The sequence below is a fragment of the Paenalcaligenes suwonensis genome (assembly GCF_011290505.1).
Lineage (GTDB): Bacteria > Pseudomonadota > Gammaproteobacteria > Burkholderiales > Burkholderiaceae_B > Paenalcaligenes > Paenalcaligenes suwonensis.
In genome coordinates this window covers 57672-115342 of record NZ_JAANPV010000010.1, presented here as the reverse complement: position 1 = coordinate 115342, position 57671 = coordinate 57672, and the positions used below count along the sequence as shown (strand labels likewise).

Here is a 57671-nt window from a genome sequence, read left to right as displayed (position 1 = left end):
TTTCAACTGCCCGATGACGCGGCCTTGTATTTCACCCCTGAAGCTAGCGCCTTACCCAAAGGGTGGAATAGCATCCCGCCTGATCGTGCGAGTATGGCATACGGCACAGCGTGGTTACGCGAAGCCAAATTTTTAGGGCTGATTGTGCCGTCGGCCGTGTTGCCCTTAGAGCAGAATATTGTGATTAACCCATTGCATCCCGCTATACAGCAGGTGCACGTGGTAGAGCAGTACGATTTTATGTACGACGACAGAATGTTTAACCCGCGTACTGCTACGTAAACGCTGTATAGCCTGTTATAGCAGTGTGCGTATGACATGGCCTAAGCGTTCAGCTTCCTCTTGCGAAGCTATGTTGGTGAAGCCTAGCAGCAGGCCCGAGTGCGCCGTATCGTGTGTAGACCAGTGTGATAAAGCATGAGCGTACATGCCATGTTCTCGCATGCGCTGCGCGATCAGCGTATCGCTAGTGTGATCGCCTAGGCGCAGCACTAAATGCATACCGCCAGGTTGCGGGTCTATAGAAATATCAGGCCCCAATGCCTTCGCTAAACCTGTGGCAGTCGCTGTGCGGCGTTCAGCGTACAGCTTACGCATGCGCTGAATGTGGCGGACAAAGAGCCCTTCTGCCATGAAGGCGCTGACCAGTTGCTGAGTCAGGGCAGGAATGCCATTACCCACTATTTTATTGATGTGCTCAAAGGTGGGGATTAACGCATCAGGCACCACCAGATACGCTAGGCGTATACCTGGAAACAGCACTTTGCTAAACGTGCCTGCATACAGCACGCGACCATGCTTATCCAAGCTTTTTAGGGCGGGCAGTGGACGGCTGACATAGCGGTACTCACCATCGTAATCATCTTCAATAATCCAGCTTTGTTGTTGTGCAGCCCACTCCAGTAAGGCTTGGCGTCTAGTGAGTGATAGCGTGACGCTCAACGGGCTTTGATGGGCTGGAGTAACAATGGCAGCGGTTGCTTGTGGGGCATGCTCAAGGCCATAGGCTATATCCATGCCCTCGGCATCCACGGGGATGGCTGCTGCGACTAAGCCAGCATGGTTGGTGAGTTCGCGGGTAGGGGGATAGCAGGGGTCTTCTATCCATACCTGATCGCCTTTTGTTAATAGAGCCTGAATTACAAGGTTCACACTCTCGCGGTAGCCAGAGGTGATAAAAACTTGTGCTGGGTTGCAATGAATACCGCGTGCTACGTGCAGGTGTGTGGCAATGGCTGAGCGTAACGCGGGTAGGCCATTTTCAGGCGGGTAGCCTAAATCAACAGCGTGTGTGGCGCGCAGTTGGCGAGCACCCAGTCGAGCCCAGATTTTTCTAGGGAAAGCATCTAAGGCAGGTATGCCCATTTGAAAGGGTAATAACGCCGAAGTCGAAGCGGTGTCTGAGGCGGTAGAGGGGGCGCGATGGGGCGGTAGTGGCGTGTTGACAGCACTAGCCAGTAAACCTGGCGTGATGACGGTGCCAGCTTGGCCGCGAGGCTGTACATAGCCTTCAGCATGCAGCAGCGCATAGGCCAGTTCTACCGTACCGCGTGCTACACCTAGCTCTTTAGCGAGTGCGCGGGCAGAGGGAATGCGATCACCCGGCTGTAGTGAGCCTTGCGCAATAGCCGAGAGAAAACGTTCATAAATTTGCCGATAAAGTGGCTCAGACTCGGGTGAGGCAGGTAGCGTACTGGCTAGAGGTAATGAAATCATGGCCTAGTCCAAATATCAATTTATGGCTCTTTGGAGTGTAGCATGTGGCTCCTACAATACAGACTCAAACCGGTGCACAGTAGCGTGCCCCCTAGCGTTGGGAATCATCATGAGTCATCCAGAAATCCGTACTGTAGAAAGCACCGAAGCACTGTATGCTTGTTTTTCAGTCATGCAAGAATTACGACCGCACCTTAGCGATGCGGCTGACTTTGCTAGTCGAGTGGCTCGCATGCATAGCCAGCATTACACACTGCTTGCCGTGTGGGAAAACCAGCAGCCAGTTGCTTTAGCTGGCTATAGGTATCAAGAAAACTTGGTGTGTGGCCGCTTTATGTATGTGGATGATTTAGTGGTGACAGCGCATAGCCGCAGTAGTGGGCATGGCGCATTATTACTGCAAACACTAGAACGTATTGCGGTGGAACAGCACTGCGCCAAATTGGTGTTGGATACCGGTATAGATAATGCGTTAGCACAGCGGTTTTATTTCAGACAAGGCTTGTTAACTGGAGCCATACGTTTTAGCAAACGGTTGGGAGCACACGCAGCATGAGTATTTTGCGTTTAACCTGCAGTCCGCAAGGCACACAGTCTGAAAGCTATCAGTTGTCGCAGCATATAGTGCAGCATTTGTTAGGTGTGACACCCGAAGCCGAATTGATAGAGCTGAATACGTCAGCACTACCGCATGTGGATGCCGAATATGCCGCCACACTGGGAGCCCCTGCAGATCCTGATAAACAAGATAGCGGCTCGTTAGCGTTGTCTGCCAGTTTGATGCGTAGTTTGGTAGATGCCAGCAGTGTGGTTATTGCGACGCCCATGCACAACTACACCGTGCCATCAGGCTTAAAAGCGTGGATAGATCATGTGGTGCGCGTTCGTCATAGTTTTCATGCTACTTCTGAGGGCAAAGTAGGGACACTTAGCGATAGGCCAGTGTATGTGGCGGTATCGTCAGGGGCCATGATTAGCGGAGACCGTGCGCGTCAGCCAGACTTTTTAACCCCTTATTTGCGCACGGTTTTTGCCACCATAGGTATTCACGATGTGCACTTTTTTTCCGTACAAGGCAGCGCATTTGGTGAACAGGCGCGAGCACTAGCACGTCAGCAGGCGACGGCCGAGATAGCCCAACATTTTGCTAATCGCTGCTAGGGCGACCCGTATTTTTATAGGAGTACTCAAATGACTACACGACTAGACTATAACCACGTTTCCCCCGCAGGCGCTAAAGCCTTAAATGGTGTGTACGGCTATGTAACGCAGTCTGGCCTGTCACCTGTTTTGGTAGATTTGGTGTACTTGCGTGTTTCGCAAATCAACAATTGTGCGTACTGCTTAGACTTGCACACTCGCGACTTATTGAAGCGTGGGGTAGCAATAGAAAAAATCACCTTAGTGCAGGCGTGGGCAGAGGCTGGTACGTTATTTGATGAGCGTGAGCGTGCTGCATTAGCGTGGGCAGAAAGCGTAACTAATGTTGCTGCTACTGGTGTGCCTAACGCCGACTTTGTGGCGGTGAGCCTAGTTTTTAACGAGAAAGAAGTGGCCGATCTGACCATTGCCATCAGCGTGATGAATGCTTACAACCGCTTGGGGGTGAGCTTTAGAAAAACACCCCAAGCAGTTGCTGATGCGATGGCTACAAAAGGCTAACAGTAGTTGTACCCGCCGCTTGATTAGGCGGCGCGGTACCCAAGGGCGGTGCTAATTTGCATGGCTGTGCTTTGTACCGTAGCGACTAACTGCTGCATACGGCCGGGTGGCATATATTCCACAGTGCTGGACACACTGGCAGCCGCCACAATTTGGTTGCGCCCGTCCCGAATGGGGGCGGCCACACAGCGGATGGTGGATTCATCTTCGCCCAAGTCAAAGGCGTACCCGCCCTGTGCATAATGGCGCATCATTTGTAGCCACTTATCGCGTTCGCAAATAGCTTGTAGGTGGGCAGGGCTGCGATCGTATAAATCTAACCATTGCTGTTCGCTTTGATCCAGCAACAGGGCTTTACCTATACCGGTAGAGAACAAGGGTTTATTACCGCCGACGCGGGAACTGATTTCCACAGGGCGGCGGCTAGAAATTTTTTCCAAGTACACAATAGAGTCTTGGGAAGGCATACCTAAGTGCACGGTGTCAGAGGTTTGGCGTGCCAGTTCTATTAACAGAGGTTTGGCAAGCTTAACCAAATCAATCTGTGCTTGTGCTTGGTAACCCAAGCCTAATAGAGCATGCCCCAAGCGATAGCCTTGATCGGGCTCACGACGTATGTAGTGGCGCTGTTGCAAGGCGCTAAGAATACGGTGGGCCGTGCTGTATGTCATGCCGGTGACTTTAGCAATTTCAGATAAGTCATCAATACCGCTGGCAACAGCGTCAATAATATCCAACCCACGAAGCAGCGTTTGGCTAGCTTGAGTCTTGTTTTTTTTCTCTTCAGGTGCGGGCCAATGAGCTTCCCCTGACCGATTACCTTGATCTATCACAGCAAATGTCTCCCGCTATGTTTGGATGAGCATCGTTTTAGCATAGCGCAAATGGCTACTTGATTGATCAGTTACCATTCGCAAGCAGGACTATATAACATACATAGCGGGGAAGCATAGAGTGCTTGGGTACATCTACAGCGATCTTTACTACGGGAGAGCCTGAATAGGTATGCCCAACGGTCTATGCTAGATTGGGTGTGTAGGGTGTTGCGTCATTAACGGTTCATACAAGGAGACGGTAATGGGACATGACCATACATACGATGTACCCGCCATGGGAGAGTTGTTAAAAGATGCACCCAGTAACTGGGGGCGTTGGGGGCCTGACGATGAGGTAGGGGCACTTAACTTTTTAACCTCGTCTGAGGTGCTGCGAGGGGTTAAGCACATACAGCAAGGTAAGGTGATTACCCTGCAACGGCTGATTGGTGATCCTAGGGGGGACCCAGTATGGCCGGGACGTACACCGGCAGTGCGGACGATGGTCATGGATGAGTCCAGTTGGGATGGAGACGCTAAAGGGGCGCCGCAATTCCCGGGTGGGATGCATTATTCCGATGACAAAATAGAGGCTTTTTTACAAGGCTCTACGCAGTATGATGCGCTGGGCCACGTGTGGTACGACGGCCAAATCTGGAATGGCTATGATGCTCGCACTACGGTAGGGGGTATGCATAAAGCCAGTGTAGAGCCCTTGGCGCAACGAGGTATTGTGGGGCGTGGCGTGTTGCTGGATATGGCTAGGTTTAGAGGTAAGTCGTCCTTAGATAAAAAAGAGACTTTCACTCACAAAGATCTAGAGGCATGTGCCAGGGCTCAAGGCCATACCATTGATAAGCACGATATTGTGATTATTCGCACGAACTTTCTCTCGCAGTTTTTTGAGGACCAAGAACAGTTTTATCAGGATTTTTGCGAGCCTGGCTTATGTTATTCTCGCGAGTTAGTAGAGTGGTTTTACGAGAAAGAAATTCCCAACTTAGTGACTGATACCATCGCGAATGAAACCACCTACGATCCTAAAACGGGGGTGGCGTTACCCTTACATTGCGCGTTAATGCGCAATCTTGGGGTGACCTTAACGGAAATCTGCGACTTGGAGTCCTTGGCGCACAGTTGTGCAACCGATGGGCAATACACCTTTTTATATGTGGCTGCCCCGCTGAAAATTCATCAAGCATCAGGCTCACCGGTGAATCCGGTAGTGATTAAGTAGCGCAGTGCTTTCTCACGTATAAAAAATGCCGCATTTAATGCGGCATTTTTTGTGGCTGCTTTCAGCAAAGCGTAGAGGATTAGTGTTTTTTTAACCAATCTTGATACGCAGTACGGGTCACGTTGGATACCGATTCCAACACCTTTTGGTGGGTCACTTGATGGCGTACTGCCAAACGGGCATCCGCTACGGCTTTGGATTTGCAGAACCAATGGCAACTGTGCTGGAACAAGTACAGTTCGGCGGACAGATGGAAAGCACGCCCCTTAGCATCCAAACCGTCTTCGTTATCCACCACATAGCGTAAACCTACCGCGTGAATGGCGAGTAACTCGCGAAAATCACGAGTAATCGCTGGCAAAAAACGCTCCGCATAAGGAACACACATAGGCAGTGACACCATGCTGGCGGCCTCTAGGCTTTCTTTTTGTATGGAGGTTGCCAAGGTTTGGATTTGTGCGGCCACGGCGCGCTCTGTCTGGGCGTAGGTTTCTAGCACCTGCAACTGACGCATCTCGTCAGTTTCTTTGATGGCGCGGGTATAGCCTTGCGTCAACGTTTCCATGTGGCGCTCAAGCTGTAGATTGGATAGATGGCGACCCAGTAGCGCAATATGTGTGCGCTGATATTTAGCGCGCAGCACATGCCACACCACAAAAACAGCCAACAGTGTTAATGCAATATCCATTGCTTGAGTTCCTTCATCGTCCAATGAAATCTTGGACAAAAATAGCAAGCCAGAGTGTAGATAACAGACTCCGGCGTTTGGTGAGTGGGGAGCAGCGTGCTAAAACATCAGCGGTTAGACTGATTTTATTGTTCTAGCAGAGTTTGAGTGTTTGTTTTTAAGTTTGTTTTTAATACGGTAGAAAACTCTTGTATGAAATCTTGAGCTAATGAGGACGGGGGAGTTAGCTTAGTGTGATTTACGTAAACTGACAATGGTATGGCGGGGTGTATGGGACGAATACACACTCCTTGCAGGTTAGAGACTGTTAGTCCGTAAGAGTCCACTAGTGCAATGCCAAGATTGCGCCTCACAAAGGAGAACGCTGATTGTGGTGAGCGCACTTCAATCGCTACATCAAGTCGAATATTGTGCGAGTTCCAGTAATGGTTAATGGTTTCGCCCAAAGGGGTATCCCTGCTATAGCCAATTAAGTTTTCTTCTTGCAGGTGTTGCGGCTCGATGCGCTGTTGCTGAACTAAGGGGTGAGACTCGGGAATAGCGCAGAAGATATTGCCGTGTCGCAACGCACGCGAAATGATATTGGGATGTTCTGGTTTGGCTAAGGAGATAGCAATATCGGCATGGCCCGCTAATAGGTGTGGAATTAAATTGTCCATGCCCATTGTTCTATATTTTATAGCCACTTTAGGATAGCGTTGCTTGAAGCGAGCGGCTGCTTCGGGTACTAACCATTCACTGAAACTGGGGGAAGACACAATGCTAATTAGCCCCTCATCACGGCGTCCCATAGCAAGCGCAAGATCATTGAGACGTACTACGCCTTCGTGTATGGATTGCAGCTCTACTGTTAGTCGTTGGGCTTCGGGGGTGGCCTGAAGTCTGCCTTTGTGTCTGTGAAACAGCGCATAACCTAATCGTTGTTCCATATGAGACAGCACTCTACTGATAGCGGGTTGACTCACATGTAGCAGTCGTCCTGCATCACTTAATGTGCCTGTCAGAATAATGGCATGAAAGACTTCAATTTGCCTCAGGCTTAGAGGTCCTATGCGGTGTAGGGATGCTGAGGGGGGAGACTCCATGATGCGGGCTTCCTTCTATGGTGACTGAGAAATCAGAAGTAGGGCGATCTTCTATGTATAGGTTTCAGGTCATGACTGCTGGGTGGCAGTATAAAAAAAGAGACTAGCTTATAAAACTTTGTGCGACACCTATGATTATAGGTTATGGGTGAAGGTTGGTTTTTGTTGTTTCTGTTATAAAAAAAATATGTTTATCAATAGCTTAGTGGATTTTGTGTTGTGGTAAGAGGACTTGGGTGGGCAGTATTCTCAAGTTTTCCTATCCGTGTTCTTCATGCATTCTATAACCATGACAACAAAGAAAGAGCAAGGCAGTAAAAGCTCTACATGGTAAGAAAGGAGTGCAGAGGATGACGCAGTTTGATCTCAGTATTCACCGAGCTAGGATTGTGACCGAGGACCAAGATTATATCGGTGATATCGGCATACAAGATGGCAAGATTATAGCAATCGGGGAACAGCCTTTAGCGGCAGGGAAGAAAGCAATAGATGCAGAAGGCTATTTGGTATTGCCTGGTGGTATAGATAGCCATTGTCATGTGGAACAGCTATCCAGTATGGGGGTGTTGTGTGCAGACAATTGGTACAGTGCCAGTGTGTCTGCTGCTTTTGGAGGCAACACTACAATTATTCCTTTTGCTGCACAGCATCGGGGCCAGTCTTTGAAAAAAGTGGCGGCCGATTATGCGGCCTCGGCCGCTAAACAGGCAGTTATTGATTACAGCTATCACCTGATTATTTCTGACGCGACGCCTGAGGCGTTACATCAGCATCTGCCGGAGTTGATTCGCAGTGGTATTACGTCATTCAAGGTGTTCATGACGTATGACAAATTAAAGTTGAATGACTCTGAGTTGTTAGACGTGTTCGCAGTGGCAGCACGGGAAGGGGCTCTTCCCATGATTCATGCTGAAAATAACGATGTGATTAATTGGATTACTCGTCATTTGCTAGCAGCAGGTTATACCGCGCCAAAATATCATGCCGTAAGCCATGATCCCAATGCCGAGGATGAAGCCACCAATAGAGCCATTAAATTGGCGTCAGTATTGGATGTTCCTGTTTTGATCGTGCACGTGTCCACGCAAGGTGGCGCACAAGTGATTCATGATGCTCAAGTGTTGGGAGCGTCAGTGCATGGGGAAACCTGCCCACATTATTTGTTATTAACAGCAGAAGACTTAGATTTGCCTGGTGTGGAGGGAGCTAAATTTTGTTGTAGTCCACCACCTCGTGACCCAGCCTCTCAAGAGGCGTTATGGCAAAGCTTAGCATCAGGTAGTTTGTCTTTATTGTCTTCAGATCATGCTCCATATCGTTTTGATGAGAGTGGAAAGCTACCTGCAGGTGATGCGACTACGTTCAAGATGGTAGCCAATGGCTTACCAGGCTTGGAGGTGAGAATGCCTTTGCTGTTTTCTGAGGGGGTACGTAAGGGAAGGATCAACTTACAGCAATTTGTTGCGCTGACTTCTACTAATCATGCCCGTATGTATGGTTTGTATCCCCAGAAAGGTTGTTTGCAAGTAGGCGCGGACGCCGATATCGCCATTTGGGATCCAGAGAAAGAAGTAACAATAAAAGCAGAGTCATTGCACGATGCCGTGGGCTATACCCCCTATGAAGGTAAAACCGTTACGGGTTGGCCCGTCACAGTGATTAGCCGAGGGGTATGCATAGTCGAGAATGAAACCCTGATAGCAGAGGCTGGTCGAGGCCAGTTCATCGCCAGAGGTGTACCTGCGCCTTTGATGCGCCAGCGTTCCATTGCTCCAAGAGCAGCCTTCTTGAGACAGCTTTTTTCTCAAGCAGATTAATTTTCATTCAATTGCAGTTTTCATTCGGAGTGTTCACTCATGGGTACGGTTGTGTCTAAAAAGAAGATGGGCTTAGCAGTGGCTCAAATGGGAGCGGTCAATCTGGCAGATTCTCGAGCAGTAGTTGTGGCCAGATTAGTAGAGATGTTGAAAGAGGCAGCATCAAGGCAGGCAGAGCTGGTAGTTTTTCCTGAGTTAGCGCTGACAACATTTTTTCCGCGCTATTGGATGTCAGAAGAAGAAGCTATCGAACGTTTCTTTGAAAAAACGATGCCAAATAAAGATGTAGAACCTTTGTTCGAGGCAGCTAGAAAACATCAAATTGGCTTCTATCTGGGCTATGCGGAAATCACTGAAGACGGTAGGAGATTTAATACTTCTATTCTGGTGAATAAGTCCGGGAAAATAATAGGAAAGTATAGAAAAGTACATTTGCCAGGCCACAGCGATCACAAAATTGAGGCTCCATTTCAGCACTTAGAGAAGAAGTACTTTGAAGTGGGTGACCAAGGCTTTGGCGTGTGGGACTTAGACGGCGTGCGTACTGGGATGTGCTTGTGTAATGATCGCCGTTGGCCGGAAACCTACCGAGTGATGTCACTGCAAAGTGCAGAGTTGGTCGTGCTTGGCTATAACACGCCTTCAGAAAATATCCATTGGAATGAGCCGGTACATCTGCGAACCACAACACATGAAATTGTTTTACAGGCTAGTGCTTATCAAAACGGTATCTGGGTTGCTGCGGCAGGCAAGTGTGGCTACGAAGATGGTTATCACATGATAGGGAGTTCGATGATTGTTGCCCCATCCGGCGAGATTGTCGCACGAGCTACTGGCGAAGATGATGAGGTCATTTTTACCAACATAGATCTAACGTTAGGGCAGGGATTCAGAGAGCATGTATTTAACTTTGAGAAGCATAGAAGACCCGAGCACTACAAGTTGATCGTAGAAAGAAAAGGTGCTGGAGAGCCTTTGGATATCGGTGTGAATGATTAACACCTAAAACTACCTAGTAATAATAAATATCTAACTCAATGAATTCCTAAAGGAGGAATTGTCATGGTTTTTAAATTTTCCAAAATTATAAAAACTTCGATAGTGGTTTTTTCTATGGCCTGCACAGTACCTGTGTCTGCAGACCCTATACGCAGTGCCATTGATCCCAATTTTCCACCGCATGCATTTCCTAATCTAAATGGCGGTTACCAAGGTTTTAACGTGGATCTTGGTGAGGAAATTGCAAAGCGTTTAGGAAGGGAAATAGTGATAGATGGTGCACAGTACTCAGTACTGATTCCTGCCTTAAATGCAGGCAAATATGACTTCTTGTTGGCGCCAACTACTGTTTCAGAGGAAAGAGCTAAATCTGTATTGTTTACAGAGGGTTATTTGGAAAATAATTTTACTTTAGTCGTTAAAAAAGACAGGGAAGACATTGCTGGTTTAGAGGATTTAAAAGGGAAAACCATCACGGTGAATAAAGGATCGGGCCCAGAGGAGTGGGCGCGAAAAAATCAACAAGAGTATGGGTATGAAATTGGGGTCTACGGCACGAATGCTGATGCGGTACAGGCCGTTATTTCAGGACGTGCTGATGCGAATCTGGCTGGGGTGACACCATCAGCGTGGGCTGTGAAAAGTAATCCCAGTATCAAAACCACATCGCTGATACGGACGGGGTCAGTGTGGTCTATTCCATTCAGAATTGATGACTTTGAGAATAGAGATAAGGTCAGTAATGCCCTGAAATGTATGAAGCAAGATGGGACATTGCAGGCATTGCATGAGAAGTGGTTTGGAATGAGTGCAGAGCCCGACTCTGCAACCGTTGTCATCGTAGAAGGGCATGGCATACCGGGTTTGTATGGTTACAGCGAAACCCCTGTTGAGCCTGTATGTAATTGATAGCGGATCCTCCTGAAAAGTTGCAACTGCTTTTCAGGAGGCTTTGAAGGAGGAGACATCGTGAAAAAACCAGTATTACAAATAAAAAATCTATGTAAGAACTACGGTGACACATTGGTGCTTAAAGGCATTGATTTAAATGTTCATCAAGGCGAGTTGGTTTCTATCATTGGACCTTCAGGCTCGGGGAAAAGCACTTTACTACGGTGTTGCAACAGGATGGAGCAGGCATGTAGTGGTGAAGTCCTAGTAGAGAGTAAAGATATTTACGCGGCAAAAGTAGACTTAAATAAGATGCGAGAGCGCATCGGTATGGTATTTCAATCGTTTAACTTGTACCCCCATATTGATGTGCTAGGTAATGTGACATTAGCACTTCGCAAAGTAAAAAAGCTTTCTGCTGAGCAAGCAAAACGCATAGCCATGGAGGCTTTGGCTAGGGTCGGGATGGATCATAAAGCGAGTGCACGAACTTCTGAGCTATCAGGGGGGCAACAGCAGCGAGTAGGGATCGCGCGTTCTATAGCACTATCGCCCGGGATCATTTTGTTTGATGAGCCAACCAGCGCTTTAGACCCTGAGATGGTAGGAGGGGTGCTGAATGTGATGCAAGAACTACGAGAGTCGGGTATGACGATGGTAGTGGTAACCCATGAAATGGGGTTTGCGCGTGAGGTTTCTGACAGAGTGGTCTTTATGGACCAGGGAAGCATTGTAGAGCAGGGGCTGCCTGAGCAGGTTTTTGGAGCGCCTCAACACCCGCGCACAGCAAGTTTTATTTCTCGATATGTGAACCAGTCTGCCAGTGTAGAGGGGGTCTAAGGTTATGGATTTAGACCGTTTGATTTTCACATTTTTTAATGTGGAAGTAGCAGAGCGTTATTGGCGTCAGGTTGCTGATGGGGCGATAGTCACAATTGAGCTGGGTATTTCTATTGTTGTTGCAGGATTAATATCTGGTTTTTTTCTTGCTTATATACGTAGCTTTCAAAACTCATCATTAAGAATTTTTATTATCTCATTTGTTAACGTTTTTAGATCGTTACCTCCATTGGTGTTGATAATACTTTTTTACTATGCTTTTCCTTTCCTAGGAATTTCATTCAGTGCTTTTACTGCTACATGGCTATCGTTAACGTTAGTGTTGGCGGTGTACTCAGAAGAGGTTTTTTGGGCTGGTATGGAGTCACAACCCAAAGGTGTAGTTGAGGCTGCTCGTTCTACAGGTTTGAACCACTCACAAACCATGTTGTTTGTCGTGATGCCACAGGCTACAAGAGTCATGGTTGCGCCATTAACCAACAGGGTTATCGCTATTACCAAAGGGACGGCGTATGGCTCAGTGGCTGCGCTCAACGAGATACTTAATGAGGCTACTTCTGCTACCAGTTTTGCTGGTAATCCTACTCCCCTGATGCTGGGTGCTCTTGGTTACATTCTTATTTTTCTACCTATAGTGATCTTTGGTCGTTGGGTGGAATTTAAATACGGCGTTAACTGATTTTAAGGAAATTAAGCATGGAAGAGATTGTTTACTATTTCTTTAATATCAGTGTTATTAAAGAAGTTTTTCCATACGTTATAGATGGCCTGCTGGTAACAATATTGCTTTCGGCTTGGGTTATACCATTGGGTATTGCTTCAGGGTTGTTGGTGGCTGTATTGGGGTTTGTTGTTAAGAACAGGTTGGTTAAGTGGTCTTTGATAGCGTATATCGATTTTTTTAGAGCCTTCCCGCCCTTGGTTTTGTTGATATTTCTCTATACAGGGCTTCCGTACTTGAATGTCGAGCTGTCTGCACTGCAGTGTGTGGCGTTAGGGTTCATGTTGAATAACTCCAGCTATTTTGGAGAAATTTTTAGAGCCGGTTTGCGTAGTGTGCACAAGGGGCAGAGAGAGGCCGCGCTTTCTACCGGTATGAAACGATGGCAGGTGCTGTGGTATGTGGAAATTCCCCAAGCGGTACGAAACGTGTTTCCCGATCTAGTTAGCAATGGGATCGAAGTGGTGAAGCTGACGACGATTGCCAGCGTAGTTGCTGTGCCGGAAATGTTGTACGCAGCGCGTACGGCGCAATCCATGTTGTACAACCCGACACCAATCGTTTTGGCCGCAGCGATTTATCTAGTGTTGCTACTACCTATGGTGATTGCTTTAGGTAAGTTGGAAAAACGGCAACGAGTACAGCAGGTAAAAGTGTGATGCTTATATGGTGGAAAAATCATGAATAAAAACAAATCTAATATCTTGGTGTTGAACCCTAATTCCTCATGTAAGGTCACGGCATCTATACAGCAGTCTATAGAGACAAGTGAGGTAGCTCAGTATGCTGCTTTTACGTATGAGTGTGTAAAGGGGGCTCCCGTAGGGATAGTGACTCAACACGATGCAGACCTTGCCGCGGTAAAAATGGTAGAGCATCTTGCAGAGGTAAATACTGATGCAGTGATTGTGGCGTGCTTTAGTGATCCAGGAGTGCTGGCAGCAAAGGAGCGGGTACCTTATCCCGTTATTGGTTCAGGAATGGCTGGGATACAAATGGCGTTAACGCGAGGTTCGCGTGTTGGGGTGATTGCGGTTGCCGAAGCGGCTATTCCTAGGCACTGGCGTTATTGGAAAACATTAGGTGTAGACCATGCAGTAGCGGATGAGGTGCCGCTTAATCTCACGGTAGAGCAGTCCGGAAATCCAGAGCTGGCGCTAGATCGTATGGTGATGGCAGCAGGAGAGCTAAAGGCGAAGGGGGCGGATGTATTGCTGTTAGGCTGTGCAGGAATGGCGGGTTTACGGCAGCCGCTTCAAGAGCAGACTGGCTTGTTTGTGGTAGAGCCTTGTCAAGCTGCGGCATATCTTGCCTTGTGGCAGTTAAGCTTAGGGGGCTTAGCAGGGGGTAGTGATGCATGAAGATATTGAACCAAGTATGGTCTTCAAAATGCACGAAGGGCAGCCTTACCCTGCTAGTCTGTGTTTAGGGGTGCTAGGAGGGATGGGCCCTTTAGCTGGGGCCGCATTTGTGAATCGTTTAGTGCAATTGACTCCCGCCAGTAGGGATCAAGAGCACTTGCCTGTAATTTTGCGTAATGACCCACGAATTCCTGATAGGTCTAATGCCAAAATGCAAAATGGGGGAGACCCTTTTCCTGCGATGAAAACAGGGGTTGAGGCTTTAGAGAAAATGGGCGTGAGCTGTATTGCAATCCCCTGCAATACGGCGCATCTATGGTACGAGGAGCTTGCACAGTCAGTTAGCGTTCCTGTACTGCATATTGTGGAGTCAGTAGTGCATGATCTGCATCGACAGGGATTACGTGAGGGACGTATCGGCATTATGGGGACACCTGCTACGTTGGCCTCTGGCCTATACCAAAAATACCTAGAACAAGCTGGTTTTGAGCCAGTAGTGCCTAATCAAAGCGTTATTGACGAGTGCTGTGTGGCAGCAATATCAGCGGTCAAAGCAAACCGTACTGTGGATGCTTTTTTACCGGCAGCAAAAGGGGTACAAGCATTACAGCAGCAAGGTGTGGTAGGTGTGGTATTGGGCTGCACTGAGCTACCGCTCGCGATTCCCCATGAGCGGCGCAGGGAGTTTGATGTGGTATTAACGGACTCTATAGATGCGTTAGTGCTAGAGGTTTTGGATTGGTTTGATGATGCAGAGCTTTTTTATTCTTTGTAATGTATAAATTAAGCACCAAAAAAGCCCAATGAAAAATTGGGCTTTTTTGTAAAGAGGATAGGAGTTTAAAGCGACCTAGCCCTTAGGAAAGGTCTCATGCATAGAGGGGCGTTTGGATACATCCGCAAACCACTGCGCCAGTTTAGGGTGTGTAGTGCGCCAGTCTTTATCGGGGAAACGGAAGTCCAAATAGCCTAGGGTACACGCGCCAGCAATAGCACCCGCGTGGAAACCACCCGTAGTTAAGGCATCAAACCATTTGTTTTCTAGGTCATCTAAGCCAGAGTCTACTTTTGCCATTTGGCCGTTAAACCAGTCTTCCCAGTACAGCTCTTTGGGGCGCATCACGGTTTCGTAGCGGCACAGTAGGCAGGCGTCCAGCATGGCGTCGCCCAAGGCTTCTAGCGTTAGGATTTCAAAGCGTCTATCAGCAGGGTAGAGGCTGCCTTCGGGGCTAGCTAGGCTGTCTACGTACTGCGAGATAACGCGGCTATCAAACAGTGGCGCACCACTAGGCAAAATAGCGCAAGGCACTTTGCCGGAGGAGTTCACAGCAACAATGTTGGGGTCACGTACTACAGGGCCTGCTGCAGAGCCCAGAATCTCGATAGAGTCTTGTACGTTACGTTCCCAAGCCGCCATCATGACTTTGCGTACATAGGGGGAAGCGGGGGAGTGAAATAGTCTCATGTTGATTATCCTTATTGTTGCTGTAGCACTGCTACAAAATGGGTGAGCCTTATAGGCCTATATGATGAAGTTTGCCGTGGCCGGAGCCTGTGGCGTCTGAATTCTCTTTAAGCTGACTTAGCATGTATTCGATGGAGAAGCTAACGTGTTCGCGCATGATGGCGCTGGCACGTGCTCCGTCGCGGTTGGCTAAGGCGCGTGCAATACGGTGGTGATCATCGTGGGTACGGATGAATATCTCGCGGCTTTTCCAGATGATGACGCGGTCTGAAATCAGCGGCACGTTGTAAATCTGGTCGATCATTTCTTTCACCCACGGGTTGGCTGAATATGCCATGATGTTGCCGTGAAACGAGACGTTCATTTGACGGTATGCTGCGTGGTGTTCAGGCAGTAGCGTTTCACTGGCCAAGAGCTTGCCCGGTTACGCCCGCCTATACGTGAATTCACCATTTTGGGTGGTTTGCAGTTAGGGCGTATGGGGCTGTTCCACTTTCCCCGTATGACCAGACAGTTCGCATCGTTTGTCTGGGCAGCCAAAGCCGTCGCAGCGTATTACAAAGATCGTCTGACGCACGGCAGAGACACCAAAATTAAGCTTGGCGCTGCACTGGTTGCACCGTTGGCTGAAACGGCTTTTGAACTGGGGATTCCCGTCTTCACTCAGTGTGAGTTGATCTCTATAGAACGTGACGAGATAGGGCACGTTGTGGCTGCCGTAGTACAGACGCCCGAGGGTGAACAGCGCATCAGCACTAGTGCAGGGGTGGTGCTATCGGCGGGAGGTTATCCACAAGATGCTGAGCGTCGTGCTGCCACGGTGCCGCATGTGCAAGCCGGGTTGCCGCATTACTCTATGGCACCAGAAAGTTCTACTGGTGGTGGTATACGTATTGCTGAGCAGGCAGGCGCGAAGTTTGTAAACAGTAATTCTGATGCCGCAAGTTGGGCACCCGTATCGTTGATTCCCCAGCCCGATGGCTCTACACGACCCTTTCCGCATCTGTTTATGGATCGCGCAAAACCGGGTGTGATTGCGGTTGGGCATGATGGGCAGCGGTTTACGAATGAAGCGGTGAGCTACCACGATTTTGTTCAAAATATGGTGGTCAAGCTACGGGAAGAAAAACGGCAGTCAGCATGGTTGGTGTGTGATCATGCCGCGTTGCGCCGTTATGGCTTGGGGGCTGTACCTTGCGCGCCGGGGCGCATAGGGCGCTATATACGCTCTGGGTATTTAAAAACAGGTGCCACGGCAGTCGAGCTTGCCAAGGCCACCGGTATTGATCCGGTAGGCTTAGCGCAGACTATCCAAAACTTCAATCAGCATGCAGTGACAGGGGAAGATCCCGCTTTTGGTAAAGGCTCTACCCCCTATCAAACCGCACTGGGAGACCCTGACCATAGCCCTAACCAATGCGTTAAACCCCTAGAAGGCAGGTTGTATGCCGTTGAGGTGTTTTCGGGCGATATAGGTACCACCATGGGGCTAGATATTACGGCGCAGGGCGAAGTACGAGATTGCGCTGGGCAAGTGATCCCAGGCTTGTACGCAGTGGGTAATGATGCCAATTCGCTTATGTCGGGTTCGTACCCAGGGGCGGGTATTACGCTAGGGCCTGCATTAACCTTTGGGTATTTAGTAGGAAGACGTGCAGCACGCGTGTAGCGCTACATATAGGTAGCAGGGTGCTAAGTTACTCAGCACCCTGCCAGCCTTCAGATTGCTCTTATCTTGTTTTCAGACAGGTCTTATCTAGCTTGCAGACTGCTCTCGTATTGAGTAGAAGCAGCGCATTTTATGCTACGGGCTAACGATGGCCTGTATAGCACTTTCTGTGGTGTATGGATGCCCATCTGCTGTTCGGGGATCCTTCATGTTTTCTTCTTTATTGACTTTACCGCCCCTCTCTAACGATAGAGGGCATTCAGAGCCGCGCACGTCGCCGGGTAAAGCATGGGGAAAACGTCATAGCACACCAGCCATCAGCCGATACGCGTTAGTGAATGCCCTAGAGCAAAAGCAGATGCAGGCCTGGTTTCAACCTAAGGTTTGTCTTCATACCCAGCGTTTAGTGGCTGTAGAGGTTTTGGCCCGTTGGTGTCATCCAGAGCAAGGGGTAGTAACGCCTAGTGTATTTTTGCCATGGTGCAGGGCATATGGGCTAGATAAGGCGTTATTGTTGCATATGCTGCACGAGGCCTTGGTGTTCCAAACGCGTTGGCGTCGTCAGGGCGTAACGTTGCCCGTCGCGATTAACTTACCTACCTATTTGCTCGATGATCCTGACTTGGCCTATACATTGCAGCAGACTGTACTGGCGCACCAAGGGGCCGCGGCAGATATTACGTTTGAACTGTTGGAAACATCGGATACCGCTACACCACAGGCTTTATATGCAGGGGCTAATCGTTTGGTGGCGTGTGGCTTTGGGTTGGCAATGGATGATTTCGGGGTGAATTACAGCTCTATACAGCGGTTGATGCTAGTGCCTTTTTCAGAACTGAAACTCGATCGCAGTCTGGTGCAGGGTATCTCTGCCGCCCCCCATCAAGCCGACTATGTACGGGCGGTCATTGAAGCCGGTAAACAGCGTGATCTGATTGTTACCGCCGAGGGAGTAGAGCAGTTTGCCGATGCGCGCTTGTTGCGCCAAGCAGGGTGTGATTATGCACAGGGCTATTTGTACTCTACGCCATTACCAGCTATAGAGTTAGCCCAGTGGATGCATAGGCATAAGATGGTGTGAAGGCTAGGTAAATAAATTATGCTGAGCGCAGAACGCAATCAGGTCTTGGTTGTTTTGCACATTCAGCTTACGCATGGCGGCTATTTTTTGCGCGCTGATGGTTTTAATACTACGGCTTAGTTGTTCGGCTATGTCGCTAATGGAGCTTCCCTGTACAAACAGTCGTAGTACTTCGAATTCTCTAGGGCTAAGTGTGCTGAGCCTATCTTGTACGGAGCTGTGTAAAGTGGCTCTGGATGCATACTGCTTAAAGGAGGCTGGATAGTATTTCACCCCCTGACGCAGTAGGTGTAGCGCCACCATAATCTCAGAGAGCTCATCTTGTTTGAGCACCACACCCTGTACTCCAGCATCATAGAGCGACGAAATAATCATAGGGTTAGAGACCATGGTTAGTATGATCAACTGAACGTTCTCAAACCTACGCTGCAAATAAGAAATAAAGCGAATCCCATCACCATATTGCTCGTCGCCAGGCATGGAGTAATCGGTAATGACAACATCCGGTGTTGATGCTTCCAACTGCTTCACAAGCTCTGATGGCGTGGCGACAACGGCCTCAACCTCAATGTTGATGTCTCGTCCTAGAAGCTCACGTATGCCCATCAGAATTAGCGGGTGGTCGTCAGCGATGACAACGCGCAGTTTATTGAAAGTTAGCATGCAGTATTCCTTGCGTATTGTTAGCTACGTTTTATCTATTAAGTCGCGTAGAGCAGTGCAGAGAGCAATAGCGTGGGCGTGGGCAGCATCGTGCCCATTGGCATCTTGGCTAAGCTGGATGTTGAGTTGATGCATAGCTTTAGCCATATCGTGTATCCCCATTACGACGAGGGCCCCAGCCATACGATGCAACACTATTTGTGCGGCGTCGTTGTTCTTTTCGTGCAGTGCTTGCTCTAACAAGGCTACATCTGTGCCCATGGTTTGTTGAAAAACAGCACGGTAGCGCTTAGGTATAGGGCTGTTGACCACACTATGTAGCAGGTTTTGTATAGCTGCAGTATGTAGTGGATGAATGAGCACAGCATTCATGCCCGCTTGTAAGCAAAGGGGCCGTTCTTCCAACTGATTGATAATACCAATAATAGGGGTTTGACTGCCTTGATGGCGTAAGGCTTGGGCAAGCTGGTAGCCTGTTTGATCCGGCAGATCCACGGCGGTAATCAGCAGATCATGACTGCTTTCGTTCCATTTTTGTAAGGTGTCGTTGGCATTATGGGCCAGTGTGGTGATACAGCCTATGCTCTCTAATTGTTCTTGTAACAGGCGTTGATGCAAGCGCTGATGCTCTACTACCAGAACATGTGGGCCTGGTGTTGTGGTGGTCTCCACATGGGTAGCAGCTTCATGTTGTAGGTCAGTCATGGCGAGACTCTCCAGTTGTACGTAGATTGTACAAGCTGGCTATTAGGGTGTCTGGCTTCAGCTAGAGGGTACTGCTGCTATGACAATGCGTTTATCGCTGTAAAGGGTGCAAACTAGCGGGTGTGGGCTGACCTACGTAGATTTACTCTTTTTGTTAAGCATTGTAATGCTTAGACAATAGTAGGTGTCGTGTAGGAGGAAGGCAACACGCGTAGGGAATCAACACGCCACTAGGCGGGAAGATGAGCGCGTAAGGTAGCCATTGTAAGTGGCTTGGTTAACATGGCATCCATCTGTGCAGCTACCCATTCTTGGTCTTGTATGGGGTGGGCAGTGATACCAATAATACGTCCATGATAACCCCGATGGCGTAACGTACGAGCCAGTTCATAGCCATTCATGGCCGGTAGAAATAAGTCGGTGAGTATGACTTCAAAACAATCTAGCTTGGGGATATCTAGAGCCGCTTCAGCGCTCGTTTCAAGATGCACCGCCCACCCTATGATGGTTAATTGCTCTTTGAGTATTTGTCGGTTGATAGGGTTGTCATCAATCACCAGTATGTGACGCTTTTTCTCATGCATAGCCGTAGCGGAGGGAAGCGGCTCAGCGCTATAGGCGAGGGTTTGAGCTTGTTGTATCGCTATACCTATATCTTGTATAGACGTAGAAAGAGTATGAAAGAGTGTGGGGCTGGGCGATAGGGTAGGCGTGCTACCGGCTGGCAAGGTGATGACTTGGCGTCCCGTCCATTGCTTGACGCGTGCGCTAGAGCAGGGCCAAGCGCGTAACAAAATGGCCCCAGTGGTAGCAGGTTGGTCGTCATAGGGGGTAGCGTAAGCGCCCCAGTGACGTAGCCATTGGCAAAGATTGGTGATGATCTCTGGTACATCACCGGCCACATACACCGGTAGGGTTGCCAGACTTAGCGCCGGGCGGTTAAGGGCTAGTGTGCTCGATGTGGCCTCTGGTAGGGTGATCTCAAAGGTAATGCTGGTGCCCAACCCAGGTTCGCTTACTACAGCGAGCGAACCTTCCATAAGCTTGGCGAGATGTTGGCAAATAGATAGCCCTAACCCTGTGCTAGGTTGGTCTGAGCGGGAATCGTTATTACTGAAATAGGGCAAGAACAATTTTGGAATAGCGTCAGCGCTTATACCTTGCCCAGAGTCCACCACTTGAAAACGTAATGTCACAGTGTGGTTGTCATGCGATTGTAGGTACAGACGTATCACCACGTGCCCAGAAAGTGTAAATTTGATGGCGTTGCTAATTAAATTATTCAGAATTTGACTGATTTTTATCGCATCGCCTAGTACTGAAGCCAGCGCTGTAGGGGGCATGATGGCGTAGAACAGTAAGCCTTTTTGTTGCGCAAGGGCTGAAAAGGCTGAAATAGAGCTGTCTACCAACTCTTGAGGAATAAACTCACGTAGCTCCAACGACATATGACCGGCCTCTATACGTGATAGGTCCAGTGATTCACCCACGACGCGAAATAGCGTTTCGGCTGAGCGGCGTAGCGTATCCATATAGGCACTGTGCTGCGTAGAGGGGTCCGAGAGTGCCATTAATTCAAGGGTGCCCAAAATGCCGTACAAAGGGGTGCGTATTTCATGACTCATCGTGGTTAAGAACTGAGTCTTGGCGATGTTGGCGCTTTCCGCCATGTGCTGGGCATGTCGTAGTGAGGCTTCTTCGGCTTTTTCTGCGGTGACATCAATAATGGAACACAAGGCGGCGCGTTGATCTCTATAGGTCAGCGCCACAGCCTGTATACGTAAGGTGCGGCCATCGGCAAGTTCAACATCAGTGCGAAGGTTACGCTCGTGTTGGTTTGGTAAGCGCAAATACCACTGAGCATCGTTTTCCATCCACTCTGTAGCATGGCTGTTTTTTTGAAAGATGACACGGCCATCACAGCTGACTAACGCCAGTCCAATAGGGGCCATCGCAATCAGTTTTTGATTGAGCGATACGCTATCCACCAGTGTTTGCTGTTGTTGTCGCGCGGGCAGTAGCAGACGGCGGCGTATGGTTTGCGTGCCTAGTAACACGACAATAATGACCATCGCTAAGGTGATCACCGCAGTGAGTAAGGCGGTTTGACCATCGCGCAGTAAATTACTGGTAGGCACCACATAGCACACACGCAGCCCTCCTGTGCCTATGGATTTACTTAATACAATGTATTGCGGTATCCAGTCGCCACTAAAGCCAAAGTAGTCTTTGGGTGGACAATCTAGGTTAGCGGAAATGGCTGTGTTGCTACTGTATAGCAGGCTTTGCCTGTGGGTGTCGAACAGGGAGTACGTTGTATTGGGTGGTGGTGGCGTAATGGTTAACGCATTGCCTATATTGTTGAACTCCATCCCTAGCCAGCCGCTTTCTGGGTTGTCGCGATTAAGTGGAGTGTAAGCCACCAAATTGAGGCTAAGACTATCGGTTTGCGGTAGCCAGACGATGGTGGTTTGACGATCCGGTAAATCGGCATTAAAGGGCTTTAAGCGCAACGAGAGGGGCGGTGTTTGTGGTTGCCAACGCAGTCGTCCCCCTGTGGTGGCGAGTTTATAGGTGAGGGTTGAATCTACAGAGCTGAATACCAAGGTGCCGTTTCGTCGAATGGCCTTCCAGTGCCTACGTGTGAGTAGTAGTTGATAGCGATTTTTGGCATCAGAAGAGGGGATAGCCAGAGGAAGCAATGTTTGTGTAGCGGGTACTAGTGTGGCGACTTCTATAGCCGGTACCGCCGTTGCCGCGATAGCGCGTAACAGTGTTTCACGCTGATCAAAAAACAGCTGTGCTCTATCTGCCGTACTGTTCAGGTGACGTCGGTATTCAGAAACTAAATGGGTGGCGGTGGTATATAAGTAGGCGCTTGTTCCTAGACACGCACAGAGAATAAGAATGACGGCGAGCGCACCCAGCAGTACGCTGGGAAAGCGCGGCACTGGAGGGATAGTTTGGGTGTTGCTAGAGCGTAGTGGTTGCGCTTGCATGGTGACTTATTGATCAAGCGTAGTGGGAGCGTGCGATACCTACTTGCACCAGAGTGTCAGTAGTACGTACTTCCCAAGCTTAGGTCATAGTGCAGGAAAAGAGTTTGGGACTATTCCTAAAAAGCACAGCCACCACGACCCGTGATCGGCCTTCAGCAAGACGATTTAAGCGATGTGATTCAGAATGTTCGCTAACGCATCATCTGAAATAGGTTTGAGCAGTACTTCATTAACGCCTGCATCAAGATAACGCTGCTTTTCTATGGCGTCGGTGCTGGCTGTTAACGCCACTATCCAGCAGGGTGTGCGTGTACCAGATTGTTCGTGTTCACGTACCCGTTTCACCAGATCAATCCCATTTAAGCGAGGCATTTGGCCGTCTGTAATCAGAACGTGGTAAGGATGTTGCTGCCATAACTCCCAGGCCCGTTCGCCATCTTCTGCGCCAGTAACGGTGTATCCTAAGTCTTCCAGTTTTTGTGTCAGCACTAAAAGATTAAGAGCGTGGTCTTCGGCGACCAAAATATGCAGTGCTTCTGCAGGCACGGGGGCTTTAGCGACGGGGGGCTGTATAGGCCGGGGAGTGGAAGGCAGTGGTGTGGCGAGCGCTAAGGTCAGTGTAACCGTGAATGTAGACCCTTTACCGACTTGGCTACGTAAGCGGATGGTCCCGCCCATATGTTGCACGAGGCGCTGCGTAATATGCAGTCCTAAACCACTTCCCACACTGTGTTCGTGCTGTGTAGCAGCCACTTGTGAGTACGGTCTAAATAGACGCTTTTGGTCGTCGGCGGAAATACCAGGACCGCTGTCAGTAATATCGATGACAACGTGCAAGTGCGTGGCGTCGTTGTGGGCCGTCGCTTTCAAGCAGACTGTTCCCGTGTGAGTGAATTTGATGGCGTTGCCAAGCAGATTGAAGAGTATCTGTTTGAGATGCAGGGGGTCTACGGTGACCCATGTGTCTACGTTGTCATCAATGTGCGTGTGTAGCTCAAGTTGTTTTCTATAGGCTAAGCCCTGCATAAGGCTAGCCATATTTTCTATTAGGGGTTTGAGTGCCACCGTTTTGGGTACAGAGTCTATCAGCCCTGATTCGATACGATGTAGATCCAGCACATCGCCCAACAGCATCAACATGCCTTGTGCTGTATCGTGTGCGGCAGATAAGTATGAGCGAGCCTTGTCAGGTATTTTGTTGTCTGTTTGGGCAAGGTCTAACAAACCGATAACGGCGCTTACTGGCGTGCGTATTTCGTGACTCATGGTGGCTAGAAAAATGCTTTTTGCCTCATTGGCCGCATCGGCACGTCGTTCAGCACGACGTGTACGTTTTATTTGTCTAACGAGGTAAAACCCCCAGATCAGGGAAACGGCACTGATCAAGGCGAGCAAGCCTGCCAGACGTAGCAGCCATTGCCGGTATTTGCGCCAGAAACTCCACTCAGTAGAGGCGTGACTAGGCTCCCAGTGCCGAACAATTTCGGCTATTTCCTCGGGTGAAATCGAAAGCTGTGCTTTGTCTAAAATACTGAAGAGCTCGGGTTCGCTACTTTGTAGCGCAATGCTAACGGGTCTGGCGTAGTCATCTAAGATGCCAATGAGCTCCAGTCGGTTGTTGAGCTGCAACGCATTGGCAAATCGGGCTGCATAGTCGCTCCCCACAAACACATCACTTTTTCCCTCGGCGACACTGTGCAAGGCTTGCAGCAGTGTAGGGTAGGTTTGTAAGGTGATATTTGGGTGTGATTGGCGTATCAATGCATCAATAAAGTAACCCTCGACAATGGAGACACGTTGTCCTTCCAACTCAGCGAGGTGATGCACTCTGCCCCTATCTTTGGCAGTAGGGGGCGATTCTGGTGTGGCGGGGGCCATCACAATGACCGATGTGCGTAAATAAGGCAGCATCACATCTACGTTATCGGGCGTACTGTGAGAAGGGGCATACACCGGCGTTAGCAAAGCGGTTTGTTTTTTTAATGCAGCATCCAGCTCAGCATAGTTTTGGGCGTTGATGTACTCAAACTCTAGCCCGCTGCGTTGGCTAATCAGGGCCAGGTAGTCTGGCCCTATGCCTTGTGGGTTGCCCTTGGCATCGAACGAGCCCAGTGCACCCAGCGAGTTATTCAGCACTACAGGGATGACAGGGTGAGCGGCTAACCAGCGGTTTTCTATTGGACTTAAGGCAATGCGGTCGTTGCCTAAGCGTAGTTGTCTACCGCCACTCCAACTGCGAAGAATCATCTCGCCGTATTCGTCTGACACTTTAGGAGTAGCGTAATTAATGTAGTTCAGCAGAGCATGGTCACTTTTCTTGAGCATGAACCCAAACCCACCACTGTCCACGGGGGCAAAGCTTTGTATGCTGAGATTAATGAGGTAGTTAACACTAATCAGGTAGTGGGCCGAAACCGCATCGGTTAGCACCGCATTGACCTCGCCCAAACTTAAGGCATCCAGCGCGCGTCTCGGTGAGGCATACATCAACAGTTGGCTGTTAGGGTAGGCGGACGTTACCCATTCCTCGGCCACATAGCCCGGTGTCAAGGCGATGCGTGTCGCAGGCGCTAGTGAATCAAACGGGGCATCTTTATTGACAACCAGTACAGCTTGATCAAGCTGGTAGGGTACAGAAAGCTGTAGGTCATTGTTCTTGGCTTCTATGGTGCTGCCTCCCCCGATCATATCAATATCACCACGACGTACGGCCTCTAGTGCGGTTGCTCTGGAGGGAAAATAAACCACGCGCACGTGTTGCTCAAAGAGCAACCCTAGGTAATCAGCGGTGATGCCCTGTAGTCGCTCGCCATCCAGAATAGAAAAAGGAGGGTAGTCGGGAAGTGTGACGCCGATAGTGAGCTGCCCGCGCGTAGCAAGCGCTTTATATAAGGGGCTTTGCATCCAGACATTGTGCGCAGGAGTGATGCGAGGGGAGAGCGTGAAAGGGGCTGGCTCAGCGGTTACGGGCAGAGGGAGTAGCACCGCAACAAGCATCAGAAACAAACAGATGATCCGGCTGTAAAGCAATGTCATGGAGGCTCCTTCTTGCCATCCCTAGGCTCGGTAAGCGTGGTGCGTTAGCACGCATTTCTCAAGATGTTTTTAAGCATTACAGAATACGGCTGTTCTTACGCTAAAACAACTATCTCTCACCTGCACGAGACAGAAACGACACAGCCGTTTTGAGGGGCGCTTTACGGTGTTTTGCAGGATGTGGGGTGTGGCATTTTCCACTCAATAGAACAAAAGGTATTCAGACTTTTTTGGTAGGTAGATCGTGCTGTGATCGGTGGCGTAGTGGTTTTTGTAAACACTGTTACATCCCTTTTATACACTTGAAGTATATGAAAAGTTCATCTGGTAAACAGTAAAGAAAGGGGCGAAAACAAAGCAAATAAAGGCTTATGGGGTTATCCCTGAAATAGTGTTTACTAGATGAACACTTTAAGGATTTCGATTGCCCAGCTATCTGTGAGTGTGTGTAATAGCGAAACCTTGCCGTACGGACCTGTAGACAAGGGATCAAAACCAGTGAATGGCACGGCCGCGTAACCCGCCACAGGAGCGCGCAGTGCGAGGTAGCTCAGCACAGTAAGCCAATCAAAATACGGAGATAACGATGAAACGAATCCTCATGGCAGCACTCTGCACTTTCTCTTTAACGTGCGGGATGACAGCGACAGCTAAGCCTACAACATTAAAGTTCGCCAACTTTGCGGGGCCCACCGCGTATTTGACCAAAGGCATGTTTGAGCCGTTGATCAAAGACATAGAAGAAGACTCACAAGGTACGCTGAAAATTCAGTTGTACTCGGGTGGCTCGTTGGTGAAGGCCGAGGATACTTTTGACGCAGTGCGTCGTGGTTTGGTAGACATGGGCTGGGGCGTGACGGGTTACACACCAGGTCGCTTCAAAGTGGGTGATATTCCTGAGATCCCATTTCAAGCACGTACCGTAGGCGAGGCCTCTACAGGCGTTTGGCGTTTGTACGAAGAGGGCTTGATGGACGGCTTTGACGACGTCAAAGTATTTGCGCTGGTGTCTTCCGGTATTTTGACTGGGCACAGCGTGAGTGAAATCGATTCGTTGGACGATTTTAAAGGCCAGCGTATTCGTGCTGCAGGCCCGTTGGCGAGTGCATCCGTAGAAGCACTGGACATTATTCCCGTTGGCTTACCGGTATCGCAAACAGCGGAAAACCTGTCTAAGAAGACACTAAGCGGCAGCTTGAACGATTGGAACGCGGTGTACACCTGGCAGGTGTTGGATTTCGTGCCTTACCACATTGATGTGCCTATGGGCTCAAGCACCGTATTTTTGGTGATTAATAAACGTGCTTACGATCGCTTGGCGCCAGAAGCAAAAGCGGCATTAGAAAAACATGGCGGTGCTAATTTTTTACCACGTTGGTCTGAGGGCTTGGGCGGGGAAAACGAACGACTGCGTGCTCAGTTGGCTGAAAACCCCGCACACACCATTGTGGTGCCTAAGGAAGAGGACGTGGCGCGTTGGTCGGCGGCAGTACAACCGGTGATTGATGCGTGGATCGCCAACACACCAGAGGGCGAACGTATCTGGGAAGTGTATACCCAGGCCATCGAATCCCAACGCGGAGCGCAATAACCATGAGCTCAGCCACTATCGCGGGCATTTCTGCCAAGGCTGATTGGGAAGACCAGTTCTGTAAGGTTATGGCGTGGGCAGTGCTGACACTACTGTTGGTGGTGTCAGCGGGTACGTTAGTGGATATTTTGCTGCGTGCCTTTACACCGTATACCGTACGCGGGCTGTTCGAGTTGAATGGCCTGTTTATGGCCATTATTGTGGCAGGCCTATCGGGGCTGGTGTTTGTGCGCCATTTGAATATCCGTATGGATGTGATGAAGGCTGTAGCAGGCAGCAATCAGCATGCGGTGCGTTTGGTGTGCGAAGTGGCCGAAGTGCTGGTGTTTGGTTGGCTGGCTACGGCACTACTGTTTCGCGCGCTAGATGCGCAAGAGTACGGTGAGAAAACGATGGTGGTGGGCTGGCATACCGCAGGATGGTGGGCGGCAGCTGGCTTACTGATGTCATTAGCCGTGCTGACGGTATTGATTCAAACCCTGAAGCATTGGTACGCACTATTTAAAGATCGCGGTTACGCCGAGCCGGGTTTCTGGCGTGGTGCATTGGTGACGCTGGGTACTATTGCTGTATGTGTGGCATTAACCGCGTTATTTATCAATGACGATAACAGCCCAGGCATGCAAGCGGGTATGGCATTTTTAGTGCTGTATTTACTGATCGCTGCACAGATACCCATTGGCGTATCACTCTTGATTGTGGGGGTAGCCAGCTTAGCGTTGACCATGGGGGGTGAGCAGGCGCTAGTGGTATCCCAAAACGAAGTGGGCCGTGCCTTAACGAGCATGGACATGGCTGCTATTCCGCTGTTCTTGCTCATGGGGAATTTCGCGACATGGGCTGGGTTGTCTGGTGATATTTTCAACTCAGGTACAGCTTTGTTGGGGTCACGTCGCGGCGGTTTGGCCATGGCCTCTGTGCTGGGCTGTGGTGGTTTTGGGGCGATTTGTGGCTCTTCTATTGCCACTACAGCCACCTTTGGCAAAGTAGCTTTTGTAGAAATGGAGCGTCGCAACTACGCGCACAGTTTGGCGGCAGGTTGTATTGCTGCAGGCGGTACGTTGGGGGCGCTGATTCCACCCTCTGTTGTGCTCATTGTGTACTGTGTGGTGGTTGAAGAGTCCATTCAGATTGCTTTCCAAGCGGCACTGATTCCAGGGGTGTTGGCGCTGACTATGTATGTGTTGGCCATTTTCGTGTCGGTGCGACTCAAGCCTAGCTTGGCCCCTGATGTGGAAGAGTTCAACTGGCCTGTGGCGCGAGCTGCTTTGGTGAAAGCGTGGCGACCCGTGTTGTTGTTTGCGCTGGTCTTGGGCGGCTTGTATGGCGGGATGTTCACCACGCAAGAAGCCGCTTCTGTAGGGGCATTGCTAGCCTTTGTGTTTGCTGTCAGCACCAAAGGTTTCACGCTGGAAAAATTCAAAGCCTCATTGATTGATACAGCGATTAATGCGGGTGCTATTTATGTGATTTTCATCGGCGCGAATATCTTCGCAAGCTTCATGAGCTTCACTGATATTGCACAACTGGTGTTGAGCATTATCGATCTAGAAACCATGCCTAAATGGTTGATTCTTTTCGGCTTAGTGGTGTTTTACCTGTTGCTGGGGACGGTATTCGATACGTTGGCTGCCGTGTTGGTAACCACGCCGTTGGTCGTGCCCCTGATTATAGGTATGGATTACGATCTGATTTGGTGGGGTGTGGTGACCTTGTCGCTAGTAGAGATAGGCATGATTACACCGCCGTTAGGTATGAATGTATTTGTTATGCGTAGTGTGGTGGGCGATAGATTGCCACTCTCTACGATTTTCCGAGGCGTTACCCCTTTCTTGGTCGCCGATTTAATCCGCGTCATTCTGCTTACATCGTTCCCAATTATTACGATGTGGTTGCCTAGTGTGCTGAGCGGTAATTAAGGAGTATAGACATGACTGAAAATCGTATTGCATTGGTGACTGGGGCGGCTGGCGGTATTGGCCAAGCCGTATGCAGAGCCTTAGCAGAACAAGGTTTGCAAGTGGTGTTGGCTGATTTAGAGCTAGCACCTGTGCAAGCGGTGATGGAAAGCTTGCCCGGTCACGGGCACCGCGCTGCTAGCGTAGACATTAGCAACGTGGCATCGGTAGAGCAGTTGTTCGCAAGTTTGCTTGACGACGGTGTGCAGGTGTCAGTGTTGGTCAATACCGCAGCAATTTCGCCAGTGGGTGAGGGTGGTGCTGTGATTGATGTCAAAGGTACTACACCCGAACTGTGGGAAAAGGTATTTGCGGTGAATGCGTTTGGTACCTATGCTGTGTGCCGCGCTTTTGTCATGCAAGTGGGTGACAACACCCAACATGGTCGCATCATTAACTTTGCCTCTACGGGTGCGCAGTTGGGCGGTTACCGTTCGTGTACCGCTTACGTGGCGAGTAAAGCGGCAGTGATCGCCTTTACTAAAGCCTTAGCCCGTGAAATGGCGCCCTTGAACATTACGGCTAACGTGGTTTCACCTGGGTTGATCGATACGCCCATGTTGCGTACACGTTTAGCCCCCGAGGACGATCATAAGTCAGTAGGGTTGGTACCGTTGTCGCGCGTAGGGTTGCCCGAAGAAGTGGCCGCCGCAGTGAGCTATTTAGTAGAACCTAAAGCCGCTTACGTGACTGGCAGTACGCTGGACGTTAACGGCGGCTACTACATGGTGTAAGGAGGCTGTGATGAAAATCTGGCATCAGTCCAGCGTAGATCTGGATAACTACCCTGTGTATAAGGCATCGTTGGCACAGCACTATGCACGTATTGCTAACCCCGGTACCGAAATCGTGTTGCATGGCGTACCTGAATCCATGTGGCACGGAAAATCACCTAGCGAAGTGATGAAGGTGCCGTATGCCTATCACAAAGCCATGAGCCGACAGCTTTTGCACAATGTGCACCAAGCCGAAAAAGAAGGCTATGACGCATTTGTGATTGGCACTTATACCGAGCCCCTTCTGCGCGAATGTCGATCATTGGTGGATATACCCGTGATCTCCATGCCAGAAAGCACAGTGCTAATGTCGTGTTCAATGGCGCAGCAAATAGGCTTGGTGACCTTAAACGAGGAAAACCTGTGGTTCCTCAAAAACGCTATGCACCGTCATCGCTTTGAGTCGCGCATCAGTGGCATTTATGTGATTGAGCCGCAGTTGCCTGAACGCAGTATTGAGCAGGTGTTTTTAGACCCTAGCGAATACATTGCGGCGTTCACAGAAACAGCACGCCGCGCTATAGCCGAGGGGGCTGATATTATTGTGCCCGCTGAAGGGCTGGTAGCAGAAGTATTAGCCGCTAATGACATTTATGAAATCGATGGTGTGAGTGTGCTGGATGGCGTGGGTGCGCCGCTACTGTACGCAGAGATGTTGGCAAGGCTGCATAAGCTAACAGGTTTGCATGCTGGCAGACGTTGGCACTACGTTAAGCCTAGCGATGACATGCTAAAGCTGTATCCACCTATTTGAGACACAATCTATGCCAGAAACGGATATCTACCCCAGAGTCAGAGCCTTAGAGCGTGGTTTAGAGCTTATAGGCGCGTTAAGTGATCTGGGTTGGGCAACGCCAGGAGAATTGGCAAAGTACACCGGCATACACCGAGCCACCGTCTACCGCCTGCTGTTTACCTTAGAGCAGGCGGGCTACGTGTATTTGCGCTCAGGTGATGGGCGGTATTTCTTAACCAAGCATTTCCGCCGTTTTGCCGATAGTGTGAAAGACGAGGATTGGGTAGTGCAGGTCATTGGCCCTTATATGGGGCGTTTGCTTGCGCAGGTGCAATGGCCTAGCGACTTTGCCACCTTTACCTCGGGGCATTTGGAAATTCGTGAATCCACGCACCGCTTTAGTCCCATGTCGGTAAACCGTGCCATGGTGGGTAAAACACGCCCGCTGTTGCGTTCCGCAATGGGTATTGCCATCTTGAGCGAAGTGGCGGATGAAAGCTTAGAGCAAATGTTGGACTTAGCGAGCCTAGTACAACCGGATGGCGTGTCTAAAGATGAGATGCGCCACGAGTTGCTTCAACGCTGTATTGAAGCGCGTCGTTTGGGTTATGCCGAGTCCTCGGGTGGTACAGAACCCAACATTAGTGCGATTGCCTACCCTGTGTGTTGGCGTAATCGCGTTTTGGGTGCGATCAACATTATCTTTTTTAGAAGCGCGATGACGCCGGCCAAAGCGGCTGAACGTTATTTGGATGCGCTGCATAAATGCGTGCGCGACATCGAAAGCGAATTGGATTCCCTACCTTTGGGAGAGTACGGATGGCCCAGGTACAAGCCTTAAGAGCTTCCCCGTCGTGGGTGGCTGAACATCTGGTGGTCAATGAGTGGGACGAGTCGGATGACGCGTCTAGCTATAGGCCCATTGAAAGCCTGCGTCGCGGTTTAGAAATACTGCGTAGTCTGAATCAGGCGGCAGGTGGTTACGCCTCGATTAAGGAAATCAGCGCGGCCACTGGCATACATAGAACCACCGTGCGACGCATGTTAGAAACGCTGCAAAACGAAGGCTATGTACGTCGCAATGCCGCTGATGAATGCTATAGCCTGAATCAGAAAGTACGTCAGCTAAGTGATGGTTTTACCGACGAAGACTGGGTGTCTCAGATTGCCAGTGAGGCGTTAAAACGCTTGCAGCAGAAAGCCGTGTGGCCTTCTGATTTATGCGTGTTAGATGGGGCCAGCATGGTGGTGCGTGAAACCACGCATAGGTTTAGCCCCTTGTCGTTTCATAAAGCCATGATACGTAGACGCATGCCTATTTTGTTTACGGCAGTAGGGCGTGCGTACTTGAGTGCGTGCCCAGATTCAGAGCGTGATGAAATTCTGCATTTACTGCGGTCGGGGTCTGACGAACAAGCCCGTTTGGCGCGCAATCCACAACTGGTGTCAGCGCTATTACAAAAAACCTGGGAACAGGGCTTTGGTTCCAATGATGGCGACTGGCATGAGCAAACACGTATGGGGGCCATTGCTTTGCCTATTTGCTATGGGCAGCGCGTGTTGGGGTGTTTGAATATTATTTTCACTAAAAACGCGATGAGCACCCGCGAAGCAGAACAGCGGTTATTGCCTGCTTTGCGTGCAACTGTAGATGAGATAGAAGCACACTTACACAGTGCAGGTGGGTGGTAACGTTGCAGGATTAGGGTATAAAAAAGGGCGGCCTAGGCCGCCCTTTTGTTTAGTCTCTTCTACTGAAAAATTCAATCACCATGTTGTTGAACTTATCGGCATGCTCCCATTGTGCCCAGTGACCACAACGACTGAAAATATGGAACTCAGCATCGGCCATGCCCCACAGCAGACGCAGACCAATATCCATGGGTACAAAGCGGTCGTCACGGCCCCAGATAATCAGTGCAGGTGCTTTGATCTCACCCAAGCGTGGCCCGAAGTCAGGGAACTGACGTGGGTTAGCTTCCAGACTTTTCACGAAGTTGTCCAAGTGCTCACGGCGGGACAGCATGTTGTCCAAACGGGCTTGGAATAGCTCTTCAGTAAGGTTTTTGGTGTCGAACACAAACACTTGCATCATGCGACGCAGGTTCTCAATCGTAGGCTCGCGGTACAGTGCTTGCAGCAGTTTGATGCCTTCAGCAGGCATAGGCACAAACTGGCTAGGGCCACCGGTGCCGCCGCCCATTAAAACGATTTTGCCGATGCGCTCTGGGTTGGCCAGCGAGAAAGCAACGGTGCTGTGGCCGCCCATGGAGTTACCAATGATGTGCGCACGCTCGATGTTCAGTACATCCAACAAGCCTTTCAGAGCACGGCCGTTCAAGTCAGAGCGTGAACCTGTACAAACGATAGGATCACTTTTGCTCCAACCGGGGCAGTCCATCAAAATAACTCTGAAGCCTGCATCGTACAAAGGCTGCACGTTACGGTTGAAGTTGGCCCAACCACTAGCACCAGGGCCTGAGCCGTGGATCATCACCACAACAGGGCCGTTGCCGCCTGTGTCGTTGTAGTGAATTTGTAGGTCTAGGTCTTGCTCTTTGATATGGGCGAAGCGGCTGGTGCTGGCTTCAGTGTGTAGCACGGTTGTGGTCATGATGATTCCTTGTCATTGATCGGTGCGGTAAGCGCCGGGAAATGCGAGAGGAGCAGGCAGCTAGCCACCTGCACAACAGAGTTAGTCGAAATGCACGGACACAGGGCCCATGCCAGCAATCTTGACGTTGAAATGTTGGCCGCTTTTAGCAACAGCCATAGGGCCTAGGGCACCAGTCAGCACGATATCGCCAGCTTGTAAGGGGCGACCGCACTTCACCATGGTGTTGGCGAGCCATACCGCTGCGTTGAGCGGATTACCCAAGCAGGCTTTACCATTACCGCGTGAAACCACTTCACCATTGCATTCCATTTCCATGGCGCAGTCCGTTAGGTCTAGGTCACGCAGCAACACGGGTTGGCTGCCCAGTACAAATAAACCGCTGGACGCGTTGTCAGCAACGGTGTCTATAAAACGTATGTCCCAGTTCGCAATGCGACTGTCTACGACTTCAATAGCGGGTAAGCAGTATTCAGTGGCGTTGATGAGATCAGCGTAGTTATGGAATTCGTGGTTCAGATCACGCCCAATCACTAATGCGATTTCGGCTTCTGCTTTGGGTTGAATCAGGCGACCTGCAGCAATAGAGGCGTTGTCACCAATGTGCATGTCGTCAAAGAGCATACCGAAGTCGGGCTGGTCTACGCCTAGTTGTGCTTGTACGGCTAAGGAAGTAAGACCAATTTTTCGGCCTACTAAACGACGGCCTTGTTCCAGAGCAAAGCGAGTGTTCGCTTCTTGTACGGCGTAAGCCGTTTCGGCATTGGCGTGTTGCAGGCGATCGCGTAGGGCGGCAATGGCTTCACCTTGCTCGGCGGCGCGACGTAGGGCCAGCGCGGCATCGGCAATACTAAGCGGTGAGGTGTGAGTATCTTGTGTCATAGCGCAAAAGTCCTAATAACTAGAGACGGTTAGGAGGTGGCGTGGCAGGTCTGTGTTAGGCCGGGTCGGCACTCATCACACCGTAGCCAGCAATCCATTCATTCACGGGGCGGTAGTAGTCTTTTTGGCCGTTGTACTGGCCCATGGCTGATAACGCGGCAAAGGCAGCAATCCAAGTACGTACTTCATGGGTAGAGCGGCCCGCTGTTTTAGAGATGACGTCAATTTCGAAGTCATCGACCTTGTGTAAGTCTTGGTTGATCAGCAAGTCCATGAACGCGTGATCCCATTCTTGATTAAGCGGAGTGAGGTCGCAGTCAGGGGTGCCGAAGATCTTGCCCGTGGCTAAGGTACGAGCTTGGCGTGCGGCACGCGCTTCAGGGGTAGGGTTGCGCCCCGAGATTAAAAACTCGGAGATTTCGGGTTTTGCACCTGAAAACACAGGCACGGGTGGTTCGTGCGACAAACCGCCCGATCCTAAAATCAGCACGCGTTTGTTTAGCCCCGCAATGAACTTACCTACGGCTTCACCCAGCAGGCGAATGCGGCGGTATGGTGCAAAGGGTGGTGCTACAGAGTTGATAATGATAGGAATCACCGGGTAGCGCGTCAGGCTGCCTGTCATTTCTTCCAGAATTTGGGTGCAGCCGTGATCCACTTGCAAACGGTGAGACAGAGCAACATCCAGATCGCTGTCTAGTAGATGGCGTACTAGGTCTAGCGCCAGTTTGTCAGGAATGGCCAGAGGGCCGGGCAGGGTTTTGTAGTCAGCTACAGATTCTGCTGCGGTGGCAACCACAAAAGGGGGCATCAAGTCGTAAAACAACCCGTTGTAGTGGTCGGGTGCAAAGACCACAATAAGTTCTGGATCAAAGGCTTCAACTTCAGCACGCGCTGCAGCGATGACGGCATCGACTTCGGCGACTACGCCAGGGGCAGGGTCATTGAGACCGCGCAAAGGGGTGTGCGACAGGCACTTAAGCTTAACAACGCTGGTACTCATAGAATCTCCAGATTTCGGGGCTGACTCGGCGGTCTCCATCATGGGCGCCGATTCAGAATGGCTTGTTAGGTAATGAGGTAGGAAAGTAAACGCGCTTTATGCCGCAAGGTGTATCGCCACTTGCAGGCAAGAGGGCGTCATTTCTGTCTCGGTATCTTGGTTGTGGAATGTGCGTAGGCACACTCGTCTTTGTATGAACTGATTTTATGGATGGCCGTGATAGCACACAAAAATAGTTGTTTGCAGGTGCACTCTGTGCACCGCTAGAGGCCATAAAAAAATCCAGCAGGGTGAGTGCTGGATTTTTAGGAGTTATGCCGTTTAGCGTTTAGCGGCAAGGCGCAGAGCAGGTTTTAAGGATGCGCCTAACATTTGGCCGTGATGTAAATCCACGAAATTCTCATACACGATATTCACCCCCGCTTTTTGCAAGTCATGAGCGATGTCTTTAGCCGACCAACTGGTGCGGGAGTCGTTCGCTGATCTACTGGCAGAACGATTGCCGCCTTCCATAACCAGAATTTCTTTATCTAGAGCATCATTGGGGTTAAAGGCTGTAGCGATGGTGTTGACCAACAGGCCGTCATACCACCACAGCGATGGATCACCTGCGACATAGCGTTGGTATAAGTTGGGATGAGTAAATAAGGTGTACATCGTAAACAGCCCACCATAAGAATGCCCCCACAAAGTTTGGCGAGAATGGTCGGTAGGTGCACGCAAGTCCACCTCTGGTTTAATGCGTGTTTCGATAAAGTTCACAAACACCTCTGCGCCGCCTCCACGCCGACCACGAACCTCTACGTCGCGCTGTTCAACCCCGTCTTTAAAAACAGGGGGAGTGTAGTCGTAAGCACGTGCATTGGTATCATGGCTACCCTCAACGTCGTAACCAATAGCCACCAAAACAGTGGGTGACAACGCATCCATCGCAGCCAAGTCAGTTGTATCGATATTGGTCAGTGCCGCATTACCATCCAGCATGTAGATCACCGGAAAACCTGTAGCAGGAGCGGGGCGTTTCGGGATGCCTACTTGCACCTTGTAATGACGCTCGCCATCGTCAGACGATAACGTGAAGGTTTCAAATCTATAGGTGTCTAGTTCTTGGTCCGCGATAGAAGTAGTGTTGGTTTGTGCTGTGGTAGCTGTGGCATAAGCTAAAAATAGGGTGGTCACACTAACGAGAAGACGGCGTAATACAATCATTAGCAGCTATTCTTAATTTGAGAATGGAAGTGATTATTATTACATTAATGAGCGCAAACGATGGCAATAGAGTGAATCAATGTGTGAATGCGAGTTTTTAGTCAGCCGTATTTACAGGGTTAGTAGTCAAGTGTTTACCCAGCACTTGTAGTGCGTCTACACCAACAATATCGTCCTCTTGTAGCGATACGAGGCAGCGCGGTAACGTAGGTAGGCGTTGATGTAAGTCCACCATATGCTTTTCTTGCTGTTGGCGTCTATGAGCCCAGAAGTTACTGTCATCCATTGCTGGTAGGAGACGGTTCACTATCAATCCAGCCACCGGAATGTTTTGTGACGTGAGAGCTTGTACGGCTCGTTCTGTTTCTAGAATAGGTAATCGTTCTGGGGTTAACACAAAAACGAATGCTGTGGTTTCGCTGTCATGTAATCGCCTGCGCGTACGATTAAATAGCTGCTGTCTACGAAGCAATGTGCTGAGTAACTCTGCATCTTTGCTGTCGAATTCGGCGCTGTGGTGTTGGCTGGGGTCACTGGTTAAGCTCTCTATACTACGTGATGGGGTTAAATGCTGGAGTACAGAGGCTAAGTGTTGTGAGCGTTTGTTGTGTCGTAGTAGCCCGTCAGTCCAAGCAGCCATTACTTCAGGCAGGCTGAGTAAACGCAGTGTGTGGCCAGTAGGGGCTGTGTCTAAGATGACAGTATCATAGTTTTGTAGGCCTTCTTCTATTACTTTAGCTAGCCTTTCTAATAGTGCGGCTTCTTGTGCCCCTGGGGATTGTCTGCTTAGTTGCAGTTGGCGCTGTAATTCGTGAATTTGATCGGGACCGGCATAGCGCCGCATTTGTGCCAACACCCTTTCTAAGTAGGCATCGGCTTCTTTGTCGGGATCTATTTCTAGTGCCCATAGCTGAGGAGCTAGCATGGTGGTGTGATCACCAATGTGACGACCAAAGGCATCACTTAAGCTGTGGGCTGGGTCAGTAGATACTAGCAGCACGTTACGCTCAGCCGTGGCGGCTAGCACCGCTAATGCGGATGACATGGTCGTTTTACCTACACCGCCTTTACCACCCAAGAGAATCAGCCGGCGAGTGGTGAGTAATTCGTCAATATTTAGCATAGGTAGGCTCAGCAGCAGCGGAAATGATCAAGAGGGGAACGTTCCATCCCCATGCGGGTATGCCAACTGTGAAAACGCTGTAATAGTAAAGGCTGCAGCTCTAGCGTGTACCATGATGCTGGGTTGGGTACTCCCATCATTTCAGAAAATACTAATAACATAAATAGGTCCTCCTCCTCGCGTTTGGCGCGAGCAATGGCGGCACGATAGGGGGCGTTGTAATAGCTTTCTCCCAAGGCGCTGGCTTGTTTGCACCAGTGGGTCAAGCGGGTAAAGGATTCTTTCATCGCTGTCCTTTATACAGCCCCACTGTAAAAGCAGGGCTGTAAGTTGAAGGTAGAACTTAGGAAGGGGTCGCGGCAGCTACTCGTTTCTCTTTGCGGAGCACCGATACACACTCTAGGGTAACGAGAATAGCCGCTATTAACACAATGAGATCCAGCGAAAATAAGAACCAGTTTTCTTTCAGGTAGAAGTCACGTAATTGGATTAATAGTGCAGCTAAGGTCATTACAAGAACAAACGATAATGGGGCAGTTACGTAGATGGACGGAGACTTTTGTCGCACTAGCATCACGGCGATGACCAGTAGAGTTAGCCCAGCCAGTAATTGGTTTGTGGTGCCAAACAGGGGCCAGATAATTAAGCCACCAGAACCGCTGGCGCCGCCAGCACCAAAAGCCAAAATCAAGCATGTAAAAACGGATAGGAAGGTGGCAGGAAGGGCTTTACCCATCCATTTGATGTTATAGATCTCACCCCACTCTTGGAAAATATAGCGTTGTAGGCGTAGGCCTGTGTCCATCGTCGTGCCGGCAAATAAGGCAGCCATCACCGTGAGCATGGTGGCTGAAATTTCAGGACTAATGCCTATGCCTGCATGAAGAATGTTTGCTCCACCTTGAACAAATGCATTGACGCCGCCTTGACCAAAAGAGTGGTAAATGCTTTTCCACTCAGCTAGCGAAGCAAAACCAGCAGATGCCGCGACGATTGCCGCTAGAGCTAGAGCGCCTTCACCTATAGCTCCGAAATAGCCCACAAAACGGCCATCACGTTCACGGTTTAGCTGTTTGGAGGTAGTGCCGGATGAGACTAGTCCGTGGAAGCCTGAAATAGCGCCACATGCGATAGTGACAAATAAGAGGGGGATTAAGGATGGCGTACCAGCAGGTACATCAGAGTTGATCATCGGAGCAACCATGGTGGGATTGCTAAATAATACGGCTACATAGAGCAGGGCGAGGCCAACAAAGAGCTGTAGGCCGTTTATGTAGTCTCTGGGTTGTAATAGCATCCACACAGGCAATAAGGAGGCAATGGCAGCATAGGCAAATAGCAGTAATATCCATATTGCACTAGGACCTAAGCCCATGACTTGTTCGGGTAAGGTGACGGGGACGCTTGGGCCTATATAGATTAGCCAATACAAAGCACATACGCCTATAAACGACACGATAGCTAAATTCAGCTTAAAGCGATAAATGGCTTGTCCAATGACAAAGGCAACCGCGATGGCTCCCCAAACAGGTACAACAGAACCGGGGTTATTAATCAGCAATCCGGCAATAACTACGCCGAACACTGCATTAACCATGAGCAGCACCAGGAAGATGACGATCATGAAAATGGAGCGTGCTCGTTTTCCTACTACGTCACCAGTAAGTGCTCCTACCGATTTGGCTTTGTTGCGAATGCTGGCCCAAATGGCTCCGAAGTCGTGTATGCCAGCAAAAAAGATTGTCCCAAAGGTGACCCAAAGAAATGCGGGAAGCCATCCCCAAATCACAGCGATGGCCGGGCCTACAATGGGGGCTGCACCAGCAACAGACGTAAAGTGGTGTCCCCATAACACAAATTTATTGGTGGGCACAAAGTCTATACCATCCTCAAACTCATGGGCCGGAGTGGGGCGGTTATCGTCTAATTTGTAGATTTTTTCAGCAATAAAACGTGAGTAAAACACATAGCCTAGACACATAGCGCCTAAGCCTATAACTACTAGTACGATTGCACTCATACAGCCTCCTCCTAGAGTGATGAATGACGTCACTATGCTGCGATGACGTGGTCTTTTGAGAACGACACAAAGAAAAGTGTGTACTACTAGAGGGGAATTACAGCCATTGCTTTGGGTTGTGACTTTTTTATTAGCTCATACTGACAATATGCTGAACAATAGTAGAAACCCTTGTATCTCTTTATTTTTTAAAGAATTGTTGTGAGTGAAGGGTATAAAAGAAAGGGGTAAGCAAAGTAACTCTGAACGCAAAAAAGCCCAAACCGAAGTTTGGGCTTTTTTAATTTGGAGCGGGAAACGAGGCTCGAACTCGCGACCTCAACCTTGGCAAGGTTGCGCTCTACCAACTGAGCTATTCCCGCATTTAAGCGTTGCCTGCTTTATTAACACTGCTGCCTGTTTTCAGGTTTTTAACTAGTGCTAACTTAGCTGATATAAAAAGCCCAAACAATGGCTTGGGCTCTTTAAAGAATTTGGAGCGGGAAACGAGGCTCGAACTCGCGACCTCAACCTTGGCAAGGTTGCGCTCTACCAACTGAGCTATTCCCGCATATTTTCCTTCTCAGGAAAGATTAGAATTATAAGTTGGTTTCTTTTGTTTTGCAAGTGTCTTGCTGGAACTTCGAAACTACTTCATCTAACCGATGCCGCACATACATTGCTGTTTGTTTGGCTGCTTGATCGTTTGGTGTTCAATCAAGCGAGAAAGTGAATATAGCTGTTTTTACACTGATGTGTCAAGCAATTTTGAGAAATGATTTGAAATAAATGTGTGATACCACCGTTGTGCGGCGAAGGTGGGGCAGTACCTGTTTTATACTCAGGGTTGTACTTCATCTGCTGACGTGACAGGCAAACGCACCTAACTATGTTGAATAACCACGATTTATCCCGCTGTAATACCTTTGGACTGCCCTGTGTGGCGCAGACACTGTTTAAGTTTGAGCAAGTGTCTCAGTTACCAGAGCTAAGCACGGCTATTAACGAGTTTGCGCAACACCGAGTGTTAGGTGGGGGAAGCAATGTGATCGTGCCTCCTAATTTACCTGGTCTGACCATTCAGGTAGCCAATAAAGGTATACGGTTATTGCGTGAGCACGATAACTTCTGGTTGATAGAAGCCTGTGCGGGCGAGGTGTGGCACGATTTTGTGGCGTATACCTTAGAGCAGGGTTGGTATGGCTTAGAGAACTTAGCCTTAATTCCCGGCACAGTGGGGGCTGCACCAGTACAAAATATTGGTGCGTATGGTCTAGAGCTAGACCAGCGTGTACACAGTGTATTGGCGTGGAATTTGTTGGAAGGTGAATTGCATGAATTTAGCGCGGAAGAGTGCGAGTTCTCGTACCGAGACAGCATGTTTAAACGAGCGAAGTCGGGTACGTGGTTAATTGTGGCCGTTCGTTTTAAGTTGCCTAGAGCCTGGCAGCCCTTGTTGCAGTACCCCGATTTGCGTGATCACGCATCACTGCAAGCAGCACCTACAGCAAAGGCTATTTTTGATGCGGTGTGTGAAGTGCGTCGTACTAAATTGCCTGATCCCACTAAAGTGGGCAACGCTGGTAGTTTCTTTAAGAACCCTGTGGTTCTCGCCGAGCAATTCGAGCTTTTGCGATCACAGCACCCCAATGTGGTGGCGTATGCGCAGGCAGATGGTAAGTATAAAGTTGCCGCAGGCTGGCTAATTGATCAAGCGGGCTGGAAAGGGCGGGCGGCTGGTGCGGTGTCTATGCACCCACGCCAAGCGTTGGTGATGACCAATTGCGGTGGGGCAGTGTTAGAGGATGTGCTGAACTTAGCGCAGCAAATACAGGTGGATGTACAGCAGAAGTTTGGCGTACAGCTGGAACAAGAACCTGTGCTGTACGCCTAAACTAGGCAGTTAGCCTGCCAGTACGTCTTGCATATTGAAGAGGCCGTGCTGCTTGCCTTTCAAAAAGCGTGCAGCGCGAAGGCTGCCTTGTGCATAGATAGTACGATTGCTGGCGCGGTGGGAGATCTCAATACGCTCACCTTCGCCGCAGAAAAACACGGTGTGGTCGCCAATGATGTCACCGCCACGTACTACCGAAAACCCAATGTTGCCTTCTTTGCGTGCGCCTGTGTGACCATGGCGAGCCCAATCTGCGATCTCGTCCAGTGGTTTGTCCCAGACCTTGGCAACGGCTTCACCCATGGCGAGCGCAGTACCTGATGGGGCATCCACTTTATGACGGTGGTGCGCTTCAAATACTTCCACATCAAAGCCACTTTGCAGCATTTTTGCGGCCATTTCCAACAGTTTTAACGTCGCGTTCACGCCTACGCTCATGTTGGGGGCAAACAGCACAGCAACTTTCTCTGCGGCGTGTTGAATGCGTGCTTTTTCTTCATCAGAAAAACCGGTAGTGCCAATCACACACTGTGTGTTGTGACGTACACAAGCATCTAGGTGTGCCAAGGTGCCTTCAGGGCGAGTGAAGTCAATCAGGCAATCGGCATTGGCCAACTGATTGAGGTCGTCGCTAATGGCTACGCCTGTGGTTTTACCCAGAAAAGCACCTGCATCGTGGCCTAAAGAGGTAGAGCCAGCATGATCCAGTGCAACGGCAAGAGTCATGTCGTTACTGTTTAGTACAGCTTCAATCAGCATGCGGCCCATACGGCCGCTTGCTCCAGCAATGGCGATACGCATTACAAATTCCAGAAATTATTGATCAGGGCTGCGGTAGTTGTCCGTCACATTGGGATTTTCGGCATCCAATGGGGTTTCATCTACAGCTTGTTGAATGGCATTGGGTGTATCCGGCCCCATGGTGGCGGGGTTTTGGAAAGGTTCATGGTTAGGCTGTGTGTCGCCATCCCAACGTACCACCGTGTTGCCATCGAACCAAACGGTAAACAAACGTTTCTGTACGTCGCCGTAGCCAGGTTTGTTGTAGTAGGGGTAATCCCAACGATCCGAGTGGAAGATATCTTGTAGTGTAGGAGTGCCCAGTACGTAGCGTACTTGCTCACGGGTCATGCCGACGCGCAGTTGTTCTACCTGCTCAGAGGTGATCCAGTTACCTTGCTGAATATCAGCTTTGTACGGGAATCCCCACTTGGTGCCGCCGCAAGCACTCAGTAATAGTGCGGAGAAGCACACAGCAACACCCGTGCGTAGAACAGAAGAGTAGTTTTTTGCTTTCATCAGCTTACCGTGCTCTTGTTAAATAAAATCGTTATTATAAGGGATATGAGGTAGTACAACCGTGCATTATGCTACGATGTAAGTCATCTCGGAATCCGTCGGTGCAAGTTGCCAGATGGGCCACGAATCCTTCCCCCTTTCAGATATTAATTTTAGCTATGAACGATCAAAACGAACTGAAAAGCATGGGGCTTAAGGCGACATTCCCACGCCTCAAGATTCTTGATATTTTTCGCCGCAACGACGATACCCAAGAACTGCGCCATTTAAGCGCGGAAGATGTGTACCGTTTGCTGATTGCCGACGACGTGGATATTGGTTTAGCCACGGTCTATCGTGTGCTGACTCAATTCGAGCAGGCCGGTATTTTGGCGCGTAGCCAGTTTGATGGTGGTAAAGCGGTATTTGAATTGAACGATGGGGATCACCACGATCACTTTATCTGCACAAATTGTGCCAAAGTGGTTGAGTTCTCTGATCCTGAAATTGAAAAACGTCAGCACAAAATTGCGGATAAATTAGGTTTCGAGCTGGAAAGCCACACCATGGTGTTGTATGGCTTGTGCAATGATTGCACCAGCACAGGCCGTGCTACTGGCCGAGGGTTCGCTAAGTAACCTGACGTCTGCATGGCAGATCAGTACATAAAAAAGCGGCTTGTGTAGCATTGCACAAGCCGCTTTTTCTATGATTGTGACAGCATTTCTTTGGCGTGTTGGCGAGTGGTGTTGGTAATGGCAATGCCGCCCAACATACGCGAAATTTCTTCTACGCGAGCCTCTTGATCTAGCACTTGTATGCGAGACAACGTATGTCCGCCTTGGCTTTGTTTGCTGACTTGTAAGTGGTGTTGGCCTTGGGCCGCGACTTGAGGCAAGTGAGTCACACACAGCACTTGGTGTCGTAACCCCAATTCGCGCAATAGTTTTCCCACTACTTCAGCAACTGCACCACCAATACCAGTATCTACTTCGTCAAAGATTAAGGTAGGTACTTGGGCAGCTTGGCTAGCAATCACTGCCAACGCTAAAGAAATACGGGCGAGCTCACCACCCGAAGCCACCTTCGCCAGCGGAGCAGGGCGTACACCCGCATGGCCTGCGACTAAAAACTCTACCTGCTCGTTACCATGAGCAGACGGTTTGCAAGGGCTAAGTTCAACCGCAAACTGACCGCCTTGCATAGAAAGCTCTTGCATGGCGTGGCTAACTTGTTGGCTTAGTTGTTTGCTGGTGCGAGCACGGGCATCACTAAGTTGCTGTGCTAATGTGTTGTAGTGCTCCTGAGCCTGAGCTACTTTGCCTTCTAGCTGTTCTAAGTCGGCATCTTCACTGAGTTGCTCTAACTGCTGCGTAAGCGTTTGCAAGAGGGTTGGCAGTTCTTCGGGTTCGCAACGGTATTTGCGTGCCATGCTGAAGATATCCGCCATACGTTCTTCCAGATTCGCCAAGCGGTCTGGGTCCAGCTCTACCGAGCTTAAATAGCTGTTTAGATCAGAGATGGCTTCGGTACTGGCTATGCGTGCGGATTCTAAGGTGTCTAGAATGGGTTGCAGTGCAGCCGGGTCGTGGTGCAATAAGCGTGTGATTTCTTGGGTAGCTGAAAACAAGGCACGTTGTGCGGCTTGTTCCTCGCCATCCAAGAGGTTTAATGCTCTAGTGGCGCCATCGAGTAACGACTGCGCATGCGCCAAGCGTTGGTGTTCTACCGCGGTTTGTTCCCATTCGTTGGGCTGCAGGTCTAGTGTTTGTAGTTCGTCATGTTGCCATTGCAAGCGTTCGCGTTCGGCTTGTAGGCCAGCAGATTGTTCTTGCGCCTGACGCAGCCGTTGCTGCAAGGACTGCCAGTTGCTCCATACCGAAGCGACTTGTTTGGCCAGTTCAGTATGCCCGCCTTGGGCATCTAGCAGAGCGTACTGGTTCGTGCTTTTTAGCAGGCTTTGGTGGGCGTGTTGCCCGTGTATGTCTACCAGTTGCTCGCTGACTTCACGCAGTTGGCTTAATGTGGCGGGTGTGCCGTTGATGTAGGCGCGACTGCGGCCTTGTGCGTCGATGACGCGGCGCAGTAGCAGTTCTTCGCCGTCGTCTAAGTCATTACTTTGCAGCCATGAACGTATGTCATCACTGAGGTCAAAGTGTGCACTGAGATCGGTTTTTTCACATCCCTCACGTATGACGCGGGTATCGCCGCGTGCCCCTAGCAGCAGCGACAGCGCATCTATAAGTATGGATTTCCCAGCGCCTGTTTCGCCAGAAAATACAGTGAAGCCCTTATCGAATTCGATATGGGCTTCATCCACAATGACAAAATCACGTATATGCAGGGATCGCAGCATAAGTAGGGATTATTCGTTGGCGTCGTTGGGTTGTGGGATACGGTTCCAGTCTAACTTTTGACGTAAAGTAGAAAAGAAACTGTAACCCGTAGGATGGATAAAACAAACGGTTTTCTGAGCGCGGCGTATTTCCACGCAGTCGCCAGGTTGGCAGTCAGACCATGCTTGCATGTCAAAGTGCACACTCGCGCCAGACTCTACTCGGCCAAGCGCCGTAATAGTTAAGCTAAGGGTGCTGCTGTCGGGCACCACGACGGGACGGTTAGACAGTGTTTGTGGTGCAACGGGCACCAGCAAGAAGGCATTAAGCGTGGGGTACAGAATAGGGCCATTGGCGGCAAGAGCATATGCCGTGGAGCCGGTTGGTGTGGCTACGACTACACCGTCAGCACGTTGGCGATGCATAAACACACCATCTAGCTCTACACGCAGCTCTATCATGCCGCCACGACCCGCGCGGTTAATTACGATATCATTGAGCGCGATGCCGGAAACCAGTGTTTCACCATCGCGTACTACGCGGCCTTCAAGTAGGCTGCGGTGCTCAGTTTCGTACTGACCGTTGATCACGCTGGTGATGGCTTCGTGCGCATGCGGTAGGGGAATATCAGTAATGAAACCTAGGCGTCCATGGTTAATACCAATCAAGGGAACGCCGCTGTGTGCCAGTTGACGTGCTGCACCCAACATGGTGCCATCGCCACCCACAATAATGGCGAGGTCGGCTTGTTGGCCTATTTCGTCAAAACTGATACAGGGGATATCCTGTATACCGGTGTAGCGCGCTGTGTCGCTTTCTATAATGACCGAGCAACCCGCTTGCTTCAGCGTGTGGGCAACGGCTCGCAGCGGGGCATCAAGTCCCGAGTCATGATAGCGACCCACGAGGGCGACCGTTTTGAAATGCATGAGGTAAATTGCCTTATGATGGAATAGGAATAGGATAATCTGAATTACTGGATTATAGAATTGTGTAAGGGTTTAGGGCATTGATGCTGCAGTTTGATCCTGATGTGAGTGTATGTAAGCATGGCAAAATATCTGGACGATAGAGCAAGTGCATTATTGACGCTATTAATAGAGCGTTATATTGCAGACGGTCAGCCGGTGGGGTCACGTACCTTATCTAGGCTTTTTGACTTGTCGCCAGCCACCATACGCAATGTGATGGCTGATCTAGAAGACCTAGGGTTAATTCATAGTCCCCACACGTCGGCGGGGCGCGTACCCACACCGCAAGGGTACCGCATGTTTGTGGACCGCCTATTAGCCGTACCGCAGTTCGAAGTGCCTCGCATCGAACCGTTGCAACTGCGCCTACCGATGGAAGAGCCTTCCCGCGCGGTGTCGTCTGCCGCCGCCTTGTTGTCCAACTTGTCCCAGTTTGCTGGGGTGGTTATGGTGCCGCGCCGCGCACAAACCTTCAAGCATATTGAGTTCATCCGCCTCTCGGGAAAACGGGTGTTGCTGATTATGGTGTCGCCCGACGGTGATGTACAAAACCGCATTTTGTTCATGTCTCGAGAGTATCGCGAAGAAGAGCTAACTGAAGCCAGCAATTTCTTTAATCAGCACTTTTCAGGCAAGTCCTTTAACGTGGTGCGCGAATCTTTAGCCGACGAGCTTTCAGCCTTACAGACCGATATTTCCCAACTGATGCAAGCCGCTGTTGCTGCCAGCACTGCCGAGTCCGACATTGAAGAAGATGTGGTGATTTTCGGTGAGAGCAAGCTGTTGGACGTAAGCGAAATGACGGATGACCTAAGCCGTTTGCGCCGTCTGTTCCAGCTGTTTGAAAAGAAAACCGAACTGCTGCATTTGTTAGATGCCTCTAGCCATGCACACGGTGTACAAATTTATATTGGTGGCGATTCTACGCTGTTGCCTTTAGACGACGTTTCTATGGTGACGGCGCCGTATGGGGTAGATGGCGAGGTGGTGGGTACCTTAGGGGTAATCGGTCCTTCTCGTATGGCGTACGACAAGGTGATACCTATCGTGGACATCACTGCTAAGTTATTGTCCAATGCCTTGAGCTGTAATCAGAACAATTGACAGGAATGGCGTCGCACTCCTACGTAGTAGCGGCGCATAGGGTCTAAATATGCTGTTAACTACCTACTTGACTGAACCGTCGGATCCATCGTTGTTGGATGCGCAGATCAGTGTCCGTCCCGCTACGCCGGTAGGCATAGTGGTTATGAATCTGGGTACGCCAGACAAGCCTGATGCAGGATCCATACGACGCTACCTTAAAGAATTTTTGTCTGATCCCCGCGTGATTGAAATCCCTCAGCCTATTTGGCAGTTGATTTTACGCGGTGCCATTTTGCCATTTAGGCCGGGCAAGTTAGTAGAAAAGTATGAAATGGTATGGATGCCTGAGGGTGCACCCTTGTTGGTATACAGCCAGCGTCAAGCCGATGGTTTGCAGCAACGCTTAGACCCTACTGGCACCACAGTGAAAGTAGAGCTGGCAATGCGCTACGGCAATCCATCGGTAGAAAGTGCCATGGATAAACTGCGTGCACAGGGTTGTGAGCGTATTCTGGTGGTGCCTTTGTACCCACAGTATGCGGCAAGCACTACGGCTACAGCGGTGGATGCGGTGACCCGTTATGCAGCAAAAATGCGTAATCAACCCGAACTACGCTTTATACGTAGCTACTGTGATCATGCTGCTTACATACAGCCGTTGGCACAGTCCGTGAAAAACTACTGGGAACAACATGGCAAACCCGAGCGTTTGCTCTTGAGTTTTCATGGTTTGCCACGACGTTGTGTGGAAAAGGGCGATCCATACTACCGAGAATGCATGTTGACCACCGCCGCATTACGGCAGGCGCTTGATGGCTGCGATGTGCCGGTAGAGGCAGCCTTCCAAAGCCGCTTTGGTGCAGAGCGTTGGTTAGAGCCGTATACCGAACCTTTATTGCGTCAGTGGGCGAAAGAGGGTGTGAAAAACGTGCAGGTGCTGTGCCCCGGTTTCTTGGCAGACTGTTTGGAAACCCTAGAGGAAATTAAGCTCATGTGCCGTGATGCCTTCCTTGAAGAGGGGGGCCAGCAGTTCGCGTACATTCCCTGTTTAAATGACGATGCCCAATGGGTAGATGGGCTAGAACAACTGGTGCGTGAACACGCTGCGGGCTGGCTCTCCTAAGCGAAATGTAAATAACATCTTGGCTCTCTTGAATATGGGGTAATTGATCCCCATATGAGTAGCAGTGATGTTTTTTAGCCGTGGAGATCCATTATGTCTGCATCAACAGACCAGAACGAAAACCAGATTCCTGAAGACAACCAACCTGAAAACGAGTCCATTGATGTGGCAGCAGAGTCGCTTGTCGAACCTGGACTAGATCAGCAGTTGGAAGAAGCTCAGGCTAAAGTAGCCCAGTATTACGATCAGTTGCTGCGCGCTAAAGCCGAAATGGAAAACATTCGCCGTCGAGCGGATGAGGAAGTATCTAAGGCACGTAAATTCGGTACAGAATCTTTTGCCGAAAGCCTGTTGCCCGTGCGTGATAGTTTAGAAGCTGCACTGGCTCAAGAAGAGCAAACGCTTGAAGCCTTCCGCGAAGGTATAGAAACCACGCTGCGTCAGTTGGATAACGCGTTTACACGCAACCAGTTGAAAGAAGTAGCGCCACAAGCGGGCGACAAGTTTGACCCCCATCTGCATCAAGCGATTTCCACCGTACCTTCTGATCAAGCTGAGGGCACTGTGGCCATGGCATTGCAGAAAGGCTATGTGTTGGCTGATCGCGTATTGCGTCCCGCACTGGTGATGGTGTCTGCCGGACAACCTGCCTAAATTATTTTGTTGTAGGGGGGCTTGAAAATGTTTAGTGAGTCCCCATCTATCAATCATCGGAATAACTAAGCAGTATCCCAAAAATGGGTACGCTGATTTTTGCAAGGTGAATCAAAAAAATGAGCAAGATTATTGGTATTGACCTTGGTACTACCAACAGTTGTGTTGCCGTTATGGACGGTGACCAGGTCAAAATTATTGAAAACGCAGAAGGTACACGTACTACCCCTTCCATCGTTGCTTACATGCCCGATGGTGAAGTTCTGGTAGGTGCTCCTGCTAAACGTCAAGCCGTAACAAACCCACAGAACACGTTGTATGCTGTGAAGCGTTTGATCGGTCGTAAATTCGACGAGCAAGCTGTACAAAAAGATATCCCATTGATGCCTTACAAAATCGTTAAGGCCGACAATGGTGACGCATGGGTAGAAGCCCAAGGTAAAGCGTTGGCTCCTCAGCAAGTTTCTGCTGATACCCTGCGTAAAATGAAGAAAACCGCAGAAGACTACTTGGGTCATGAAGTGACCGAAGCAGTTATTACTGTACCTGCTTACTTTAACGACAGCCAACGTCAAGCAACTAAAGATGCGGGTCGTATTGCTGGCTTGGAAGTAAAACGTATTATTAACGAACCTACTGCTGCGGCATTGGCGTTCGGCTTGGATAAAGCGTCTGATGGCGATCGTAAGATTGCTGTGTATGACTTGGGTGGTGGTACGTTTGACGTGTCCATCATCGAGATTGCTGACATCGACGGTGAAAAACAGTTTGAAGTACTGTCCACCAACGGTGACACTTTCTTGGGTGGTGAAGACTTTGACCAACGCATCATCGACTACATCATCGACGAGTTCAAAAAAGAAAGCGGCGTAGATCTGTCTAAAGATGTATTGGCTCTGCAACGTCTGAAAGAGTCCGCAGAAAAAGCGAAGATCGAACTGTCTTCCACACAACAGACTGAAATCAACCTGCCGTACATCACAGCAGATGCTTCCGGTCCTAAACACTTGAACCTGAAAATCACACGCGCCAAATTGGAAGCGTTGGTTGAAGATCTGATCGAACGTTCTATCGAACCTTGCCGTGTAGCGATTAAAGACGCTGGCGTGAAAGTGTCCGAGATCGACGATGTGATCTTGGTGGGTGGTATGACACGTATGCCTAAAGTGCAAGAACGTGTGAAAGAGTTCTTCGGTCGTGATCCACGTCGTGACGTGAACCCTGACGAAGCTGTTGCAGCGGGTGCGGCCATTCAAGGTTCCGTACTGTCTGGCGACCGTTCTGACGTATTGCTGTTGGACGTAACACCATTGTCCTTGGGTATTGAAACCCTGGGCGGTGTGATGACCAAAATGATTCAAAAGAACACCACTATCCCAACACGTCACTCGCAAGTGTTTTCTACTGCGGATGATAACCAGCCAGCGGTAACCATTAAGGTTTACCAAGGTGAGCGTGAAATCGCTGCGGGTAACAAAGCGTTGGGCGAGTTCAATCTGGAAGGTATTCCACCAGCACAACGTGGTATGCCACAGATCGAAGTGACTTTCGACATTGACGCAAACGGTATTTTGCACGTTTCCGCCAAAGACAAAGGCACTGGTAAAGAGAACAAAGTTACCATTAAGGCTAACTCTGGTTTGAGCGATGAAGAAGTTCAGCGCATGATGCAAGACGCCGAGGCACACGCTGAGGAAGACCGTCGTTTGGCTGAGCTGGCAACAACACGCAACAACGGTGAGGCACTGGTGCACTCCACACGTAAATCGTTGGAAGAGTACGGTGACAAACTGGAAGCCAGCGAGAAAGAAGCCATTGAAGCGGCTATCGCTGAGTTGGAAGGTGCGTTGAAAGATGGCGACAAAGACGCTATCGATGCCAAAGTTGAAGCCTTGAGCACAGCCTCGCAGAAACTGGGCGAGAAAATGTACGCTGATATGCAAGCTCAAGCTGGTGCACAACAAGCCGGTGAAGAAGGTGCTAAACCTGCGGATGAAAACGTGGTTGATGCTGACTTCAAAGAAGTGAAGCGCGATCAGTAATCCAGTGACTGTGCACTGAACAGGCCCGGTAGCCAACCTGAAAAGGGGGCTCCGGGCATCCTTTTTTCCATGAAAAGGCTTTACAAGCCTGACAGTCAAAATGGCAAAACGCGATTTATACGAAATACTAGGTCTCGCCAAAAATGCTAGCCAGGATGAGATCCGCAAAGCCTATCGCAAGATGGCAATGAAGTACCACCCGGATCGTAACCCTGACAGCAAAGAGGCCGAAGAGAAGTTCAAGGAAGCGAAAGAGGCTTACGAAATTCTGAGCGATGAGCAGAAACGTGAAGCTTATGACCGCTATGGCCATGCCGGGGTAGATCCTAGCGCTGCCGGTATGGGCGGCATGGGTGGTGGTGCCGGAGGGTTTGGCGGGTTTGGTGACCTGGGCGATATCTTCGGTGAGATTTTTGGTGGTGCGGGACGCCGTGGTCAAGGTGGGCCACAAGTCTACCGTGGTGCAGATTTACGCTACTCGTTGGAAATCAGCCTAGAGCAGGCAGCCAAAGGTTTTGATACGGAAATCCGGGTACCCAGTTGGGAAAACTGTTCGGTCTGTGATGGCTCGGGCGCGAAACCAGGTAGCAAACCTACCACGTGTGGAACGTGTGGTGGGGCAGGTGCGGTTCGTATGCAGCAAGGCTTCTTTAGCGTGCAGCAAACGTGTCCAACGTGTCATGGCTCAGGTAAAGAGATCAAAGATCCGTGTACAGCCTGCCACGGTGAAGGCCGTAAACGTGTAGAGAAAACACTGCAAGTGAAGATTCCTGCCGGTATTGATGACGGCATGAGCATTCGCTCTATGGGTAATGGTGAGCCGGGCGTCAACGGCGGCCCTGCCGGTGACTTGTATGTAGAGATTCAGTTGAAGCCGCATGGTATTTTCCAGCGCGATGGCGACGATCTACATTGCAGCCTGACCATTCCATTTACCACCGCGGCATTGGGTGGTGAAGTGGAAGTGCCTACCTTAACGGGGCGTGGTGAAATCACTATTCCTGAAGGGACACAAACCGGAAAAACCTTCCGCTTGCGTGCTAAAGGGATCAAGGGGGTGCGTTCCAGCTACCCAGGTGATTTGTACTGCCACATTCAGGTAGAAACACCGGTGCGACTCAGTGAAGACCAGAAGAAAATTCTGCGTCAGTTTGAAGAAGCACTGCAGTCGGGTGGTGATAAGCACTCTCCCAAAAGCGAGTCATGGACAGACAAGGTAAAGAACTTCTTTTCCTAATTCTGTGCAGTACTAAAAAACCGGTATAACGTTAAACGTTGTACCGGTTTTTTTATGGCCTAGCGTAGCAGGCAGCAAGTAGGCTTAAGGCTGCAATTGCAAGCGGTCAGCCATGCGTACCAGCTCGGCCAAGGAACCGGCTTCCATGGTGCGCATGACTTGCCCACGTCGCACTTTCACGGTGATTTCACTCACATGCAGTTGGCTGGCTATTTGCTTGTTGAGCAAGCCCTGTACCACTAAGCGCATCACCGATTGTTCACCTGCGGTGAGCTTATCCCAGCGATCTCGTAGCAGGGTGATTTGACCTTCTTCTTGACGGCGTTGGGTGTCTTTTTGCAGCCCCAGTTGTATGGCATCAAGCAAGTCTTGGTCGCGGAAAGGCTTGGTCAGAAATTCGATGGCCCCATTTTTCATGGCTTCCACACCCAGTGCAATATCACCGTGTCCAGTGATGAAAATGGTGGGTAGTTGAATACCGTATTGGGACATGTGGCGGTGAAAGTCCATACCGCTTTGACCGGGCATACGAATGTCTAGAATTAAGCAGCCAGGCGCATCCTCAACCCCTTTGTCTAAGAACTCTTGAACCGAGCTGTAGGTGCGGGTATGCAAGCCTACAGAGGCGAGTAAGTCGTCGAGTGCGGCACGCATAGATGGGTCATCATCAACGATGTAGACCAAGGCGTTTGAGGTTTCTGTAGAGGAAGGAGACATCATGAACTGGCTGCCGGGTGATTCAGGGGGAGAATAAATTGAAAACAGGCACCGCCTTCTGCGCGGTGGGTGGCCCAAATGCGTCCCTGATTGGCCTCCATAATGGTGCGGCTAATGGCTAGCCCCAGCCCTACGCCTGTTTCCTTTTCGGTCCAGAAAGCATCGAACATATGGGCAAGCGCATCATTACTAAAGCCTTTGCCTGAGTCTGCTACGCTGACTAACAACGCGCCTTGTTCATCCACTTGGGTGGTGAACTCGATTTCGCGGTGAGGGCGTGAGTTCTGCCGTATGCTTTCTATCGCATTGTTTAATAAGTTGCCCAAGACTTGCTGCAATTGTATGCGGTCGGCCAGTACCTTAGGCAGGCTCTCGGCCAGTGTTAGTTTTAGGGCAATGCCGTTACGTTCTAAATCGTTACGCGAGAATTGCACCACTTCGATAATGGCCTGATTCATATCGAACAGGCTGGTTTGTGGTGCATCGCCTCGGGTGAGAGCACGTACGCGGGTAATGACATCGCTGGCACGGTTGGCATCGGCAATAATACGTTCGATGGCTAGACGTGCTTTATCCATATTAGGTGGTTCAAAATTTAACCACCGCTGGCAGGCATTACTGCTGGCGATAATAGCGCCTAAAGGTTGGTTAACCTCGTGTGCAATAGAGGCCGCCATCTCACCTAAGCTGGTAATACGTGCTAATTGTTGTAGGCGTGCTTGAGACACTTGTGCAGCGGTACGAGCCGCCATGATCTTGATGCCCAATAACGAGGTAATACCTATAGCGACTAAACTGATGGCGGTATTTAACAAGCCTATTTCGTAGGCGCCATCGTTGGTCATGTAGAAACTGATAATGGTTAGCGTAATGCAGGCGGCCGATAACCAGCCTACCGTACGCACGCTGTACAAGTTAGTGGCGGCTAACAGCACAGCGCAATAAAACACGGCAAACGCGATGGCGTAATCGGTGACGGTATCCGCAATAAAAATTGCAGCCATTACTATGGCAATAGTAAGGCCGGCTAGAATGCGGCGAAAATTCAAGCTACCCGTCATGTGTATCCTTGGTTGGCAAAGTGGGGTGTTTAGTCTTCATGTTCGGTGACAGAGCGCCAACGTACCGATGTTACCATCGGCTCTAAACTCAGCCTACCAATGACTTGTTCTACCAACCTATCTTGCTTGTCTTCAGCACGTACCAAGGCATTGACCTCCACACGGTTGGTGTCTTCAATGTCGGTACTTTCTAATTCTTGTATGTGAATGTTTTGTCCCAAATCACGCAGTAATAAGGCGCGTACATGGGCTTCAGCTTCGCTGTAGCACACCAAACTAATGCTGTAGCTGTTGGTAATGTCGGTATTGCTTAGTGCTTGGCGTTCAATGAGTCGTACCAAGGGGCGCAGCAAGCCATTTACGCCAATAATAAAGAAGGCAGCGATGGTGGCGTGGAAAATATAGCCCGCGCCACACAGTACCCCAATAGCCGCCGAACACCATAAGGTAGCGGCAGTGTTTAGGCCGCGCACGTTCATGCCTTCTTTGAAAATGATGCCAGCCCCTAAAAAACCGATGCCTGATACGACTTGTGCGGCAATACGGGTAGGGCTGGCCTCACCGGGGAAAAGCCCCGCAAAAATGACAAAAGTGGCTGCACCTAGTGCGACCAGAGTGTTGGTTCGTAGTCCGGCCTGACGCTGATGCCATTGCCGCTCAAACCCTATTAGCCCACCCAGCACCAACGCGCCGAATAGGTTAATGGCAACAGAAGACAGATCGTGAAAATCCATGGTAGTGAACCCTCCCAAACTAGGAACCAACGTGGTGAGTAAAGTAGTTATAAAGCCTGTGTGACGCTATCACGTTTGGATGTCTGAGTTGTGTCAGAGTGTTGTGGTGCGTTGTAGGCTGTGTCCACGGTAGCGGCTTGGGTAGCCCATGACAAGGCCAGTAGACCAAACAGGGACACCAAGTACAGTGCCACGACGCAAAAGTACAGGCGATGGGTGTGCAGTGCGGTCAGGCGACGTGTCAGGGAGTGGTGAACATCAGAAAAAGCGATACGGAACATGGGAGCCTCCATTGTGTAAGGTTCCCACTATGCGTTGCTTAGTGTGGGAACCAGTGTGTAGCAAAAAGGTGAAGAGGGTGTGTCTCAACGCATAAGCGACACAACGATCCAGGGTCATCATCCATAAGGACCTCCTTGTTAGACGTTAAAACCAACGGCCAAAGCGGCGTATGTACAGCATTTTCATCAGTTGTGCGGCCACACAATAACTGAGCAAAATACCCAGTAGCCATGGAAAGTATGCCCACGGTAAAGCCTCTAAACCTACTAGCGGCCCCAGAGCTGAAAAGGGTAGGTATAAGCCTATGGCCATAATGCTGCCGGTCATCAGTAGTACCGGTAAGGTGGCCGTACTTTGTATGAACGGTATCTTTTGGGTACGTAGCATGTGCACCACTAGGGTTTGGGAAAGTAAGCCTTCAATAAACCAACCTGACTGAAACAAGGTTTGGGCAGAAGGGCTGTTGGCCGCAAACACAAACCATAAAACGCTATAGGTGACTAAATCGAAAATCGACGATGTAGGCCCTATGAACAGCATGAAACGGCCAGTGTTACGTGCATCCCATTTTCTAGGCTTAGACAAAAACTCGTTATCCATTTTGTCCCAAGGTAGAGACAGTTGCGACAGGTCATACAGCAGGTTTTGTATCAGCAGTTGTATGGCCAGCATGGGCAAGAATGGAATAAATGCGCTAGCAATCAGTACCGATAACACGTTGCCAAAGTTAGAGCTGGCGGTCATGTTTAGGTACTTAAGAATATTGCCAAAGGTCTCGCGGCCTTTGATTACTCCTTCTTCTAGCACCAGCAAACTTTTTTCTAGCAAAATAATGTCGGCAGATTCTTTAGCAATATCGGCCCCGCTGTCTACGGAAATGCCTACATCCGCCTCACGCAGTGCCGGTGCATCATTAATGCCATCGCCTAGGAAACCAACCGTATGGCCATTGGCTTGCAAGGCTTTGAGTATGCGCGACTTTTGCAGTGGAGTCAGTTTGGCAAATACGGTGCGTTCCTCTACTTTTTGGCGTAGGGTCGCGTCATCTAGCAATTCAATTTCGCTGCCTAGTAGGGCAGTACCCGGTGCTAAACCCACTTCTTTGCAAATACGGCTGGTAATGATCTCGTTATCGCCCGTCAGCACCTTAATCGTTACGCCGTGAGCATGCAACGCCTGCATAGCGGCGCTGGCGCTGTCTTTAGGCGGGTCTAAAAAGATCAATAACCCTCGTATGACTAAACTGTGTTCATCACTGGCGTTGTACTGCCCAGAGTGTTGCTCATGACCGAGTTGTTTGGTGGCCAGTACGACGACTCTAAAACCATCTTGGTGATAGGCCCTAGCCATGGTGAGCAAACTAATGCGTCGTGCATCAGTGAGCGCAACAGTTTCTTGGGCGTGCACAATGTGGCTAGATACCGCCAGCATTTCCTCAACAGCACCTTTGCAAATCAGTAGGTGCTCATCACTATCATTGCGAACCACTACCGATAGACGTCGACGTTCAAAATCAAAAGGAATCTCGTCTACTTTTTCCCAATGCTTAACGGTGGTTAGTTGATGGGCAGATGCTTCAGCAAAACGTACTACGGCTTGATCAATCAGGTTGACTACACCACTTTGGTGGGCGCTATTTAACCAAGCCAATTGCAACACTGTGGCGTCGTCTGCACCTGTGGTGTTCACGTGTTTTGCCAAGATCACTTTGTCTTGGGTAAGCGTGCCTGTTTTATCAGTACACAGCACATCCATTGCACCAAAGTTTTGTATAGCATTTAACCGCTTTACTACTACTTTCTGTTTGGCCATTGCCATCGCGCCTTTGGCTAAATTGGCACTCACAATCATGGGCAGCATTTCGGGTGTTAGCCCTACGGCTACGGCTAAGGCAAACATAAAGGCTTCTACCCAGTCGCCCTTGCTAAAACCATTAATTAACAACACCAACGGCACCATGACCAACATAAACCGAATCAGTAACCAGCTCACACTGTTTACGCCACGGTCAAAGGCCGTTTGGGAACGAGCCCCCACAATAGAATGGGCCAGAGCCCCAAAATAACTGCGGTTACCAGTAGCCATCACAATGGCAGTGGCAGTACCACTGACTACATTCGTCCCCATAAAACCAATGTTGGGTGTATCCAGCAGGTTATGTTCGGTCGCCGTAAACAACGCTGGGGTGTGCTGTTTTTCTACAGGAATGGATTCGCCTGTCAGCATGGCTTGGCTGACAAACAAATCGCGGGATTCCACGAGTCGTACATCGGCAGGGATCATGTCGCCTGCACGTAGTTTGATCAGGTCGCCTTCTACCAACTGCTCAATGGGCAGCTCTAGGGTTTCAGGTCTGTCTTGTACGGCGCGGCGGCGAATCACAGTGGCCGTCGAGCGTACCATGTCTTTCAGTGCTGCAGCAGAACGGGTAGAGCGGTATTCCTGAATAAAGCGCATGACTGCACTGGCTAATACCATGGTCAAAATGATGACCATGCTGGCGGGGGCAGCGGCATGCCCAGCTTGCCAAGGTAGCCAAATGTCAGTGATGGCACTGATCCCTGCTAATACCAACAGTACGACGATGAAGGGGTTTTTAAAAGTACTGAAAAATTGTCGTAAGGCTGAGGGCGTCTGTTCATGGGCCACGATGTTTAGGCCGTCGCGCTGCTGGCGCTGGATGACATCCGAATGCAGCAATCCATGTGGGTGTGCACCTACATTTTTTAAGGTGTGGTGCAGGCTTAGAGGGGCCTCATGTTGTGCTCGCAATGTACGTGTTTGCGCCGCTGGTTTGGGCGTGACACGTGAGAAAGCGGAAGCAAGGAACGTCATGAGTGAAACCTCTGCCACAACAGCAGCGGCAGCGGCTCTATGCCGGATTATTGCGGCATACAGAACAGCATGGCATCGCT

55 protein-coding genes and 2 tRNA genes (1 of these 57 only partly in view) are annotated in these 57671 nt (G+C 50.0%); 28 read left to right on the top strand and 29 right to left on the bottom strand.

Annotation, left to right across the window (positions count from 1 at the left end):
• A protein-coding gene (locus tag GY634_RS14830; RefSeq protein WP_166409500.1) for an RES family NAD+ phosphorylase crosses the window boundary here: on the top strand, nt 1-282 show its 3' portion. The gene continues 192 nt to the left of window position 1, outside the view; 282 of the gene's 474 nt are visible here — the last part of the coding sequence; its start codon lies off the left edge, out of view; it ends in the stop codon at nt 280-282.
• Nucleotides 283-297: 15 nt separating this feature from the next.
• Here GY634_RS14830 and pdxR read toward each other — a convergent pair whose 3' ends face one another.
• Nucleotides 298-1716: a MocR-like pyridoxine biosynthesis transcription factor PdxR gene (gene pdxR, locus GY634_RS14825; protein ID WP_166409499.1), complete on the bottom strand. Its 1419-nt coding sequence runs from the start codon at nt 1714-1716 to the stop codon at nt 298-300.
• Between the two features lie 109 nt (nt 1717-1825).
• On the opposite strand from pdxR, the gene GY634_RS14820 reads away from it, so the two are divergent.
• From GY634_RS14820 to GY634_RS14810, 3 genes are read left to right on the top strand one after another with little or no spacing between them, the layout of a single operon-like run.
• The gene (locus GY634_RS14820; RefSeq protein WP_166409498.1) at nt 1826-2272 is read left to right on the top strand and encodes a GNAT family N-acetyltransferase; all 447 of its coding nucleotides are present in this window, start codon (nt 1826-1828) and stop codon (nt 2270-2272) included.
• Complete coding sequence (locus GY634_RS14815; protein WP_166409497.1) at nt 2269-2877, top strand: FMN-dependent NADH-azoreductase; 609 nt, start codon at nt 2269-2271, stop codon at nt 2875-2877. Before GY634_RS14820 ends, GY634_RS14815 begins: the two co-directional genes overlap by 4 nt.
• A gap of 30 nt (nt 2878-2907) precedes the next feature.
• A complete protein-coding gene (locus GY634_RS14810; RefSeq protein WP_166409496.1) occupies nt 2908-3378 on the top strand; it encodes a carboxymuconolactone decarboxylase family protein in 471 nt (156 codons plus the stop codon).
• A 23-nt stretch (nt 3379-3401) separates the two neighbouring features.
• On the opposite strand, the gene GY634_RS14805 is transcribed toward GY634_RS14810, so the two are convergent.
• Nucleotides 3402-4211 (bottom strand): IclR family transcriptional regulator, encoded by an 810-nt coding sequence (locus GY634_RS14805; protein ID WP_242683721.1) that lies wholly within the window; start codon nt 4209-4211, stop codon nt 3402-3404.
• 244 nt (nt 4212-4455) lie between these two features.
• Between GY634_RS14805 and GY634_RS14800 the strand changes: the two genes are divergently transcribed.
• A complete protein-coding gene (locus GY634_RS14800; RefSeq protein WP_166409495.1) occupies nt 4456-5430 on the top strand; it encodes a cyclase family protein in 975 nt (324 codons plus the stop codon).
• A 79-nt stretch (nt 5431-5509) separates the two neighbouring features.
• Here GY634_RS14800 and GY634_RS14795 read toward each other — a convergent pair whose 3' ends face one another.
• Nucleotides 5510-6118 carry a hypothetical protein gene (locus tag GY634_RS14795; protein WP_166409494.1) on the bottom strand — a complete coding sequence of 203 codons (609 nt, stop codon included), beginning with the start codon at nt 6116-6118 and terminating at the stop codon, nt 5510-5512.
• Nucleotides 6119-6243: 125 nt separating this feature from the next.
• On the bottom strand, nt 6244-7203 hold the full coding sequence (locus GY634_RS14790) for a LysR substrate-binding domain-containing protein (protein WP_166409493.1): 960 nt from the start codon (nt 7201-7203) through the stop codon (nt 6244-6246).
• A gap of 350 nt (nt 7204-7553) precedes the next feature.
• Here GY634_RS14790 and hydA point away from each other — a divergent pair, with 350 nt between their 5' ends.
• From hydA to cuyB, 8 genes are all read left to right on the top strand, one after another.
• Nucleotides 7554-9020 carry a dihydropyrimidinase gene (gene hydA, locus GY634_RS14785; RefSeq protein WP_166409492.1) on the top strand — a complete coding sequence of 489 codons (1467 nt, stop codon included), beginning with the start codon at nt 7554-7556 and terminating at the stop codon, nt 9018-9020.
• Nucleotides 9021-9086: 66 nt separating this feature from the next.
• Nucleotides 9087-10019: an N-carbamoyl-D-amino-acid hydrolase gene (locus tag GY634_RS14780; RefSeq protein ID WP_166409553.1), complete on the top strand. Its 933-nt coding sequence runs from the start codon at nt 9087-9089 to the stop codon at nt 10017-10019.
• A 63-nt stretch (nt 10020-10082) separates the two neighbouring features.
• Nucleotides 10083-10928, top strand: a complete 846-nt coding sequence (locus tag GY634_RS14775; protein ID WP_166409491.1) for a transporter substrate-binding domain-containing protein — start codon at nt 10083-10085, stop codon at nt 10926-10928.
• A 60-nt stretch (nt 10929-10988) separates the two neighbouring features.
• A complete protein-coding gene (locus tag GY634_RS14770; protein WP_423227307.1) occupies nt 10989-11750 on the top strand; it encodes an amino acid ABC transporter ATP-binding protein in 762 nt (253 codons plus the stop codon).
• Nucleotides 11751-11754: 4 nt separating this feature from the next.
• A complete protein-coding gene (locus GY634_RS14765) occupies nt 11755-12429 on the top strand; it encodes an amino acid ABC transporter permease (RefSeq protein WP_166409490.1) in 675 nt (224 codons plus the stop codon).
• A gap of 17 nt (nt 12430-12446) precedes the next feature.
• On the top strand, nt 12447-13130 hold the full coding sequence (locus GY634_RS14760; protein WP_166409489.1) for an amino acid ABC transporter permease: 684 nt from the start codon (nt 12447-12449) through the stop codon (nt 13128-13130).
• Between the two features lie 21 nt (nt 13131-13151).
• Nucleotides 13152-13832, top strand: a complete 681-nt coding sequence (locus GY634_RS14755; protein WP_166409488.1) for an aspartate/glutamate racemase family protein — start codon at nt 13152-13154, stop codon at nt 13830-13832.
• Nucleotides 13833-13860: 28 nt separating this feature from the next.
• On the top strand, nt 13861-14607 hold the full coding sequence (cuyB, locus tag GY634_RS14750) for a cysteate racemase (protein ID WP_207625621.1): 747 nt from the start codon (nt 13861-13863) through the stop codon (nt 14605-14607).
• A gap of 75 nt (nt 14608-14682) precedes the next feature.
• On the opposite strand, the gene GY634_RS14745 is transcribed toward cuyB, so the two are convergent.
• Together GY634_RS14745 and GY634_RS14740 are read right to left on the bottom strand one after the other, a co-directional pair.
• Entirely contained in the window at nt 14683-15297 is a 615-nt protein-coding gene (locus GY634_RS14745; RefSeq protein WP_166409487.1) for a glutathione S-transferase family protein, read from the bottom strand.
• A 49-nt stretch (nt 15298-15346) separates the two neighbouring features.
• Nucleotides 15347-15709: an FCD domain-containing protein gene (locus tag GY634_RS14740; RefSeq protein WP_278249051.1), complete on the bottom strand. Its 363-nt coding sequence runs from the start codon at nt 15707-15709 to the stop codon at nt 15347-15349.
• Between the two features lie 90 nt (nt 15710-15799).
• On the opposite strand from GY634_RS14740, the gene GY634_RS14735 reads away from it, so the two are divergent.
• On the top strand, nt 15800-16966 hold the full coding sequence (locus GY634_RS14735; protein ID WP_207625619.1) for an FAD-binding protein: 1167 nt from the start codon (nt 15800-15802) through the stop codon (nt 16964-16966).
• A gap of 208 nt (nt 16967-17174) precedes the next feature.
• Nucleotides 17175-18047, top strand: a complete 873-nt coding sequence (locus GY634_RS14730; RefSeq protein ID WP_166409484.1) for an EAL domain-containing protein — start codon at nt 17175-17177, stop codon at nt 18045-18047.
• Between the two features lie 3 nt (nt 18048-18050).
• Here the strand turns inward: GY634_RS14730 and GY634_RS14725 are convergent, their stop codons facing one another.
• The 5 genes from GY634_RS14725 to GY634_RS14705 form a co-directional block, all read right to left on the bottom strand.
• Nucleotides 18051-18710, bottom strand: a complete 660-nt coding sequence (locus GY634_RS14725) for a response regulator (protein WP_166409483.1) — start codon at nt 18708-18710, stop codon at nt 18051-18053.
• Nucleotides 18711-18734: 24 nt separating this feature from the next.
• Nucleotides 18735-19415 carry a response regulator gene (locus GY634_RS14720; RefSeq protein ID WP_166409482.1) on the bottom strand — a complete coding sequence of 227 codons (681 nt, stop codon included), beginning with the start codon at nt 19413-19415 and terminating at the stop codon, nt 18735-18737.
• Between the two features lie 230 nt (nt 19416-19645).
• Entirely contained in the window at nt 19646-22414 is a 2769-nt protein-coding gene (locus GY634_RS14715; protein WP_166409481.1) for an ATP-binding protein, read from the bottom strand.
• A gap of 165 nt (nt 22415-22579) precedes the next feature.
• Nucleotides 22580-25450, bottom strand: a complete 2871-nt coding sequence (locus GY634_RS14710; protein ID WP_166409480.1) for an ATP-binding protein — start codon at nt 25448-25450, stop codon at nt 22580-22582.
• 398 nt (nt 25451-25848) lie between these two features.
• Nucleotides 25849-26007 carry a hypothetical protein gene (locus GY634_RS14705; protein ID WP_166409479.1) on the bottom strand — a complete coding sequence of 53 codons (159 nt, stop codon included), beginning with the start codon at nt 26005-26007 and terminating at the stop codon, nt 25849-25851.
• Between the two features lie 29 nt (nt 26008-26036).
• On the opposite strand from GY634_RS14705, the gene GY634_RS14700 reads away from it, so the two are divergent.
• The 6 genes from GY634_RS14700 to GY634_RS14675 are packed head-to-tail and all read left to right on the top strand — an operon-like array spanning nt 26037 to nt 32203.
• A complete protein-coding gene (locus tag GY634_RS14700; RefSeq protein WP_166409478.1) occupies nt 26037-27041 on the top strand; it encodes a TRAP transporter substrate-binding protein in 1005 nt (334 codons plus the stop codon).
• 2 nt (nt 27042-27043) lie between these two features.
• The gene (locus GY634_RS14695; RefSeq protein ID WP_166409477.1) at nt 27044-28960 is read left to right on the top strand and encodes a TRAP transporter large permease; all 1917 of its coding nucleotides are present in this window, start codon (nt 27044-27046) and stop codon (nt 28958-28960) included.
• A gap of 11 nt (nt 28961-28971) precedes the next feature.
• Nucleotides 28972-29733 carry an SDR family NAD(P)-dependent oxidoreductase gene (locus GY634_RS14690; protein WP_166409476.1) on the top strand — a complete coding sequence of 254 codons (762 nt, stop codon included), beginning with the start codon at nt 28972-28974 and terminating at the stop codon, nt 29731-29733.
• 10 nt (nt 29734-29743) lie between these two features.
• On the top strand, nt 29744-30529 hold the full coding sequence (locus tag GY634_RS14685) for an aspartate/glutamate racemase family protein (protein WP_166409475.1): 786 nt from the start codon (nt 29744-29746) through the stop codon (nt 30527-30529).
• Between the two features lie 10 nt (nt 30530-30539).
• Nucleotides 30540-31352 (top strand): IclR family transcriptional regulator domain-containing protein, encoded by an 813-nt coding sequence (locus tag GY634_RS14680; protein ID WP_166409474.1) that lies wholly within the window; start codon nt 30540-30542, stop codon nt 31350-31352.
• Entirely contained in the window at nt 31331-32203 is an 873-nt protein-coding gene (locus tag GY634_RS14675) for a DNA-binding transcriptional regulator (RefSeq protein ID WP_166409473.1), read from the top strand. Before GY634_RS14680 ends, GY634_RS14675 begins: the two co-directional genes overlap by 22 nt.
• Before the next feature lie 49 nt (nt 32204-32252).
• Here the strand turns inward: GY634_RS14675 and GY634_RS14670 are convergent, their stop codons facing one another.
• The 9 genes from GY634_RS14670 to GY634_RS14630 form a co-directional block, all read right to left on the bottom strand.
• Complete coding sequence (locus GY634_RS14670; protein WP_166409472.1) at nt 32253-33125, bottom strand: alpha/beta fold hydrolase; 873 nt, start codon at nt 33123-33125, stop codon at nt 32253-32255.
• A gap of 81 nt (nt 33126-33206) precedes the next feature.
• The gene (mhpD, locus tag GY634_RS14665) at nt 33207-34007 is read right to left on the bottom strand and encodes a 2-keto-4-pentenoate hydratase (protein ID WP_166409471.1); all 801 of its coding nucleotides are present in this window, start codon (nt 34005-34007) and stop codon (nt 33207-33209) included.
• 55 nt (nt 34008-34062) lie between these two features.
• Nucleotides 34063-35010, bottom strand: a complete 948-nt coding sequence (locus GY634_RS14660; protein ID WP_166409470.1) for a 3-carboxyethylcatechol 2,3-dioxygenase — start codon at nt 35008-35010, stop codon at nt 34063-34065.
• Between the two features lie 321 nt (nt 35011-35331).
• Nucleotides 35332-36219, bottom strand: coding sequence for an alpha/beta hydrolase (locus tag GY634_RS14655; protein WP_166409469.1), 888 nt, complete (start codon nt 36217-36219; stop codon nt 35332-35334).
• Between the two features lie 97 nt (nt 36220-36316).
• Entirely contained in the window at nt 36317-37342 is a 1026-nt protein-coding gene (locus tag GY634_RS14650; protein WP_166409468.1) for an ArsA family ATPase, read from the bottom strand.
• Nucleotides 37343-37350: 8 nt separating this feature from the next.
• Nucleotides 37351-37629: a cory-CC-star protein gene (locus tag GY634_RS14645; protein WP_207625618.1), complete on the bottom strand. Its 279-nt coding sequence runs from the start codon at nt 37627-37629 to the stop codon at nt 37351-37353.
• 56 nt (nt 37630-37685) lie between these two features.
• Entirely contained in the window at nt 37686-39362 is a 1677-nt protein-coding gene (locus GY634_RS14640) for a carbon starvation CstA family protein (RefSeq protein ID WP_166409467.1), read from the bottom strand.
• A 286-nt stretch (nt 39363-39648) separates the two neighbouring features.
• A tRNA-Gly gene (locus GY634_RS14635) sits at nt 39649-39724 on the bottom strand.
• Between the two features lie 112 nt (nt 39725-39836).
• Nucleotides 39837-39912, bottom strand: a tRNA-Gly gene (locus GY634_RS14630).
• Nucleotides 39913-40230: 318 nt separating this feature from the next.
• On the opposite strand from GY634_RS14630, the gene murB reads away from it, so the two are divergent.
• On the top strand, nt 40231-41235 hold the full coding sequence (gene murB, locus GY634_RS14625) for a UDP-N-acetylmuramate dehydrogenase (RefSeq protein WP_166409466.1): 1005 nt from the start codon (nt 40231-40233) through the stop codon (nt 41233-41235).
• Nucleotides 41236-41244: 9 nt separating this feature from the next.
• Here murB and dapB read toward each other — a convergent pair whose 3' ends face one another.
• Together dapB and GY634_RS14615 are read right to left on the bottom strand one after the other, a co-directional pair.
• Nucleotides 41245-42036: a 4-hydroxy-tetrahydrodipicolinate reductase gene (gene dapB, locus GY634_RS14620; RefSeq protein WP_166409465.1), complete on the bottom strand. Its 792-nt coding sequence runs from the start codon at nt 42034-42036 to the stop codon at nt 41245-41247.
• 15 nt (nt 42037-42051) lie between these two features.
• A complete protein-coding gene (locus GY634_RS14615; RefSeq protein ID WP_166409464.1) occupies nt 42052-42534 on the bottom strand; it encodes an outer membrane protein assembly factor BamE in 483 nt (160 codons plus the stop codon).
• Nucleotides 42535-42692: 158 nt separating this feature from the next.
• Here GY634_RS14615 and fur point away from each other — a divergent pair, with 158 nt between their 5' ends.
• Complete coding sequence (gene fur, locus GY634_RS14610) at nt 42693-43151, top strand: ferric iron uptake transcriptional regulator (protein WP_166409463.1); 459 nt, start codon at nt 42693-42695, stop codon at nt 43149-43151.
• Nucleotides 43152-43219: 68 nt separating this feature from the next.
• On the opposite strand, the gene recN is transcribed toward fur, so the two are convergent.
• Nucleotides 43220-44869, bottom strand: coding sequence for a DNA repair protein RecN (gene recN / locus GY634_RS14605; protein WP_166409462.1), 1650 nt, complete (start codon nt 44867-44869; stop codon nt 43220-43222).
• A gap of 9 nt (nt 44870-44878) precedes the next feature.
• Nucleotides 44879-45778, bottom strand: a complete 900-nt coding sequence (locus GY634_RS14600; RefSeq protein WP_166409461.1) for an NAD kinase — start codon at nt 45776-45778, stop codon at nt 44879-44881.
• A gap of 132 nt (nt 45779-45910) precedes the next feature.
• Between GY634_RS14600 and hrcA the strand changes: the two genes are divergently transcribed.
• The 5 genes from hrcA (at nt 45911) to dnaJ (ending at nt 51962) form a co-directional block, all read left to right on the top strand.
• Nucleotides 45911-46924 carry a heat-inducible transcriptional repressor HrcA gene (gene hrcA / locus GY634_RS14595; RefSeq protein WP_166409549.1) on the top strand — a complete coding sequence of 338 codons (1014 nt, stop codon included), beginning with the start codon at nt 45911-45913 and terminating at the stop codon, nt 46922-46924.
• Nucleotides 46925-46973: 49 nt separating this feature from the next.
• Nucleotides 46974-48029, top strand: a complete 1056-nt coding sequence (gene hemH / locus GY634_RS14590) for a ferrochelatase (RefSeq protein WP_166409460.1) — start codon at nt 46974-46976, stop codon at nt 48027-48029.
• 93 nt (nt 48030-48122) lie between these two features.
• Entirely contained in the window at nt 48123-48683 is a 561-nt protein-coding gene (gene grpE / locus GY634_RS14585; protein ID WP_166409459.1) for a nucleotide exchange factor GrpE, read from the top strand.
• Between the two features lie 119 nt (nt 48684-48802).
• The gene (gene dnaK, locus GY634_RS14580; protein ID WP_166409458.1) at nt 48803-50725 is read left to right on the top strand and encodes a molecular chaperone DnaK; all 1923 of its coding nucleotides are present in this window, start codon (nt 48803-48805) and stop codon (nt 50723-50725) included.
• Nucleotides 50726-50825: 100 nt separating this feature from the next.
• On the top strand, nt 50826-51962 hold the full coding sequence (dnaJ, locus tag GY634_RS14575) for a molecular chaperone DnaJ (protein ID WP_166409457.1): 1137 nt from the start codon (nt 50826-50828) through the stop codon (nt 51960-51962).
• Between the two features lie 84 nt (nt 51963-52046).
• Here dnaJ and GY634_RS14570 read toward each other — a convergent pair whose 3' ends face one another.
• From GY634_RS14570 to mgtA, 5 genes are all read right to left on the bottom strand, one after another.
• Nucleotides 52047-52679, bottom strand: coding sequence for a response regulator transcription factor (locus tag GY634_RS14570; protein ID WP_166409548.1), 633 nt, complete (start codon nt 52677-52679; stop codon nt 52047-52049).
• Nucleotides 52679-53740: a sensor histidine kinase gene (locus tag GY634_RS14565; RefSeq protein ID WP_166409456.1), complete on the bottom strand. Its 1062-nt coding sequence runs from the start codon at nt 53738-53740 to the stop codon at nt 52679-52681. The genes GY634_RS14570 and GY634_RS14565 overlap by 1 nt, the downstream gene beginning before the upstream one ends.
• Nucleotides 53741-53769: 29 nt before the next feature.
• Nucleotides 53770-54474, bottom strand: a complete 705-nt coding sequence (locus tag GY634_RS14560; RefSeq protein ID WP_166409455.1) for an MgtC/SapB family protein — start codon at nt 54472-54474, stop codon at nt 53770-53772.
• A 47-nt stretch (nt 54475-54521) separates the two neighbouring features.
• Nucleotides 54522-54755, bottom strand: a complete 234-nt coding sequence (locus tag GY634_RS14555) for a hypothetical protein (protein ID WP_166409454.1) — start codon at nt 54753-54755, stop codon at nt 54522-54524.
• A gap of 145 nt (nt 54756-54900) precedes the next feature.
• Nucleotides 54901-57591 (bottom strand): magnesium-translocating P-type ATPase, encoded by a 2691-nt coding sequence (gene mgtA, locus GY634_RS14550; protein ID WP_166409453.1) that lies wholly within the window; start codon nt 57589-57591, stop codon nt 54901-54903.
• Between the last annotated feature and the right edge of the window lie 80 nt (nt 57592-57671).

Bases quoted from the DNA above. Each gene is read 5' to 3' on its own strand.
- GY634_RS14555 (WP_166409454.1), bottom strand. From the start codon at position 54,755: ATGTTCCGTATCGCTTTTTCTGATGTTCACCACTCCCTGACACGTCGC.
- GY634_RS14715 (WP_166409481.1), bottom strand. From the start codon at position 22,414: ATGCAAGCGCAACCACTACGCTCTAGCAACACCCAAACTATCCCTCCA.
- GY634_RS14800 (WP_166409495.1), top strand. From the start codon at position 4,456: ATGGGACATGACCATACATACGATGTACCCGCCATGGGAGAGTTGTTA.
- GY634_RS14790 (WP_166409493.1), bottom strand. From the start codon at position 7,203: ATGGAGTCTCCCCCCTCAGCATCCCTACACCGCATAGGACCTCTAAGC.
- GY634_RS14560 (WP_166409455.1), bottom strand. From the start codon at position 54,474: ATGGATTTTCACGATCTGTCTTCTGTTGCCATTAACCTATTCGGCGCG.
- GY634_RS14680 (WP_166409474.1), top strand. From the start codon at position 30,540: ATGCCAGAAACGGATATCTACCCCAGAGTCAGAGCCTTAGAGCGTGGT.
- GY634_RS14760 (WP_166409489.1), top strand. From the start codon at position 12,447: ATGGAAGAGATTGTTTACTATTTCTTTAATATCAGTGTTATTAAAGAA.
- GY634_RS14660 (WP_166409470.1), bottom strand. From the start codon at position 35,010: ATGAGTACCAGCGTTGTTAAGCTTAAGTGCCTGTCGCACACCCCTTTG.
- GY634_RS14795 (WP_166409494.1), bottom strand. From the start codon at position 6,118: ATGGATATTGCATTAACACTGTTGGCTGTTTTTGTGGTGTGGCATGTG.
- GY634_RS14755 (WP_166409488.1), top strand. From the start codon at position 13,152: ATGAATAAAAACAAATCTAATATCTTGGTGTTGAACCCTAATTCCTCA.
- GY634_RS14645 (WP_207625618.1), bottom strand. From the start codon at position 37,629: ATGAAAGAATCCTTTACCCGCTTGACCCACTGGTGCAAACAAGCCAGC.
- GY634_RS14685 (WP_166409475.1), top strand. From the start codon at position 29,744: ATGAAAATCTGGCATCAGTCCAGCGTAGATCTGGATAACTACCCTGTG.
- GY634_RS14655 (WP_166409469.1), bottom strand. From the start codon at position 36,219: ATGATTGTATTACGCCGTCTTCTCGTTAGTGTGACCACCCTATTTTTA.
- GY634_RS14640 (WP_166409467.1), bottom strand. From the start codon at position 39,362: ATGAGTGCAATCGTACTAGTAGTTATAGGCTTAGGCGCTATGTGTCTA.
- fur (WP_166409463.1), top strand. From the start codon at position 42,693: ATGAACGATCAAAACGAACTGAAAAGCATGGGGCTTAAGGCGACATTC.
- dapB (WP_166409465.1), bottom strand. From the start codon at position 42,036: ATGCGTATCGCCATTGCTGGAGCAAGCGGCCGTATGGGCCGCATGCTG.
- dnaJ (WP_166409457.1), top strand. From the start codon at position 50,826: ATGGCAAAACGCGATTTATACGAAATACTAGGTCTCGCCAAAAATGCT.
- GY634_RS14735 (WP_207625619.1), top strand. From the start codon at position 15,800: ATGACCAGACAGTTCGCATCGTTTGTCTGGGCAGCCAAAGCCGTCGCA.
- GY634_RS14815 (WP_166409497.1), top strand. From the start codon at position 2,269: ATGAGTATTTTGCGTTTAACCTGCAGTCCGCAAGGCACACAGTCTGAA.
- recN (WP_166409462.1), bottom strand. From the start codon at position 44,869: ATGCTGCGATCCCTGCATATACGTGATTTTGTCATTGTGGATGAAGCC.
- GY634_RS14695 (WP_166409477.1), top strand. From the start codon at position 27,044: ATGAGCTCAGCCACTATCGCGGGCATTTCTGCCAAGGCTGATTGGGAA.
- GY634_RS14615 (WP_166409464.1), bottom strand. From the start codon at position 42,534: ATGAAAGCAAAAAACTACTCTTCTGTTCTACGCACGGGTGTTGCTGTG.
- GY634_RS14650 (WP_166409468.1), bottom strand. From the start codon at position 37,342: ATGCTAAATATTGACGAATTACTCACCACTCGCCGGCTGATTCTCTTG.
- dnaK (WP_166409458.1), top strand. From the start codon at position 48,803: ATGAGCAAGATTATTGGTATTGACCTTGGTACTACCAACAGTTGTGTT.
- GY634_RS14720 (WP_166409482.1), bottom strand. From the start codon at position 19,415: ATGACTGACCTACAACATGAAGCTGCTACCCATGTGGAGACCACCACA.
- GY634_RS14570 (WP_166409548.1), bottom strand. From the start codon at position 52,679: ATGTCTCCTTCCTCTACAGAAACCTCAAACGCCTTGGTCTACATCGTT.
- grpE (WP_166409459.1), top strand. From the start codon at position 48,123: ATGTCTGCATCAACAGACCAGAACGAAAACCAGATTCCTGAAGACAAC.
- GY634_RS14675 (WP_166409473.1), top strand. From the start codon at position 31,331: ATGGCCCAGGTACAAGCCTTAAGAGCTTCCCCGTCGTGGGTGGCTGAA.
- GY634_RS14710 (WP_166409480.1), bottom strand. From the start codon at position 25,450: ATGACATTGCTTTACAGCCGGATCATCTGTTTGTTTCTGATGCTTGTT.
- pdxR (WP_166409499.1), bottom strand. From the start codon at position 1,716: ATGATTTCATTACCTCTAGCCAGTACGCTACCTGCCTCACCCGAGTCT.
- GY634_RS14565 (WP_166409456.1), bottom strand. From the start codon at position 53,740: ATGACGGGTAGCTTGAATTTTCGCCGCATTCTAGCCGGCCTTACTATT.
- GY634_RS14780 (WP_166409553.1), top strand. From the start codon at position 9,087: ATGGGCTTAGCAGTGGCTCAAATGGGAGCGGTCAATCTGGCAGATTCT.
- GY634_RS14670 (WP_166409472.1), bottom strand. From the start codon at position 33,125: ATGACCACAACCGTGCTACACACTGAAGCCAGCACCAGCCGCTTCGCC.
- GY634_RS14690 (WP_166409476.1), top strand. From the start codon at position 28,972: ATGACTGAAAATCGTATTGCATTGGTGACTGGGGCGGCTGGCGGTATT.
- GY634_RS14765 (WP_166409490.1), top strand. From the start codon at position 11,755: ATGGATTTAGACCGTTTGATTTTCACATTTTTTAATGTGGAAGTAGCA.
- GY634_RS14820 (WP_166409498.1), top strand. From the start codon at position 1,826: ATGAGTCATCCAGAAATCCGTACTGTAGAAAGCACCGAAGCACTGTAT.
- GY634_RS14725 (WP_166409483.1), bottom strand. From the start codon at position 18,710: ATGCTAACTTTCAATAAACTGCGCGTTGTCATCGCTGACGACCACCCG.
- murB (WP_166409466.1), top strand. From the start codon at position 40,231: ATGTTGAATAACCACGATTTATCCCGCTGTAATACCTTTGGACTGCCC.
- GY634_RS14775 (WP_166409491.1), top strand. From the start codon at position 10,083: ATGGTTTTTAAATTTTCCAAAATTATAAAAACTTCGATAGTGGTTTTT.
- GY634_RS14745 (WP_166409487.1), bottom strand. From the start codon at position 15,297: ATGAGACTATTTCACTCCCCCGCTTCCCCCTATGTACGCAAAGTCATG.
- GY634_RS14700 (WP_166409478.1), top strand. From the start codon at position 26,037: ATGAAACGAATCCTCATGGCAGCACTCTGCACTTTCTCTTTAACGTGC.
- cuyB (WP_207625621.1), top strand. From the start codon at position 13,861: ATGCACGAAGGGCAGCCTTACCCTGCTAGTCTGTGTTTAGGGGTGCTA.
- GY634_RS14600 (WP_166409461.1), bottom strand. From the start codon at position 45,778: ATGCATTTCAAAACGGTCGCCCTCGTGGGTCGCTATCATGACTCGGGA.
- hydA (WP_166409492.1), top strand. From the start codon at position 7,554: ATGACGCAGTTTGATCTCAGTATTCACCGAGCTAGGATTGTGACCGAG.
- mhpD (WP_166409471.1), bottom strand. From the start codon at position 34,007: ATGACACAAGATACTCACACCTCACCGCTTAGTATTGCCGATGCCGCG.
- GY634_RS14730 (WP_166409484.1), top strand. From the start codon at position 17,175: ATGTTTTCTTCTTTATTGACTTTACCGCCCCTCTCTAACGATAGAGGG.
- hemH (WP_166409460.1), top strand. From the start codon at position 46,974: ATGCTGTTAACTACCTACTTGACTGAACCGTCGGATCCATCGTTGTTG.
- GY634_RS14810 (WP_166409496.1), top strand. From the start codon at position 2,908: ATGACTACACGACTAGACTATAACCACGTTTCCCCCGCAGGCGCTAAA.
- mgtA (WP_166409453.1), bottom strand. From the start codon at position 57,591: ATGACGTTCCTTGCTTCCGCTTTCTCACGTGTCACGCCCAAACCAGCG.